This window comes from Nocardia sp. CA-084685 (assembly GCF_050955785.1).
In the GTDB taxonomy this organism is placed as follows: Bacteria; Actinomycetota; Actinomycetes; order Mycobacteriales; family Mycobacteriaceae; genus Nocardia.
In genome coordinates this window covers 3,098,382-3,153,250 of sequence record NZ_CP192094.1, presented here as the reverse complement: position 1 = coordinate 3,153,250, position 54,869 = coordinate 3,098,382, and the positions used below count along the sequence as shown (strand labels likewise).

Annotated in this window: 59 protein-coding genes and 2 pseudogenes (1 of these 61 only partly in view); 24 read left to right on the top strand and 37 right to left on the bottom strand. The window is 64.5% G+C overall.

Annotated features, from left to right (window positions below; all coding sequences use genetic code 11):
* Positions 1–130: 130 nt before the first annotated feature.
* Entirely contained in the window at positions 131–550 is a 420-nt protein-coding gene (locus ACQP2U_RS14380; protein WP_433715095.1) for a winged helix DNA-binding protein, read from the bottom strand.
* 161 nt (positions 551–711) lie between these two features.
* Here ACQP2U_RS14380 and ACQP2U_RS14375 point away from each other — a divergent pair, with 161 nt between their 5' ends.
* Both ACQP2U_RS14375 and ACQP2U_RS14370 read left to right on the top strand, forming a co-directional pair.
* A complete protein-coding gene (locus ACQP2U_RS14375) occupies positions 712–2,598 on the top strand; it encodes a hypothetical protein (protein ID WP_433715094.1) in 1,887 nt (628 codons plus the stop codon).
* Between the two features lie 245 nt (positions 2,599–2,843).
* Complete coding sequence (locus ACQP2U_RS14370) at positions 2,844–3,671, top strand: hypothetical protein (protein ID WP_433715093.1); 828 nt, start codon at positions 2,844–2,846, stop codon at positions 3,669–3,671.
* Between the two features lie 64 nt (positions 3,672–3,735).
* On the opposite strand, the gene ACQP2U_RS14365 is transcribed toward ACQP2U_RS14370, so the two are convergent.
* From ACQP2U_RS14365 to ACQP2U_RS14340, 6 genes are all read right to left on the bottom strand, one after another.
* Complete coding sequence (locus tag ACQP2U_RS14365; protein ID WP_433715092.1) at positions 3,736–4,554, bottom strand: NAD(P)-dependent oxidoreductase; 819 nt, start codon at positions 4,552–4,554, stop codon at positions 3,736–3,738.
* 164 nt (positions 4,555–4,718) lie between these two features.
* Complete coding sequence (locus ACQP2U_RS14360; RefSeq protein ID WP_433715091.1) at positions 4,719–5,555, bottom strand: mycofactocin-coupled SDR family oxidoreductase; 837 nt, start codon at positions 5,553–5,555, stop codon at positions 4,719–4,721.
* 5 nt (positions 5,556–5,560) lie between these two features.
* The gene (locus ACQP2U_RS14355; RefSeq protein ID WP_433715090.1) at positions 5,561–6,241 is read right to left on the bottom strand and encodes an SRPBCC family protein; all 681 of its coding nucleotides are present in this window, start codon (positions 6,239–6,241) and stop codon (positions 5,561–5,563) included.
* Positions 6,238–6,729, bottom strand: coding sequence for a (2Fe-2S)-binding protein (locus ACQP2U_RS14350; protein ID WP_433715089.1), 492 nt, complete (start codon positions 6,727–6,729; stop codon positions 6,238–6,240). Before ACQP2U_RS14350 ends, ACQP2U_RS14355 begins: the two co-directional genes overlap by 4 nt.
* Entirely contained in the window at positions 6,722–7,597 is an 876-nt protein-coding gene (locus tag ACQP2U_RS14345) for an FAD binding domain-containing protein (protein WP_433715088.1), read from the bottom strand. The genes ACQP2U_RS14350 and ACQP2U_RS14345 overlap by 8 nt, the downstream gene beginning before the upstream one ends.
* The gene (locus ACQP2U_RS14340; protein ID WP_433715087.1) at positions 7,594–9,939 is read right to left on the bottom strand and encodes a xanthine dehydrogenase family protein molybdopterin-binding subunit; all 2,346 of its coding nucleotides are present in this window, start codon (positions 9,937–9,939) and stop codon (positions 7,594–7,596) included. Before ACQP2U_RS14340 ends, ACQP2U_RS14345 begins: the two co-directional genes overlap by 4 nt.
* A gap of 351 nt (positions 9,940–10,290) precedes the next feature.
* Here ACQP2U_RS14340 and ACQP2U_RS14335 point away from each other — a divergent pair, with 351 nt between their 5' ends.
* Entirely contained in the window at positions 10,291–11,367 is a 1,077-nt protein-coding gene (locus tag ACQP2U_RS14335; RefSeq protein WP_433715086.1) for an XdhC family protein, read from the top strand.
* Here the strand turns inward: ACQP2U_RS14335 and ACQP2U_RS14330 are convergent.
* The 6 genes and pseudogenes from ACQP2U_RS14330 to ACQP2U_RS14305 form a co-directional block, all read right to left on the bottom strand.
* On the bottom strand, positions 11,331–11,957 hold the full coding sequence (locus ACQP2U_RS14330) for a TetR/AcrR family transcriptional regulator (protein ID WP_433715085.1): 627 nt from the start codon (positions 11,955–11,957) through the stop codon (positions 11,331–11,333). The genes ACQP2U_RS14335 and ACQP2U_RS14330 overlap by 37 nt on opposite strands.
* 89 nt (positions 11,958–12,046) lie before the next feature.
* Positions 12,047–12,478, bottom strand: coding sequence for a nuclear transport factor 2 family protein (locus tag ACQP2U_RS14325; protein WP_433715084.1), 432 nt, complete (start codon positions 12,476–12,478; stop codon positions 12,047–12,049).
* A gap of 91 nt (positions 12,479–12,569) precedes the next feature.
* On the bottom strand, positions 12,570–12,758 hold the full coding sequence (locus ACQP2U_RS14320) for a ferredoxin (RefSeq protein ID WP_433715083.1): 189 nt from the start codon (positions 12,756–12,758) through the stop codon (positions 12,570–12,572).
* 291 nt (positions 12,759–13,049) lie between these two features.
* On the bottom strand, positions 13,050–13,253 hold the full coding sequence (locus tag ACQP2U_RS14315; protein WP_397034509.1) for a cold-shock protein: 204 nt from the start codon (positions 13,251–13,253) through the stop codon (positions 13,050–13,052).
* A 374-nt stretch (positions 13,254–13,627) separates the two neighbouring features.
* Positions 13,628–13,675: pseudogene (locus tag ACQP2U_RS14310) on the bottom strand (hypothetical protein); the annotation flags it as partial.
* Positions 13,666–14,316, bottom strand: coding sequence for a hypothetical protein (locus tag ACQP2U_RS14305; RefSeq protein ID WP_433715082.1), 651 nt, complete (start codon positions 14,314–14,316; stop codon positions 13,666–13,668). The gene ACQP2U_RS14305 and the pseudogene ACQP2U_RS14310, both read right to left, overlap by 10 nt.
* 283 nt (positions 14,317–14,599) lie before the next feature.
* Between ACQP2U_RS14305 and ACQP2U_RS14300 the strand changes: the two genes are divergently transcribed.
* From ACQP2U_RS14300 to ACQP2U_RS14280, 5 genes are all read left to right on the top strand, one after another.
* Positions 14,600–16,033, top strand: coding sequence for an aminobutyraldehyde dehydrogenase (locus ACQP2U_RS14300; RefSeq protein WP_433715081.1), 1,434 nt, complete (start codon positions 14,600–14,602; stop codon positions 16,031–16,033).
* A gap of 444 nt (positions 16,034–16,477) precedes the next feature.
* Entirely contained in the window at positions 16,478–16,990 is a 513-nt protein-coding gene (locus ACQP2U_RS14295; RefSeq protein WP_397034514.1) for a hypothetical protein, read from the top strand.
* Positions 16,991–17,083: 93 nt separating this feature from the next.
* Positions 17,084–17,395, top strand: a complete 312-nt coding sequence (locus ACQP2U_RS14290) for a DUF3467 domain-containing protein (protein WP_397034515.1) — start codon at positions 17,084–17,086, stop codon at positions 17,393–17,395.
* A gap of 18 nt (positions 17,396–17,413) precedes the next feature.
* Complete coding sequence (locus ACQP2U_RS14285) at positions 17,414–17,572, top strand: hypothetical protein (RefSeq protein ID WP_433715080.1); 159 nt, start codon at positions 17,414–17,416, stop codon at positions 17,570–17,572.
* 364 nt (positions 17,573–17,936) lie between these two features.
* Positions 17,937–18,443, top strand: a complete 507-nt coding sequence (locus ACQP2U_RS14280) for a flavin reductase family protein (protein WP_433715079.1) — start codon at positions 17,937–17,939, stop codon at positions 18,441–18,443.
* A gap of 226 nt (positions 18,444–18,669) precedes the next feature.
* On the opposite strand, the gene ACQP2U_RS14275 is transcribed toward ACQP2U_RS14280, so the two are convergent.
* The 4 genes from ACQP2U_RS14275 to ACQP2U_RS14260 all read right to left on the bottom strand — a co-directional run bounded on the left by ACQP2U_RS14275 (position 18,670) and on the right by ACQP2U_RS14260 (position 22,299).
* Positions 18,670–19,620: a DUF5996 family protein gene (locus ACQP2U_RS14275; protein WP_433715078.1), complete on the bottom strand. Its 951-nt coding sequence runs from the start codon at positions 19,618–19,620 to the stop codon at positions 18,670–18,672.
* 221 nt (positions 19,621–19,841) lie between these two features.
* The gene (locus ACQP2U_RS14270; protein WP_433715077.1) at positions 19,842–20,177 is read right to left on the bottom strand and encodes a calmodulin; all 336 of its coding nucleotides are present in this window, start codon (positions 20,175–20,177) and stop codon (positions 19,842–19,844) included.
* A gap of 163 nt (positions 20,178–20,340) precedes the next feature.
* Entirely contained in the window at positions 20,341–21,372 is a 1,032-nt protein-coding gene (locus tag ACQP2U_RS14265; protein WP_433715076.1) for a MauE/DoxX family redox-associated membrane protein, read from the bottom strand.
* 327 nt (positions 21,373–21,699) lie between these two features.
* Complete coding sequence (locus tag ACQP2U_RS14260; RefSeq protein WP_433715075.1) at positions 21,700–22,299, bottom strand: TetR/AcrR family transcriptional regulator; 600 nt, start codon at positions 22,297–22,299, stop codon at positions 21,700–21,702.
* A 94-nt stretch (positions 22,300–22,393) separates the two neighbouring features.
* On the opposite strand from ACQP2U_RS14260, the gene ACQP2U_RS14255 reads away from it, so the two are divergent.
* From ACQP2U_RS14255 to ACQP2U_RS14210, 10 genes are all read left to right on the top strand, one after another.
* Entirely contained in the window at positions 22,394–23,296 is a 903-nt protein-coding gene (locus ACQP2U_RS14255) for an alpha/beta fold hydrolase (protein ID WP_433715074.1), read from the top strand.
* A gap of 90 nt (positions 23,297–23,386) precedes the next feature.
* On the top strand, positions 23,387–24,211 hold the full coding sequence (locus ACQP2U_RS14250) for an SDR family oxidoreductase (protein ID WP_433715073.1): 825 nt from the start codon (positions 23,387–23,389) through the stop codon (positions 24,209–24,211).
* Between the two features lie 447 nt (positions 24,212–24,658).
* On the top strand, positions 24,659–25,558 hold the full coding sequence (locus ACQP2U_RS14245) for a formylglycine-generating enzyme family protein (protein WP_433716467.1): 900 nt from the start codon (positions 24,659–24,661) through the stop codon (positions 25,556–25,558).
* A gap of 168 nt (positions 25,559–25,726) precedes the next feature.
* Complete coding sequence (locus tag ACQP2U_RS14240; RefSeq protein WP_433715072.1) at positions 25,727–25,960, top strand: hypothetical protein; 234 nt, start codon at positions 25,727–25,729, stop codon at positions 25,958–25,960.
* 305 nt (positions 25,961–26,265) lie between these two features.
* Positions 26,266–26,544 (top strand): hypothetical protein, encoded by a 279-nt coding sequence (locus tag ACQP2U_RS14235; protein WP_433715071.1) that lies wholly within the window; start codon positions 26,266–26,268, stop codon positions 26,542–26,544.
* Positions 26,545–26,832: 288 nt separating this feature from the next.
* A complete protein-coding gene (locus tag ACQP2U_RS14230) occupies positions 26,833–27,408 on the top strand; it encodes an AAA family ATPase (protein WP_433715070.1) in 576 nt (191 codons plus the stop codon).
* A gap of 286 nt (positions 27,409–27,694) precedes the next feature.
* Entirely contained in the window at positions 27,695–27,985 is a 291-nt protein-coding gene (locus ACQP2U_RS14225) for a hypothetical protein (RefSeq protein WP_433715069.1), read from the top strand.
* Between the two features lie 670 nt (positions 27,986–28,655).
* Complete coding sequence (locus ACQP2U_RS14220) at positions 28,656–29,045, top strand: DUF2267 domain-containing protein (protein ID WP_397034543.1); 390 nt, start codon at positions 28,656–28,658, stop codon at positions 29,043–29,045.
* A gap of 233 nt (positions 29,046–29,278) precedes the next feature.
* The gene (locus ACQP2U_RS14215) at positions 29,279–30,070 is read left to right on the top strand and encodes a GAF domain-containing protein (protein WP_433715068.1); all 792 of its coding nucleotides are present in this window, start codon (positions 29,279–29,281) and stop codon (positions 30,068–30,070) included.
* Positions 30,071–30,075: 5 nt separating this feature from the next.
* Positions 30,076–30,858, top strand: a complete 783-nt coding sequence (locus ACQP2U_RS14210; protein ID WP_433715067.1) for a hypothetical protein — start codon at positions 30,076–30,078, stop codon at positions 30,856–30,858.
* Between the two features lie 2 nt (positions 30,859–30,860).
* Here the strand turns inward: ACQP2U_RS14210 and ACQP2U_RS14205 are convergent, their stop codons facing one another.
* Positions 30,861–31,547: a PAS and ANTAR domain-containing protein gene (locus ACQP2U_RS14205; protein ID WP_433715066.1), complete on the bottom strand. Its 687-nt coding sequence runs from the start codon at positions 31,545–31,547 to the stop codon at positions 30,861–30,863.
* Positions 31,548–31,789: 242 nt separating this feature from the next.
* Between ACQP2U_RS14205 and ACQP2U_RS14200 the strand changes: the two genes are divergently transcribed.
* Positions 31,790–31,975, top strand: coding sequence for a DUF2795 domain-containing protein (locus ACQP2U_RS14200; RefSeq protein ID WP_397034546.1), 186 nt, complete (start codon positions 31,790–31,792; stop codon positions 31,973–31,975).
* Between the two features lie 242 nt (positions 31,976–32,217).
* Entirely contained in the window at positions 32,218–32,493 is a 276-nt protein-coding gene (locus ACQP2U_RS14195; RefSeq protein WP_433715065.1) for a hypothetical protein, read from the top strand.
* A gap of 30 nt (positions 32,494–32,523) precedes the next feature.
* Here the strand turns inward: ACQP2U_RS14195 and ACQP2U_RS14190 are convergent, their stop codons facing one another.
* From ACQP2U_RS14190 to ACQP2U_RS14170, 5 genes and pseudogenes are all read right to left on the bottom strand, one after another.
* Positions 32,524–33,345, bottom strand: a complete 822-nt coding sequence (locus tag ACQP2U_RS14190) for a YceI family protein (protein ID WP_433715064.1) — start codon at positions 33,343–33,345, stop codon at positions 32,524–32,526.
* Positions 33,345–34,331, bottom strand: a complete 987-nt coding sequence (locus tag ACQP2U_RS14185) for an MSCRAMM family protein (RefSeq protein WP_433716466.1) — start codon at positions 34,329–34,331, stop codon at positions 33,345–33,347. Before ACQP2U_RS14185 ends, ACQP2U_RS14190 begins: the two co-directional genes overlap by 1 nt.
* 48 nt (positions 34,332–34,379) lie before the next feature.
* Positions 34,380–35,891 (bottom strand): annotated as a pseudogene (locus tag ACQP2U_RS14180) (MDR family MFS transporter); the annotation flags it as partial.
* 37 nt (positions 35,892–35,928) lie between these two features.
* A complete protein-coding gene (locus tag ACQP2U_RS14175; RefSeq protein WP_433715063.1) occupies positions 35,929–36,426 on the bottom strand; it encodes a MarR family winged helix-turn-helix transcriptional regulator in 498 nt (165 codons plus the stop codon).
* A 333-nt stretch (positions 36,427–36,759) separates the two neighbouring features.
* The gene (locus tag ACQP2U_RS14170) at positions 36,760–38,133 is read right to left on the bottom strand and encodes an FAD-dependent monooxygenase (protein ID WP_433715062.1); all 1,374 of its coding nucleotides are present in this window, start codon (positions 38,131–38,133) and stop codon (positions 36,760–36,762) included.
* Positions 38,134–38,168: 35 nt separating this feature from the next.
* Here ACQP2U_RS14170 and ACQP2U_RS14165 point away from each other — a divergent pair, with 35 nt between their 5' ends.
* Both ACQP2U_RS14165 and ACQP2U_RS14160 read left to right on the top strand, forming a co-directional pair.
* Entirely contained in the window at positions 38,169–38,855 is a 687-nt protein-coding gene (locus ACQP2U_RS14165; protein ID WP_433715061.1) for a TetR/AcrR family transcriptional regulator, read from the top strand.
* A gap of 168 nt (positions 38,856–39,023) precedes the next feature.
* The gene (locus ACQP2U_RS14160; RefSeq protein WP_433715060.1) at positions 39,024–39,575 is read left to right on the top strand and encodes a dihydrofolate reductase family protein; all 552 of its coding nucleotides are present in this window, start codon (positions 39,024–39,026) and stop codon (positions 39,573–39,575) included.
* Positions 39,576–39,736: 161 nt separating this feature from the next.
* Here ACQP2U_RS14160 and ACQP2U_RS14155 read toward each other — a convergent pair whose 3' ends face one another.
* The 11 genes from ACQP2U_RS14155 to ACQP2U_RS14105 all read right to left on the bottom strand — a co-directional run bounded on the left by ACQP2U_RS14155 (position 39,737) and on the right by ACQP2U_RS14105 (position 49,225).
* Entirely contained in the window at positions 39,737–40,174 is a 438-nt protein-coding gene (locus ACQP2U_RS14155) for a DoxX family protein (protein WP_433715059.1), read from the bottom strand.
* A 367-nt stretch (positions 40,175–40,541) separates the two neighbouring features.
* Positions 40,542–41,987 (bottom strand): aldehyde dehydrogenase, encoded by a 1,446-nt coding sequence (locus ACQP2U_RS14150; RefSeq protein ID WP_433715058.1) that lies wholly within the window; start codon positions 41,985–41,987, stop codon positions 40,542–40,544.
* Positions 41,988–42,019: 32 nt separating this feature from the next.
* Positions 42,020–42,337 (bottom strand): hypothetical protein, encoded by a 318-nt coding sequence (locus ACQP2U_RS14145; protein ID WP_433715057.1) that lies wholly within the window; start codon positions 42,335–42,337, stop codon positions 42,020–42,022.
* 28 nt (positions 42,338–42,365) lie between these two features.
* A complete protein-coding gene (locus ACQP2U_RS14140) occupies positions 42,366–43,610 on the bottom strand; it encodes an amidohydrolase family protein (RefSeq protein ID WP_433715056.1) in 1,245 nt (414 codons plus the stop codon).
* On the bottom strand, positions 43,607–43,942 hold the full coding sequence (locus ACQP2U_RS14135; RefSeq protein ID WP_433715055.1) for a hypothetical protein: 336 nt from the start codon (positions 43,940–43,942) through the stop codon (positions 43,607–43,609). The genes ACQP2U_RS14140 and ACQP2U_RS14135 overlap by 4 nt, the downstream gene beginning before the upstream one ends.
* Positions 43,939–45,210: an aromatic ring-hydroxylating oxygenase subunit alpha gene (locus ACQP2U_RS14130; protein WP_433715054.1), complete on the bottom strand. Its 1,272-nt coding sequence runs from the start codon at positions 45,208–45,210 to the stop codon at positions 43,939–43,941. The genes ACQP2U_RS14135 and ACQP2U_RS14130 overlap by 4 nt, the downstream gene beginning before the upstream one ends.
* A 32-nt stretch (positions 45,211–45,242) precedes the next feature.
* On the bottom strand, positions 45,243–46,085 hold the full coding sequence (locus tag ACQP2U_RS14125; protein WP_433716465.1) for a TauD/TfdA dioxygenase family protein: 843 nt from the start codon (positions 46,083–46,085) through the stop codon (positions 45,243–45,245).
* A gap of 59 nt (positions 46,086–46,144) precedes the next feature.
* On the bottom strand, positions 46,145–46,480 hold the full coding sequence (locus ACQP2U_RS14120; protein ID WP_433715053.1) for a hypothetical protein: 336 nt from the start codon (positions 46,478–46,480) through the stop codon (positions 46,145–46,147).
* Positions 46,477–47,784, bottom strand: coding sequence for an aromatic ring-hydroxylating oxygenase subunit alpha (locus ACQP2U_RS14115; RefSeq protein WP_433715052.1), 1,308 nt, complete (start codon positions 47,782–47,784; stop codon positions 46,477–46,479). Before ACQP2U_RS14115 ends, ACQP2U_RS14120 begins: the two co-directional genes overlap by 4 nt.
* A 23-nt stretch (positions 47,785–47,807) precedes the next feature.
* The gene (locus ACQP2U_RS14110) at positions 47,808–48,428 is read right to left on the bottom strand and encodes a carboxymuconolactone decarboxylase family protein (RefSeq protein WP_433715051.1); all 621 of its coding nucleotides are present in this window, start codon (positions 48,426–48,428) and stop codon (positions 47,808–47,810) included.
* Entirely contained in the window at positions 48,425–49,225 is an 801-nt protein-coding gene (locus ACQP2U_RS14105; RefSeq protein ID WP_433715050.1) for an SDR family NAD(P)-dependent oxidoreductase, read from the bottom strand. The genes ACQP2U_RS14110 and ACQP2U_RS14105 overlap by 4 nt, the downstream gene beginning before the upstream one ends.
* Positions 49,226–49,831: 606 nt before the next feature.
* On the opposite strand from ACQP2U_RS14105, the gene ACQP2U_RS14100 reads away from it, so the two are divergent.
* Positions 49,832–50,425 (top strand): TetR/AcrR family transcriptional regulator, encoded by a 594-nt coding sequence (locus ACQP2U_RS14100; RefSeq protein WP_433715049.1) that lies wholly within the window; start codon positions 49,832–49,834, stop codon positions 50,423–50,425.
* 18 nt (positions 50,426–50,443) lie between these two features.
* Here the strand turns inward: ACQP2U_RS14100 and ACQP2U_RS14095 are convergent, their stop codons facing one another.
* The 3 genes from ACQP2U_RS14095 to ACQP2U_RS14085 are packed head-to-tail and all read right to left on the bottom strand — an operon-like array spanning position 50,444 to position 54,121.
* Positions 50,444–52,132, bottom strand: a complete 1,689-nt coding sequence (locus tag ACQP2U_RS14095) for a nitric oxide reductase activation protein NorD (RefSeq protein ID WP_433715048.1) — start codon at positions 52,130–52,132, stop codon at positions 50,444–50,446.
* The gene (locus tag ACQP2U_RS14090) at positions 52,129–52,947 is read right to left on the bottom strand and encodes an AAA family ATPase (protein WP_433715047.1); all 819 of its coding nucleotides are present in this window, start codon (positions 52,945–52,947) and stop codon (positions 52,129–52,131) included. Before ACQP2U_RS14090 ends, ACQP2U_RS14095 begins: the two co-directional genes overlap by 4 nt.
* Position 52,948: 1 nt before the next feature.
* Positions 52,949–54,121, bottom strand: coding sequence for a spirocyclase AveC family protein (locus ACQP2U_RS14085; RefSeq protein ID WP_433715046.1), 1,173 nt, complete (start codon positions 54,119–54,121; stop codon positions 52,949–52,951).
* A gap of 213 nt (positions 54,122–54,334) precedes the next feature.
* On the opposite strand from ACQP2U_RS14085, the gene ACQP2U_RS14080 reads away from it, so the two are divergent.
* Positions 54,335–54,869, top strand: partial view of a TetR/AcrR family transcriptional regulator gene (locus ACQP2U_RS14080; RefSeq protein ID WP_433715045.1) — the 5' portion only. Its footprint extends 68 nt past the window's final position; the window shows 535 of its 603 coding nt (coding positions 1–535); it begins with the start codon at positions 54,335–54,337; its stop codon lies beyond the right edge, outside the window.

Genomic DNA, 54,869 nt, shown 5'->3' with positions numbered 1-54,869 from the left:
CGGAGTCGAGCCACATCCACGGCGGACCGACCGGCTCGACGTACGGAGCTGATCGCCGCGGCCATCGGTTAGGCCCTTCGCGCGTTGCTCCGCACGCATGCGTCCGACGGCGGTGCCGACAATGGCACCATCACCGATCCGGCAGCAGCACGTCAGCGAGCTCGGCAAGCAGTTCCTTCGCCCGGCGAGCCGCGACCGGATCACCCAGCGCGGCGACCAAGGCATCGTCGACGCGCGGAGCGGTTCGTCGTGCGATGGCCTTGAACAGGACATCGGTTGGATAGACAAGGGTGCGCCGCCGGTCGGCCGGGTCGATGTCGGTGGCCAGCAGCGCCTCATCGACCAGCCGCGCAACGCAGTCGGATACATGGCCTTGGGAGAATGCGATCCGCCCGGTTATCTCGCCGACCGAACTGCCCGGATTGTCGATCACATCGGTCAGCACGGCGATCTCCCCCTCCGGGGGAAGTTCGTCAGCGGATTCGAGACCGGCCTGACGCGCGAGCTCGATCAGATATCTACCCAGCCGGTGCAGCCGTCTCCCATCCATGGGACAAGCATACGACATCCATTGGTACCGATACATTATCATGAATGTATCGGTACCGATATTATTCCGGAATCGCATACACCCCTCCGGAATCCACATTACGGTGGGCCGATAACAGCGTTACCAAAGAGATTGCAAGCATAACTGCAGGTAGGTGCTACATGGGCGATGTGACTCACGTTCGTTGGTCTGGACGGGCCCGGCACCGGTGGCGCATCGCCGTCGTGGTGCTGTCGGTGTTGGCAAGTCTGTCCTGGCAGCCGGCGTTGGCGGAACCATCGGCAAGCGTGGTGACGGTGGACCCATCCGATCAGCTGCACATCAAGGCCGACGTCAGCGAGTTGCCGGTACCGCCGACGGCACCGTCCACCGACGCGGGCTCGTGCACTGAGGCGGTCAATCCGCACACCACGGGCTGCGTCAGCCCTGCCTGGGGCGCGCTGGGTGCGGTGGGTACGTACTACCCCTCGAGCGATTACGCGCTGGTTGGCGCGGTCCTCGCCGGCGCACCGGCGGCAGGGCCCGCCAGCAGTTTCAACGGCCCGCAGGTGCTGTTGGTGCACACCGACGGCAAGACCTTCCCCAACGGCGACGGCTGGAAGTGCCTGACCTGCGGTGTTGCCTACCCGGCGAGTTGGAGCGACAACAACAATTTCACGTACGCGCTCAACAGTTTCCATGACGGTAAACGGGCGCTTGCCGGCTCGGCCATCATCGACTGCGGCCAATACCAGTTCGCCGATGAGCAATGCACACCGGCGCAACTGCATGCCTATGCGCTGTACTGGGACGATGGCTCCGGTAAACCCGGCACGCTGCGGGAACCACGCCTGAATCCGGACGACAAGCAGATCGGATTCAGCTACATACCGCCGTCGAAGGAAGTCCTCGCAGAGTATGCCTTCGCGGGCACACTGAGATTCGACCAGGCGAACGGCCGCTACGACATCGACAACGTGCGGACTATGTACAACCCGAATCCCGAGTTCCAGCCGTACACGGTCGACGGCAACCAGTTGAAGTTCAACCCGGCCGGAATGATCGGCGAGTTCCGCGGCTGGAGCGCCGACGGCACATCCGCTCTCGGCATCCAGAGCTACGAGTCCGGCGGCATCGACCTGTGGGCAACCGACAACGCCACCGGAAAGTCGCGGCCACTCACCCGGCACGCGATGTACACCGACCCGAACTCCGCCTCGCCCGACGGGAGATACCTGCTGTCGGAGCAGGTGATCGGTTCCGGCAGGCTGGACTTCATCTCCGGTCTGGGGGGTATTCCGCCGATCACCGACCAGATGCCGACCACCGCACACATCTCCGGCATACGCAATAACGGGCAACGCCGGTTCTTCCTGCCGTATCTGGTCGACGCCGACTCCGGACGCGGCGAGCACATCGACACTCCGGGCGAACCGAACTGGAACGCCGCCGCGGACCCCGCCTGGCTGGCCGACAGCACCGCAGCGATATGGGCGGAGAACCTCGTGACAACACCGGCTTGCGGTGGCGGCAACCCGCTGCCCTGCCCGACATCCGATGAGCCTGGCGGCCGCCACAGCCGGGTGATGATCGCCCGTTTCGATGGCCTCCGGCCGACCCCACCGCCGACCGTGGCGCCGGCGCCGGATGTGGCGTGGGGTCTGCCGTACCACCCCGGCGACACACTGCCCGCATTCCCACATCTGCCGGGCGGGACCTACGCGCTCGAGGGTGCGACGGGCGGCCGGGCGGACGTGGTGATCACCGAGGACTCGTCGAAGGCACTGATCTCGAAGATCGAAGTCACCTACACCGATTTCCAGAACGACCCCGACGCCACGATCAACGGCACCGAGAGCGTGGAACGCGGGTCCGACGCCCAGATCGCCGCGATCACCTGGCACGAAAATCTGAAGGTGACCGGCAAACATCAGGGAACCAAGGTCACCAGTGAGCCCGGTGGATTCACCCTGTCACCGGCAGTGCTGGAAAACAACTTCCAAGCCACGGGCACCATGACAACCACCATCGATGGGACGACCTACACGCAGCCGGCCAACGGGGCCTAGCCGAAGTCCGACCGAATCGCCCGCAGGCGATGTCGACCCGGGCGAATTACTGCCGACGATTGCGATTCGCAATCGTCGATTAGTTGTGCAATTCGAAAAGCGTCCCACGACCTGCGCTATGAGACTCCGCGACAAAAGCTTCGGTGAGGCCTTGCCGCCGTCGGCAAATATCCTTACGGTGTCGTTGTAGCGATCGAACGTAGAGTCCCGATATCCAATGACACGCTCTTTCGGTAGCCTGTTCGATGAATTCGAACGGAGGCGACGAATTCGAATGCCCGCCGAATTCGGTATTGCCCGGCTGCCAACCGAATACGTGTAAGCGGACATCGCACTACCCCGATCGGCTACGGAGCAATGTCGTTCCGAAGACCGTCGAGGAAACGGTGCGGGATGACGCCGCTCTCGAGTCGGCGCGGCACAGGGCCGTGACGATCACCGCTTTGCTCGACGAGATGGAAACACCGATGGCTGCTCGACCCGTTGATCTCACCTCCCACAAAGTCCGGCGAGTGCACCCGCTCGCCCGTGCGGCAGCAGAGGCCCGCAACCATCGTCAGCGATATCAGCTGGTAGTGGTCGCGCCGGGAATTGCCGAAGTCGTCCGATACGCCGGCGGCTGGCTCTTCGATCGGGTAATGGCCGGATGGGATGTCACGGCGATGATCGCGGACCACACGGATACCCGCCCGCTCGACATTCTCGGTGTGCAGGTGGTCGGCCTCGACGAGGCATTGAGCTCACGGGTGCGAAGCCCACTGCCGCAGACCATCGCCATCGATGCCGGGCTATATGCCGCGGATGCCCGGGTGCGGGACGGGATGCTCGATGTCTTCGATCACCTGCTGATCGATCAAGTGATCCTCTGGGGTGATGAGTGTCCCACCGAGATCGACCGTCGGGTCGACTCGGTACAGCACCGGCTCAGTGTGGCCGCGCGGGCGTTCAAGCTGCGTGCCCTCTCGGCCATCGTCGCCGCGGTGGATACGGCCGAGCCGACCGAGCGATTTCGCGGCTGCGCCCTCTATCCGGGAGGTGGCGGTTTCGGAGATCTCGTTCCGGCCGTCCGGTAGCCGGACTGGAACCAGCCGCCGGGTGCCGGAAGGACGCACCATGCGGTGGCGAATCCGATATCGCTCAGCGGAACGCGTCCATCAGGGCAAGCGTGGTCTCGGCCGCCGTGAGCACCGGGCCCTTCGGCGCATCGGCTCGCACGGCGAGATCGGTTACCAGGCCGACGTCCTTGCGCAACAGGTCGGCGGCATAGATTGCCAGCTGCTGAAGGCTTCCCCCCAGCGGCGCGATTGTGCTCAGCGCAACGCTGTTTCCGCTGCCATGGGCGATGACCTCACCGAGCCGCATGGTGTCGACACCGAGTTCGCGTCCGAGGTCGAACGTCGTGGCGGCGGTCGCGAGGTTCGCCGTGAACAGCAGATTGTTGAGCAGCTTGGCGACCTGTCCGGCGCCCAGTTCACCAAGATGGACGACATGCCCAGCGTAGGTGTCGAACACCGGCCGGCACCGCTCGACCACTTCGGTATCGCCGCCGGCCATCACCAGCAATCTGCGCTCGGCGGCGGCCTGTCCGCCGCCGCTCACGGGTGCGTCTATCATCGAAACACCCTGGTCTGCGGCTTTTTTCGCCAACTCGCGACAGGTGTCGGGATGCACGGTGCTGTGTACCGTGAGTACGCCGCCACTCGCCAGTCCGGCCAGGACCCCATCCGCGCCGTCGACAACCTCGATGACATCAGCGTCGCCGACCACACACACGCACACCAGATCGCTGGCCGCGGCGAGCGCGGCGGGAGAAGTCGCCACCGCCGCGCCGGTGTCCGCGAACCCCGCCAGCGTCTCTGGTCTGCGCGCCCACAGTGTGGTCTGGTAGCCCGCCTCGATGATGCGGCGCGCCATGGGTCCGCCCTGGCTGCCCAGTCCGATAAAGCCTATGCGCATAGTCAGTCCTTCAGGTGAATTCGAGATACTCACGTCGATTGCCTCCGGTAGATCCACGCGCCAGCGGGGTGGCAACGCACCGTCGAGCCGGATTCCCCGACCGTTGACGAACGGGTTGTGGACGATCGTCTCGACCAGCAGCGCGAATTCCTTTGGTCTTCGGCTTACTTCAGCAGCATGCCGGCGTCGACCGGCAGGGCGACACCGGTAATGAACCTGGCCTCATCGGAGACCAGGAACAGTGCCGCGTTGGCGATATCTTCGGCATCGACCCAGGGTGTGGGTAGCACGTGCATTCTCTGCGATGCCGGAGCGAAGTCCTCCTTCGTCGGGTTCTCCAGGTCGGGCCGAAACATCCGGAAAGTCTCGTCATTGAGCAGCAGCGGTGTGCCGACCTGGGTCGGGCAGATCGCATTAACGCGAATACTCTTGTCCCCCAGCTCTATTGCCAGCGTTCGCATCACGCCGATGACGCCATGCTTGGCGGCGATGTAGTGTCCGATATTCGGGTGCGCGCGCAGACCACCGCTGGAGCTGGTGATCACGATGGAACCGCCGCGACCACCCGCGACGAGATGCGGGATGCCTGCCTTCGCAGTGAGCCAGACCCCGGTCAGGTTGACGTCGATCATGTCGCGCCACACCTTCTCGCTCATGCGGTCGAGCCGCTTGCCTTCGCTGCCCAGGCCGGCGTTCGCCACCACGATATCGAGCCGTCCGAACCGCTCGACGCCCTCGTCGACGACCGCTTTCATCGCGTCGTAGTCGCGCACATCCACCTCGGCGGCGATGATTCGGCGGCCGAGCGCCTGCACCTGGTCGACAGTCTCGGCCAGATCCGCCGGCGTCGACATTGGAATAATGACGCCATCGAGCTGCTTGCAGACATCGACGCAGATAATGTCGGCGCCCTCTTGGGCGAGGCGCACGGCGTGGGCACGACCCTGCCCACGGGCGGCACCGGTAATGAAGGCGACCTTGCCCTCAACTCTTCCAGCCATCTGTCTCACCTTTCACGGTGGCGGCGGCGAAGCAACACCACAATGTTCAGCGCCAGTAGCAATGCCACCGCCGGCGGACCGAAACGCTTCAAGCGGCCCAAACCGGCCGCTTCGAGCAGGTCGATGGGTTCGGCCGCTACGCGCGGCGCGGTAGCCGACGCCGTCACCCCGGCGCCGACCGCATTGCCGTCGTCTTCGGAATCCGACTCCAGTGCAACGACTTCCGTCGAATCCCGGTCCTTGGCGGCGGTGATCTCCTTGGCGAGATTCGCGGCGAATCGGCCGATGAGCGTGCCCGCCACCTCGGCCAGAGTGCCGCGACCGAACTGCGCGGGCTTGCCGGTGATAGCCAGGTCGGTCTCCACGACAACGTCGGTAGCACCATCGGATTCCGCCAGTCGACAGGTGATGACAGCGTGCGCGGTGCCGTTGCCACGAGTTTCTCGTCCGCCGCCCTCGAGCACGGCGACCTTGGTCGCCTCGTCGGTCGACCGAAATTTGATAACGCCGGTATAGGTCAGACCGACGGGGCCGAGTTTGACTTTGATCTTGCCGGTGTAGCCGTCGTCGTCCTTGCCCGTGAGCACGGCCCCGGGCACACAGGGCGCGATCCGCTCGATGTCGAGCAGCACGTTCCACGCGTCCGACACCGGGACGGGAATGCTGAAGGTGTTCTCGAGCTTCATGCGGAGTCCTTCACTATGCCGCTCTTTTCCGCCGCCGCCCGGACGGCCTCGATGATCCCCTGGTATCCCGTGCAGCGGCACAGGTTTCCGGATATGGCTGCACGAATCTCCTCGTCCGTTGGATGCGGATTGTCGCGCAGGAATGCGGTCGCGGTGACGACGAAACCCGGTGTGCAGAAACCACATTGCAGGCCGTGGTGCTCCCGCAACGCGGCTTGCACGGGCGATAGTTCACCGTCGGCCGCGGCCATCCCCTCGACGGTTGTGATCTCGGCGCCGTCGGCCTGTACAGCGAAACCCAGGCAGGCCCGCACCGCCTCCCCATCCAGCAGTATCGTGCAGGCCCCGCACACCCCGTGCTCGCAGCCGAGATGGGTACCGGTCAGCCCGCAGTCGATCCGCAGAAAATCGGCGAGGGTACGCCGGGGTGGCACGACCTTACGCCACGCGAACCCATTGACCCGCACCTGAATTTCGACATCAGTCATCACTAGCCTCCTGCACCGCACGCCGCCACGCACGCGCCACCATGGCCGCACCGACGCGGCGGCGATAGTCGGCTGATCCATGTAGATCCGATGGCACCGAATCCAGCCCGGACACCGAGGTACGTCCGACATCCCCGGGGTCCACCTCGCTTGCGGCACGACCGATCAGCTCGACTTCGGCCGCACCCGCTCGTACCGCCATCGGTCCGAGTCCGAACAATCCGACCGCGCACCGGTCGATGCGCGAATCCGCATCCAGACGCACCGCGACCGTGGCCCCCGCGATAGCGAAATCGCCGCTGCGACGGGCGAATTCCTCGATCGCGAAGCCGCACCGCCCGTGGCGCACCGGAAATACGATGCCGGTCAGCAGTTCATCTTCGGCCAGTTCGGTGCTCCACATCCCGGTGAAGAAATCGGCTGCGGCGATCGTCCGCCGCCCGCGCGGTGACAGCGCTTCGAGTTCCGCATCGAGTGTCAGTGCCACCGCGGGATATTCGGCCGCCGCATCGGCATGGGCGATTGATCCACCGATAGTGCCACGGTTGCGGATCTGGAAATGGCCGATCAGCGGGGTCGCGCGCGACAACAGTGGGACGGATCCGCGGATTTCCGCGGACTTGCCGACCGCGGAATGCGTTGTTCCGGCGCCGATCCACACTGAATCATCGCGACTGTCGATGCCGCGCAATTCCTTCAGGCGGCGCAAGTCGACGAGGTGGTCGAAGACCGCTAGGCGAAGGATGAGCATCGGCATCAGGCTCTGCCCACCGGCGATCGCCTTGGCTCCATCGCCGAGTTCGGCCAAGAGTTCGACCGCCTCCTGCGCGGTCGCCGGCGCGTGGTACTCGAACGCTGCCGGCTTCACCCGGTCACCGCCTTGGCGTCAGCCGCATCGATCAGCGCGAGGATCGCGGCGGGAGTCAGCGGCAGCCGGGAGACTTCCACGCCGAACGGGGCCAGCGCATCCGCGACCGCGTTGACCACCGCTGGCGAGGAACCGATCGCGCCGCCCTCCCCCACCCCCTTGTAGCCGCCGGGCCCGGGTCCCGGTGTTTCGATGTGACCGAGCTCGATGACCGGCACCTCCGTGGCCGTCGGGATCAAGTAATCCATAAACGTGGTGGCGACGGGGTTTCCGCTCTCGTCGTAGGCGAGATTCTCGTAGAGCGCCCCGCCGATGCCCTGCACCGTGCCGCCGTAGATCTGGCCTTCCACCACACTGGGGTTGATCATGGGGCCGCAGTCCTCGCTGACGATGTAGCGCAACAGCGTGACCTCGCCGGTCTCGATGTCGACCTCGCATGTGCACAGGTGGGTCGCGTTGGCCCAGATCATCGGGCTCTGTGCGCGATAGCGCCCGCTACATTCCAACCCCGCGGGCACACCGGGGGGCAGCGCATCCGGCTGAAAATAGGCAATCGCGGCAATCTCGGGCAACGACAACTCGGCATCGGACGCCCCGCGCGCCGTAGGCCGCCCGTGTGTGAACTCCACCTCGCCGACCGCCACACCCAAGCGATGGGCCGCGATGGCCAGAATCCGTTCCCGCAGTATCGATGCCGTCTCGGCGATCGCCCCTGCCACCATCGAGCCGGAACGGCTGCCGCCGGTGCCGGCACCGAACGGTGTCACAGCTGTATCCCCCTGGATGGTGTGGACATCTGCGATGTCCACACCGAGCGCGTCGGCGGTCAGCTGAATCGCGGTTGTCTCCAGGCTGTTTCCCGAGGATCCACCGGCGAGATACACGTTGACCTTGCCCGAGGGCTCGATGCGGATCGTCGCGCCCTCGGTACCGTGGTACGGGGTCGACGCTGCGGTCGGCTCCAGATATGTACACGTGCCGACGCCGAGGAAGCGGCCTTGCGCGCGAGCCAGTTCCTGCTCACGGCGGAAGGCCGGATAATCGAGCATCCCGAGCGCCTGCTCGAACGTCTCCAGCGGCGTGACATCGCTGTAGCGCATGCCGCTCGGGTTGAGTAGCGGCAAGTCCTCGCGGCGCACCATGTTCCGGCGGCGCAACTCGGCCGGGTCGATGCCAAGTCGCCGTGCGGCGGTGTCGAGCAACACCTCCCGCGCCATCGATTCGAACTGCCACGGTCCGCGATACGCCACTCGCCCGACGGTGTTGGAGTACAGCATCTTCATTGTGAACGTCGCCGCGGGCACCCGATACGGCCCGGGGAACAGCATCCCGACAACTGCCGCGGCCGTCATCGGCGACGGCACCGGATAGGCCCCGACGTTCTGCACGTAGTCGAGCGAGGCGGCCAGAATCGTGCCGTCCCGGTCGAAGGCCATGCTGGCCTCGCCATGGTCCTGGCGCGCCAGCCCCGCCGAGATCAGGTGTTCCTGCCGGTCCTCGATCCACTTCAGCGCGACCGGTACCTTCGTCGCCGCCAACATGACACAGATGTCCTCACGCTGGACCACCACCTTCTGCCCGAAGCCGCCTCCGGTGTCGCCCACTATGACTCGCACCCGATGCTCGTCGACACCGAGCAGCCGGGCGCAGAAGCCGCGCACCTCGTGCGGCGCCTGGGTCGAGGTCCAGATCGTCATCTCACCGGCCGATGCCGACCACTGCGCGACCACTCCGCGGGTCTCCATCGGCACCGGCGTATACGCCTGCTGAAAGATGGTCTGGCGCACCACATTCGGTGCCGCATCGAACAGCGGCGCCATCTCTTCGGCTGGTCGGCCGGACAGCTGTCCCGCAATGTTCCCCGGAAAACGGGCGTGCACGAGGGCCTGCGAACCTTCTGCGGTCGTGTAATCGACCACGGCAGGCAGGGGCTCATAGTCGACGACGACCAACTCCGCCGCGTCTTCGGCTAGATATCGGTCGGAGGCGACGACCAGCGCAACCGGATCCCCGACGAACCGCACCTCGTCCTCGGCCAGCGGCGGCCAATTCAACGCGGGCAGGTGCGGCCCATCGATCCGGTACGACTGATCGTGCACGCCGAGATTGAGGTCCGCGGCCAGAAAGACGGCGTAAACCCCTTCGAGCGCAACGGCTTCCATGGTATCGATGCCGACGATCCTGGCGCGGGGCAACGGACTGCGCACAAAGCAGGCGTGCAGCATCCCCGGCCGCGACACATCATCGACGAATGATCCGGCGCCCGTGAGCAGCCTCGGATCCTCGATCCGCAGGACGCGTGTACCGGCATAGGTATCGGAGGTCGTTTGTGCGGTAGTCACCGCTCACCCTTTTCCTCGGTATGCCGTGCGATCGACCAACACTCAGGTGCTCGACTACGCCGGTACTTCGGTTCGTGCATTTGGCCTCCATGTACGCCGGATGGCATCACACGACATCGGCGCATACCGCTTTTGCTCAGCTCCAGCCCCGCCACTAGATGGATGGCGTTGCGCGGCTCGACCGAATCGATCCACCCGGATCCGTCATCCGCGACGGTTCTGTCTGCGGCTCTCGGCATCGATATTGTGCTGTTCAACTGTCTAGCATCGGACTCGAATACCTGTCAATAGACGTGTATGTCAGATATGAGAATGATATTCTCGTCCGTGGCACGGCTCGAGAGGATGATCATGCGCGAATTGTCGGCACAGCTCTTGCGATGGCATGCACAGCGCGCTTCGTATGCCGTAGCCACGGTTGTCGACGTAACCGGAAGCGCGCCACGGCTGCCCGGCGCAACCATGGCCGTGAACGACGCCGGCACCGTCATCGGCAGCATCTCGGGCGGCTGCGTGGAAGCGGCCGTCTACGACCTGTGCCGTCAGGTATTGCGGTCGGGTACGCCGACGCGGGAGACGTTCGGCTACAGCGATTCCGACGCCTTCGCGGTCGGGCTCACCTGTGGTGGCGAGGTCGCGGTTCTCGTCCATCGAGTCACCGATCAGGAGTATCCGGCCATCGAAGCCGTCCTGCGAGCCGAACGCCCGATATCTCTGGTTCGCGATCTGAGAACCGGCGAGATCAGCGCTGTCGGACCAGAAGAAACTACCGGTGCGAAGTTCGATCCGATAGTGGTGCGGCAAGCTTTGGGCATGCTCGACGCCGACGCATCCGGCGTGCGGATAATCGGATGCGACGATGCCCAACGCGCGGTATTCATCGAGTCCTTCGGCTCGCAACCACGTCTGATCGTTTGCGGGGCAACCGATTTCAGCGCCGCGCTGTGCCGGGTCGGGCGATTGCTCGGTTACCGGGTCACCGTTTGCGATGCGCGTTCAGTGTTCACCACGCGGGCGCGATTCCCCGACGCCGACGAGGTGGTGGTGGACTGGCCACATCGGTACCTCGACCGCACCCACGTTGATTCGCGCACAGCGGTGTGCGTGCTGACACACGATCCGAAGTTCGATATTCCGGTCCTGCAGCTGGCATTGCGGCTACCGATCGGATACATCGGCGCGATGGGCTCACGCCGCGCTGACGCAGATCGTCGTGCACGTTTGCGGGCAGCAGGTCTCACCGAGTCCGAGCTGCGTCGTCTGCACTCACCGATCGGTTTGGAACTGGGCGGACGGACTCCCGAGGAGATCGCGGTGGCGATTGCCGCGGAGATCGTCGCCGTGCGGCGCGGTGGGTCGACCAAGCCGTTGTCCGCGACGAACCGGCCTATTCATGCCGTGTCGGATTTGCAGCCGTCACCGACCTGACCTGTGGCAACTTCCGGTGGCTCCAAGATGTCGAGGTAATGCTCGACCAGAGCGAGCATCTCGTCATGGCCCATCGTGAAACCGAAGTTGGCTTCCATCACCATGATTCGCGGCAGACCCGAGAGCAGCATCGACAGCGTCACCGGCGTGATCTGCGCGGCATCGGTACGGCGCTCCCGCAGGATGAATGTGAAAGCGGTGACCTGGATTTCCCGGTACCGCCGCGCATAAGCCATCAGCTCGCTACGAATTGCCTTGCGATGGTTGGCCAGCGCGATGAACTCCTGCATCAGCGCGTTGCCGCGCGGATCCCGGGACAGTTCCCACAGGGCATGCAGCGGCCGGTCCGAGGTCAGCGCTTGCATTTGGCGTTCGAAGTTGGCCTCGGTTCCCTCACTGAAAACCGCGAGGAACAAATCCTCCATGGTCGGGAAGTAATAATGCACCAACGCGGGCTTGACACCCGCCTCGGCGGCCACCCGGCGGGTCGTCGCGGCGGCGTAGCCCTCCTCGGTCATGACCCGGGCAGTGGCTTCCAGAAGAGTGCGCCGCGTCGCCGAGTCCTTCGCGCCGCGCCTGCGGGTGGACATGACGCGAGGCTATCACTGGGCAGTCGGACAGCAGCGGCCGGATCACGCGGTCAGCGCGCCGCTCGCTCCTGATCGGTCACTCAGGGAACTTATGGCAGCACGACGTTGGGATTACCGTCAGTCCAGGTGCTCAACAACAACCGGGATGCGATCCGCCAGCCGGACTCGGTGCGACGTAGCAGATCCTGATAGCGACCGGCCGCGAGGAAGCGTTCACCGCCGCGCTGGTGCTGGGCCAGGTAGTAGCAACTGTGGTGGGCCTCGTCTCCGGTGATCGTCACGACATGGTTGGTGACGAAATGTTGAGTGGCATCGAGCCTTTCGATCCCCGCTCGCACTCGTGCGAGGATCTGGGCAGGGCCGGTGCACCGCTGTTCGGCCGACGAGTAATCCCAGACGGCGTCTGGCATGAACAGACTCTCGAAAAGCGGCCAGTCGCGACTATCGAGGGCGGTGGAGTATGCGGTCACGATGTCGACGACCGCGATCCGGTCGGCGAGCAGCTCTGTGGCGGTGGTCATCTGCGTTCCTGATCGGTAATGGTGGTAGGGATTTCGAGACCGGGGTCGCAGCGAGCGCATTCGTCCGCCATCCTCGACATCATGCTGTGCCTCAGCTCGTTTCGATTGCGTGCTCGGGGCAGGCCTGGGCAGCGGATTCGACCGCCTCGCTGAATTCGTCTGGTACGTCCGACATCTGGACCTGGGCATAGCCGTCGTCGTTGATGGCGAACACCTGCGGGCACAGACCGGTGCAGACGCCATGGCCCCGGCAACGATCCGAGTCGACGGAGACCTTCATCGGGCACTCCCTTCACTACATAACTGCTGGGGCAACTCGATTCGGCCGTGCGGGGACGAAGGTCGGCGCGCCGCTCGTCGCTCCCTTGCACACTGCGGTCCGCGGACTTCGCAGTCCACTCAGTTCAGTCACTTCGCGAACCGAGAGAATCTTACTCTCAATCATGGCAACGATATTCTCGTGATGTAAGAACGTCAACCGGTCAGGTGGCCAGCAGCGCCGCGTTCATTGCCCCGGAACACGCAACAGCCCCGCACCCTGAGGGTGCGGGGCTGTACCGAGCCACGTCGATCAGATAGCGCGGACTTCCTGGGCCTGCGGGCCCTTCTGTCCTTGTCCGACCTCGAACTCCACGCGCTGTCCTTCTTCGAGGGACTTGAATCCCGAGCCGGATACGGCGGAGTAGTGCACGAAGACGTCAGGGCCGCCACCGTCCTGCGCGATAAAACCGAAGCCCTTTTCGGCGTTGAACCACTTCACACTGCCTTGAGTCATTGCTTTACTTCATTCTTTTCTGTAGATGAGCCAAGCGGATCACGTCGATAAGCCTGATCTCACCCGACAATCGTCCCACGGATTTACGGCGGAAACGGATAATGTGATCCAGCCAACCCTCAGCGCCGCGGTACGGTCACTGACGCGACCATCCCAATGGCGCGCCGGCGAAGAGCCTGAGCATCGGCACCCCAACCAAGCGCTGGACGTACTGCAGCACTTCATCACCACGGCCCGATTCCAGCGGCGGTGATCGCGCGGACGTCGTCGCGGGGTTCGACCAGACCGTAAGTGGCACGGTCGATCCCGGTGAATTCTTCCTTGCCGGGCATGCCCACCAGCCGGCCGGTGGTGTCATAGGTCCACGCGTGGTCCGGATAAGTGAAGCGCTTCGCCGTTCTCCGGTTGCTGGCTAGCGCGATCCCCCGATGGGTTGGTCTGGCACCGTCACTTCGCCAGCGCTGTCGAAGCAGAACCAATGCCAGTCACCATTCAGGTGATGGAATGCGTCTGACGCGCCAGAGGCGTCGGTAAGCTGGGCAAATCCTCCGCCCCCGCTCGAGCAGTTGCCCGTCATGGGGCTGGTTCTGAAGTAGATACCCCAGGCGTAGTGGTCCGCACTGTCGATGCGGTAGAGCCCGAGCCGGTGACCTTCGAACGTCCGCGGATCGACACCGTCGCGCACCTGCCGTGCGGCATCGTCGAAGCTGTGCGACGAGAACTGCCAGCGCACAGCGATCGGTAGGTCTGCGCTCCACGCAGCCACCGTGAACGCCACCACCAGCGCAGGCGCAAGCAAGGGACTGAGCTCGGGTACCCGAAGCCGCCGGGTTACGACTACCCGAGTCAGGTAGCCGATGATCACGCAGAACAACCCGAACGACGCGCTGATCAAGAAAAACCACAACAGCAACGACTCGGCACTGTCCGGGACGCTTGCCCGGACGAGTGCCCCCAGGCAAGACACAACCGTGCAGGCGAGCAACAGGTACCAGGCGAGTTGTGACCGGAGTCGTCGCTTCTCCTGTCGACCGGGAAGGTTGTCGGACTGCGCCGTGCTCATGCCGGAAGCGTAGCCTCCGAGCCGGTTTCAATCCCTGGACCAGGCGGCGAAGCCCTGCCCATACAGCGTCAAAGTGATGTCGAAACCCGCCTGCCCGAATCACCGTTGGAGCCGTCATGTGACGCGAGATCAGCCGAAAACGCTCGAAGAGCTCCAGCTGAATAGCGGCCGCATCGTGACCGAACGAGCGGATCTTGTCGGGACGCTACGAGAGCATAGACAAGGCGGGTGAACGTTCCACGTCAGAGAGTTGTCGACTGAACAGAGCAATCGAGGAGGCGTCATGGTTGTGGTCCAGAACTTCATCGACGGTAAGCTCGTCGACTCGGTCGGCGGTGCGACGATGGCCCTCGTCGACCCGGCCACCGGCGATCAGTACGGCACCGCCCCGGTGTCCACCGAACAGGACATCGACAACGCGTACGCAGCGGCGGCCAGGGCGTTCTGCGACTGGAAGCGCACAACGCCGTCGGACCGCCAGAAGGCGCTGCTGGCTTTCGCCGACGAGGTGGAGAACGCGGCCGACGCGCTCGTTGCCGCGGAGGGACGCAACACCGGCAAGCCGAACCACGTCACCTCGGCCGTGGAGATCCCGCAGATGCTGGACCAGATCCGGTTCTTCGCGGGGGCGTCGCGGGTGCTCGAGGGCAAGTCGGCCTGCGAGTACCTGGCGGGCCATACATCGTGGATCCGTCGGGAGCCGATCGGCGTTATCGGACAGGTGACGCCGTGGAACTACCCGATGATGATGGCAATCTGGAAGTTCGTTCCCGCGATCGCGGCGGGAAACACCGTGGTGATCAAGCCGAGCGACACCACCCCGGTGACCACGGTGATGCTGGCCGAACTGGCCGCCGAGCACCTGCCACAAGGCGTGCTCAATGTGGTAGCCGGTGACCGGGTGACCGGTGCGGCGGTGGTCGCGCATCCGACCCCGCAGATGGTATCGATCACCGGTTCGTTGGCCGCAGGCCGTGCGGTCGCCGAGTCGGCCGGAGCCCACCTCAAGCGCACGCATCTGGAGTTGGGCGGCAAAGCGCCGGTAATCGTGTTCCCCGACGCTGATATAGCCGCTACCGCTGCGGGCATCACTGCCTCGGGCTATTTCAACGCCGGGCAGGATTGCACGGCGGCCACCCGGGTGCTCGGCCACGCGTCGGTGGCCGAAGATCTGACTGCGGCGCTGGCCGAGCAGGCCGACAATGCCACAACGACATTCGGCAAGGCCACCGGTGACGAGAATGCCTGGGTACCACCGGTCAATAACGCCAACCAACTACAGCGGGTGCTCGGCCTCCTCGATGAGGTGCCCGATCACGCTTCGGTCGTGACCGGTGGGCACCGGCAGGGCGACCACGGGTATTACGTCGAGCCGACGGTCATCGGCGGGCTGCGGCAGGCCGACCGGCTGAGCCAGAACGAGATATTCGGACCAGTGATCACCGTGCAGTCGTTCACCGACGAAGACGATGCGATCCGGTGGGCCAACGGCGTCGAGTACGGGCTGGCGTCCTCGGTGTGGACCAAGGATCTGTCCAGGGCGCTCCGCGTGTCGGCCGCACTCGACTTCGGTTGCGTCTGGATCAACACCCACACCGCGCTGATCGCCGAGATGCCGCACGGCGGGTTCAAGTCGTCCGGGCACGGCAAGGACCTGTCGATGTACGGGCTGGAGGACTACACCCGCGTCAAGCATGTGATGGCCAAGATCGACTAGCTGAGTACCAAGTCCCCCTTCGCAATTCGAGCGATGACTCGATCACGAAAGTGGGACGGGCCGAATGACGCACCGGCGGGCATCGACAGCTCCTTTTGCTACCGCCGACTGCCAGTGACCGACTGTCCCGAATGCGGTTCAGCGATGCGACGCATCGACATGCCAGACAGATAACCACATCGTCGCTGACTGAGAGTGTCGGCAGCTTGGCATGACACCAATCATCCTGACTGAGCGCGTCGATCAGCAGTGAAGCGATACTTGATCGGCGATGTTGCCTGGTAGCAGAGCCACGAATGCAACCACGACGGGATCGACCCAGCGTGTTTCAGCGCCGTTTCCGAATGATTGCGATGAAGTTGCTGACAGGGGGTTGGTCTTCAGACACAATGAGTTCGGTCAATCGAGTCCGTCCACTCAACCAACTCTTGGAGGGAAGCTCATATGGCTCAGGAAACCAGCACTGACACCAAGCGTGGCGACATCATGGATATGCAGAACCTTCGGGACATCGAGATGGTGCTGCGGCTCCAGATCGATGAGGCGCGGCAGGAAGCTCAAAGCGCTCGTCAGTACGCCCAGCAGGCACAGAACCTTGCTCGGCAGGCGCAACACCAGACCCGTCAAGTCCAGCACCAGGCGCAGATCGCCCAGCACGAGGCCAACCAGGCCAATCAGCAGGCCCAACAGGCCCGCCAACAAGCCCAGCAGGCGCAGAATCAGGCTCAGCAGGCCCAAGGCGAGGCCGATCGGGCGCAGAGCCAGGCCCAGCAGGCACAGGGCGAGGCCAACCAGTCCAACCAGCGTGCTCAGTCGGCACAGGATCAGGCCGAGCAGGCCAGCCAGTTGGCCCAGCAGGCCGAGGATCAGGCCACCCGTACCCAGGACCGGTCCGGGCAGTGGGAAATGCAGCTGCATCACCTTCGCGAGCAGGCACGCCAGGCGCAGTTCCGCTAGCCACCGATCTGCTGTCGACGAATGACGTGTCGACGAAAGGGGCCACCGCCCAGCGAGGAGCTCCTTTCGTCGACCGGTGAAAGGTGACCGCGGATGAACGAACCGACTCTGCCGCCCCCGAACGACGTCGAGGTGATCGTGCCGGAGGTGATGAGCGCCGGTGTCTACTCCAACGGGTTCACCTGCTGGTACAACCGCACCGACTTCACCCTCGACTTCCTCGTATATCTGCCGACCGATCAGGGCGTCGACGACGATGGTCGGCCGGTGATGCGTCAACCGGCTCGAGTGGTGTCGAGGGTGAAGTTCCCGCCGGCGATGATCTTCCGGCTGATGCAGATCCTGAACGACAGCATGAGCAACTATGAACACCAGTTCGGCCCGATTACCCACCTCGGAGAATAACCGGACAGGACGAACACGATGCTCCTATCCAGTCCCATCATCATCCTCGCGAGCCCGCGCGACCGGGCGGTCATGATCGATTCCGCCATCCGCTACCGGCCGGACAAGATCGAGGGCCACCGCTACCGCATCACCGCCATCACGCCAGAACGGGCAGACCAACCCGCCTTCGAATGAGCGCACCGAGAGCGCTCGGTATGCGGCGACGTGCTCTTCATTTCTCCATGAGAGCCGGTCCGCGGATCAGGACAGCAGCTGCACGATTCTGGTGGTGCAGAAGCCGGTGATGTTCAGGTCCGACAGGCGTTCGCGACATTTCACCCAACGCATTCGCCGTATCGGATCGGCGGCGCGGTTCGCTGGCTTCACCACCGGCACGCTCGAACCTGGACAGTCGCGCACCATCGGCATTAGGTGCCACAACGGGCTTTGCACTGGATCCAGCACGGACGGCAACCCGAGATCGGACCCCTCACCCTTCATGTCGGGCGCGGGTAGACAGTTGCGGTCGAAGTCGATAGCGGTCTGATATACACAAACGATGTCGGATGCTGCGGTACACGGTCCCAGCGCGTTCAAGTCGATGGTGGCCTTGGCCGATGCGCCGGTGTTCATCGTGACGGTCGCGGTCGGGGATGAGCGCAGCGGTTGTCTGGTGGGGTTCGCGTCACAGGTCAGTATCGATCCGGCACGGTTTCTGGTCTGTTTGTCGAAGAACAACCGCACATACCGGACCGCGATGGGAGCCGCATATGTGTCGGTGCACCTCGTCGATCGAGACAACCTTGCGCTTGCGCAACTGTTCGGTGCGGAGACCGGCGACGATATCGATAAATTCAGCCGGTGCCGATGGCGGGTCGGCCCGAACGGAGTGCCTGTGCTGGTAGACGCGGTCGCCTGGTTTTCCGGAACGATCCAGGCTCGCAACGACTTCGGTGACCATGTGGGTTTGGTCTTGGCCCCTGAAGCTGGATACGCACCCGGTCGAACGGTTGATGCGGTGCGGTGGAGCTCCGTCGCCGACCTGGAGCCGGGCCACCCGGCTTAACAGCCACGTACAGCATCGGCTTACCAGGGTTTCGCCCACCGGTGGTCCAAGGGCTGGTCGAGCTGATGCGCGAGGACGGCACGACCGTTCCTGGTGGCTGTGCGCATGTGCGTCGGCACAAGAACGGCCCTGCTTCCGCCACGGCTACATGGCGGTTGTTACGCCACTGACGTGGCTGGCGTCACGCATCGAGGCGCGGTTGCCCGACTCCTGGATTCGGTGTTCGCTATTTCTGGGCCCACCGGTGCGGATCGCATTCGAGTGCTGCCCGATCCCATTTGCCGCGTTCGGCGGCCGCTCGATAGGTGGTGTGCAGGAATTCCAGAAGGGTTCGTTCCGGATCCGCGGCGGTGCGTACCGCCTCGTAGGGCAGCAGAAACTGGCCGTTGTCGGCGCTGTAGAAAGCGTGCCGAGGACCGACCGGATAGTCGGCGAAGCCGTCGGGTTCTGGATAGGCGTAGGCATAGAAGGCACCTTCGTCACCACCACCCGGCCAGAAGCCGCAGCTACTCAACTCGTGGGAGTAGCCCTCTACCATCACCCAATCACCGCAGTTGGGTGCGCCGCCAGGGTGCTTCGGCGCCCTGCGGCCGGAGAACCTGGTACAGGCCAGATCCATGGCGCCCCAGAAGAAGTGCACCGGGCTCACCTTGCCGATGAAATACGAGCGAAACTCGCTCATTACTCGATGGGCCGCGACGAGTTGGCGCCAGAACAGATGCACGGCGTCGCGATCATAAGAAGCATGCCCGTAGTCGTCGGCGAACGGGATCGCAGGATCGATCTCGTTGGGCTTCGCCTGAATCTGTGCCGCAATGCCGAGTTCGTCGAGCGCACCTATCGTTTCGGCATAGAAATCCGCGACCGACTTGGGTTCGAGCGCGACCTGACGGGCGTCGCCATCACTGGCTCGTATGTGCAGCCGGTGCTCATTGAAGTCGAACTCGATGTCGAAAACGCCGGCCTCGTACGGTATCGCGGAGGTGGTCAAACCCCGCGGGCTGACGTAGAGGGTGACCTGCCACCAGTGGTTGATCATCGGCGCATGCGCGAGCCGAATCTTGCCGATGATCTGGGTCCACAGGTGCAGCGTGTCGCGAGTAGCGGTCCACTCATCGACCCGCAACCGCGGCCAGTGGCGCGACGACGCCGTCTCCGTGCGAGTGGTCTCGGCCATCCGACCTCCTCGGTCCGTCCGTCGGTTTCGGTGCGGTCCTGAGTAAGGCTCAGACGATCGCAGCCTCCAGCATCGGAAACGATTTCGAACTCTGCACGATCCTTCCCCGCTCGCATGTGGCGTTCGACGAGCGGCCAGACCGAATGGGGGCACGAGCTACAGAAACCCGCGGACCCCGGCCGAGAGCGCTCGGCCGGGGTCCGCCGCAGATGGCGTCGCGATCAGCGGATCTCTCGGGTGAGCCGAGAAGACCACGGACACCAGAAGCAACCCGGCAGGAAAGCGCCGCAAGCCTCGTCCAGATGGTCCTCGAGGTAGGAGATAGACGAGTCACAGACCTCGATCGCCATGGTGAAGAAGGTGATCGTGTCCGGGTCGAGGTGGAAGCTCCAACCCGGGTTGTAGTCGGCTTCCTGTTTCCTGATACGTCCCATGACATGGATCGACATCTGCTCCTCGCCGGACAGAATCCGACGCGCTTCCTCGATGCGCTGCTCGTTATTGAGCCGGATGATGAATTCCTTGCCGGAGTAATCGGTGAATGCGAAGTCCGCCATGACATCTCCCTGCCAAAAGTGGTGGATGGGGGTCGCGCGCGGTTCTGCATCGATGCACTCAGCATCGTATCGACGGAAGAGCACTGCTGTATACGAAAATCTCTGTGCGACAAACAATTTCGACTGGCAGCCGGTTTTCGACGTAGCTAACCTGATCGAGGGGTCAGTTCCGAGCCTGGTTAGCGGCGTGGTGGCCGTTGCTTCGAGAGGAAAGCTGGGCTCGGCTCGATTTCCCGGCGAGAATCAACTCACGGATCGCGATAGCGCCCCGTGCGACGGGCGCGGCGACCCGCCCTTCCGCATCGATCAGCACAGCCGACGGTGTACCGCGGACGCGATATCGCAGTGCCGCCTCGTTGCCCTGCTGCACCAGCGACGGGATCTCGCCCAGACCCTGTTCGGCACTCCAAACGGCCTGCTCATCGGCATCACCGTTCCCGACGACGACCATGGTCATGGCCGTGCGCGCCCGCCACCGCGGCAGCTCACGGGCCAGCGCGGCGCACATCTCACAGCCCGGGTGCACGAACACCAGCAACACTGCCCGGCCCTCCGAGAGCAGGTCCGCCAGGTTCGTGCGGGCGCCCGCGACGTCGAGCAACTCGAACTCCGGCGCGACCGAGCCGACCGGCAAGCCCTCGGCCCCCAGCGTTGAGAGCGCCTGCTCGTCCAGCCGACGCCGCAGCACACCGACCTGGCCGATCAGCCACCCGAGGATTCCGCATAGCAGCGCACCGAGCGCGAGCCCGGTCGCGGCATCGACAGCCAGTCCGGCGGGCACCGAGGGACGGGCCAGCGCGCCCCACAGGACCAACGCCGCGAGCACCATCAGCACACCGTTGCGCACGATGGCGCGCGCGCCGATCGGCGTCGTACTCGCCGCGCCGAAGCATGAGCAGGAGGGACGCTTGCCGCGTCGCAACAAGCCGACCATGACCACCGTGAAGACCATCAGCAGAAGCAGCGCACCGACCGCCGCCGCGACGGCCGTCCACGACAGAACGACGCCGACCGCCACCACCGCCTCGGTGACCGGCAGCCCCCACGCCACGGCGGGCACCCACCGCACCGGCACCTCGAACTCCCCCACCGCCCGCCGCGTACCGGCGCGATCGGCCAGTTTCCCCCAGGCCGACAGCCCGAACACCACGGCGAGCGCCAACCGCGTAACCCACACCCCGTATTCGATCAGCATGGGCCGCACCCTCCCACATCCGCGGTTATTCGAATTCGGACTCGCCGGAAGAGTATTCGAGGTGTTGCGAAGGTCTACTCTTTTCCAGGCCGGTCGGGGGATGCACGCCAGGCTGTACAACCGATCGCGGGCCGCTGACGATCGTCGAGCCAGCTGCCGTCCGCGATGGCCGGTGGCGATACCTGATCCGCGCCCTATCCCGCACTGAGATCACCCTTCCGATCCGTCGATGGGTGGCCTACTTTTCGAGGAGCGCCGACATCTCCCCCGCATGCCTCGAATCCAGGCGGTGGACATGGGTCGTGGTCGGGAACGGAGCAGCTGAGCTCAGCGGTTTGTTGCTTGGCTGATGAGAGCTTGCGCCGCTCCGCGGGCATGCGCCCAGGGCGCCGGATCGTCCAGGGAGGTGGACAATGCGGCGGCACCCTCGTACAGGACAGCGAGCTGCTCGCCCAGCAGCTGGGGGTCTGCCGCGCCGGCTTGTCGGGCCAACTCGGTGAGGCCGTCGATGTAGTTTCGCTTGTGCGCGTGGACGATGGCTTGAACACCAGGCATGGTCTCGGCCGCCTCAACCGCGGCGTTGTGGAACGGGCAGCCACGCATCGGCGCATCGGCGGCATCCGGGCTGTCGAACAACGCGAGCAGCCGCGAACGCGGATCCGAATCGGACTCCCCCGACGGCATGTCCGTGATGTCACCCACCGCTTGCCGCAGCATGCGCAGATACTCCTCCACCAACGCGGTCTTGCTCGGAAAGTGTTGGTAGAGAGTTCTTTTCGACACGGATGCTTTGGTCGCGATCAGTTCGACACCTGTGGCGTTGATGCCCTCGTTGTAGAACAGGTCGGCAGCTGCCTGCAGGATGCGCTGACGTGCACCACGCCCTCCCCGACGGGTCGGTTCCTGAGTATCGGTCAGCGTAGTCATGAAGCAAGTATACCGATCTGTTTACAAGTGATGCGATATGGGAGTACCGTTGCCTTCGCAAGGTACACCAATCGGTTTACATCAGGAGGAAGTCATGACAGACCGGCGATCCACTCAGCGTGTTCCCGACCGTCATCAGCAGGGGCAGAGTATTCGTGTGGGCGGCACGTCGTATGCGGATGCGCCGACCAAATCCGTGCAGGTCGGCGCAACGCGGTTCGCCTATCGCGAGCTTGGACCAGGTACCGGCGTACCAGTGATCTTCTTGAATCACTTGGGTGCGAATCTGGACAACTGGGACCCCAGGGTGGTCGACGGCATCGCATCCAAGCATCGCGTGATCACCTTCGACAACCGCGGCGTCGGCGCGTCAGAAGGCACAACACCGAACTCGGTCGAGGCGATGGCACGGGATGCTGTCGACTTCATCCACGCGCTCGGCTTCGACCGGGTCGACATTCTGGGATTCTCGCTAGGAGGCTTCGTAGCGCAGGTGATCGCTCGCGATGAGCCCGAACTCGTGCGAAAGCTGATCCTCGCGGGGACGGGTCCGGCGGGAGGCGAAGGCATCGTCAACGTGACCTCGGTGACCTACCGTGACACATTCAAGGCGCTGGCCACTTTCAAGGATCCGAAAGAGAACCTGTTCTTCACCAGAACCGCACACGGCAAGTCGGAGGCTCGTGCGTTCGTGAAACGGCTGAAGGAACGCAGCGTCGACCGCGACAAGGCAATCGCACTGCGCGCATTCCGCACTCAGCTGAAGGCGATCCACACGTGGGGCGCGCAGGAGCCATTCGACCTCAGCCGTATCCAGCACCCCGTTCTCGTAGCCAACGGTGAGGACGATCGGATGGTGCCGACCAGCAATTCGTTCGACTTGCAACGTCGTCTGCCGAACGCGAAACTCCGCATCTACGTGGACGCGGGACATGGCGGGATCTTTCAGTATCACGAAAGGTTCGTCGCAGAGGCGCTCGATTTCCTGGCGTCATGAGCCTGGGCAGCACGCGATCGATAGTGCATAGATCCTTGGGGCCCGAGCGGCCTGACCATTCGACGTTCGACGACAAGAGTAGGAAAACGGATGCCTTCTGTATTGATTACCGGCACCAGCAGGGGGATCGGGCTGGCGATCACCGAACACATGAGCCGACGAGGTTGGCAGGTGTATGCCACGGCTCGATCCGATGCCGCCCTCGAAAGTCTCGATCGCTTACCCAATGTGCACGCGATCGGTCTCGACATCACCGACAGGTCCGCCATCGCTACGCTTGCCGATCGACTCCCCGCTGAACTGAACGGCGTTGTCAACAATGCCGGCATTATCGTGAACGGACCGGTGGAGGGGTTGTCCCTCGATGAGTTGTCACGGCAACTCGAGGTCAACGTGACAGCCCAGATCGCAGTCACGCAGGCGGTGCTGCCGAAAATACGTGAAGCACATGGACGGGTGGTGTTCATGTCATCGGTCAGCGGGTTGATCACCACGCCGGGTAGCGGCGCCTACAGCGCATCGAAGTATGCGGTCGAGTCCTTGGCCGATGCACTGCGGATGGAGCTGCGCCCGTGGCGGATCCCCGTCTCGCTCATCGAGCCCGGGCCCACCCGTACCGACATGTGGGGCAGCATGCTCAACGAGCACGACCGCATGACCGCGAAACTGAGCGACGAGCATCGCGAACTGTACGCATCACACCTTGCTGGGACTCGAAAGCTATTGGGTCGCATGCAAAAGCTCGCGGGCGATCCGCAGAAGGTCGTCAAGGCCGTCGACCACGCGCTGACATCCAAACACCCGAAGCGTCGGTACCTGTGCGACAACGTCAGTCGGGTGCAGAAGTTCGTTGTCGCGATAACCCCTACGGCCGTCAACGACGCGACCCTGTCAGCGGCCACCACGTCGAAGTGAGTCCTTGCCGGTTGCCCGGAACCCCCGAGCCGCCCGAGCACGGGGATTTCGCGGTGCCCAGATTGCCGGCGGATGATGTGATGCCGCCATGGACCGAATCCTCGCTCGGGCTGTCGGAATTCTGCCTATGACTGACCAGGAATCGCGGAAGGGGCATCACCCGCTTGTGGGGGGACACGCGGCCACATTACGCCGCCGGCGTGGCGAAAACCGCGACAATGACCGAGAGTTCACCCCCGCCGGATGAGGAATGCCGTTGCGGTGGTCACATTCGGATCGCAGACCTGGACTTTCGTCGGCGCTGGAAAGTGGGACGGTATGAGTGGATCGGCGAATCAGCTGGAGCACGGTGATGAGCGTCCGGATTCGAACCGCGGAGCCGACCCCAGCGCCGGCAAATCGCCGTTCAGTCCTCCCCGGCCATCGGCACCGGGCGGGCAAGAGCAGATGGTCTGGATCGAGGGTGGCACTTTCACCATGGGTTCGGATAGCCACTACCCCGAGGAGGCACCTGCGCACCGGGTGACGGTCGCCGGATTCTGGATCGACCCGCGTCCGGTGACGAATAGGGAATTCGTTCTGTTCGTCTCCCGCACCCGCTACCTCACTGTCGCCGAGCGCGTACCGACGGCCGCCGATTATCCCGACGCCGATCCGACCCGGCTGGTCGCCGGGTCATCGGTGTTCATCAAGCCGGATCGTCCGGTGCGCCTCGATCGGCCCTATCAGTGGTGGCATTGGGTTCCCGGCGCGGATTGGCGACATCCACAAGGCCCGGGCACCTCCATACGGAAGCGGCCCGACCACCCGGTGGTGCACATAGCCTGGGACGACGTCGCGGCATACGCCGACTGGGCAGGTAAAGAGGTACCGACGGAAGCCGAGTGGGAATATGCCTGCCGTGGCGGCCTCGACGGCGCCGAATTCGCCTGGGGTGACGAATTCGAGCCGGGCAATACGGCGATGGCGAACACTTGGCATGGTGTTTTCCCACACCACAACACAGGGGATGACCGATACGAAGGAACCTCGCCTGTCGGATCCTTCCCGCCGAACGGATACGGCCTATCGGACATGGTCGGCAACGTGTGGGAGTGGACCCAGGACTGGTACACCGCCCACCAGGGCCAAGAGCATGCCTGCTGCGTCCCCGTCGATCCGCGGGGCGGGACGGAAGAAGGTAGCCGCGACCACAGCCAGCCGCACATCGGACGCCGCGTGATCAAGGGCGGCTCGCACCTGTGCGCCCCGAACTATTGCCAGCGGTACCGCCCCGCGGCCCGAATGGCCCAGGCTGTCGACACATCGACCTCACATCTGGGATTCCGGTTGATCGCTCGACAGTGAATCGACCTGGATCAACGGACCGAGGCCCACGTTCAGTCGAGTACGCACCCGACGTCCCGGCCAATCGCATCGGCGCGCGCTTCCGCGAGGAGCGCCACGATCCGATGGTGCCGACGCCCGGCACCTGACCCCGACAACTGCACATGCACCCAATGAAGGGAGAGCGCTGTGCCAGCGCATCGCCGCACCTACCTGGTCCGGCTCGATCCACTCATCCTCGGCGACAGCGCAACTCCGCACGGGGTTCGGGAGCAGTTCTTCGACCGGCTGGAAACCACCGACGCCGAAGTCGTCCAACTCAAAGGCGCCGACCGCGTCGTTATTTCCTGCTCAGACGAGGTCGCCGACCAGATCAGAGACCTCGGGTACGTCTTGGACGTTGAGCCATACACTCCTGGCTAGGAGACAAGCGGCCCGATGGCATCAGCATCCATCGGGGTCGTCGAAACGCTTGTCCCTCGATCTCGAACCGGACATCGTAGTGATCGGTACTCGCCGCACGGTGCTGGATCACAAACCGCGGCTCGCTCTGGGAACCGCGGCTATCACCGACCCACCGCACCGAATCGCAAACCACTGTCGCGCTTCGCCAGGGCGGTCACCGCCGTGTCGCTGTCGTTCGAACCACCAGCGGTCCAGCTGTGGTCAGGAGACAGGAGTTCCGAGATGAACCCGTATCGGGAGCGCGGGGTCTACTGTGTGCGTGTATGGCCACCAGGGAGGTCACCGTAACGGTGAGCGTGGAAGAGACCGAGTGGGCCGAGTTGTGTGATGCGGCCGTGTGCGCGGGCATGAGCGTGCCCGACTACCTCGCCCGCAGCGCACGATTGGTCGCGCTTCAGCCCCGCGCGGCGCGGCCGCTGCGAGTACCCCGTGACGGCCCACCGCGGGCCTCCTCGCAGGACGACGACAGCGAAACCGCTGCGTGGACCGAGAGCTTCTCCCAGCGTCTGCACCACCGGGCCGACCAATTCCGCGACGACTAGGCCGACAAGACGTAGTAGAGCTGGTCTTCGCGGTATCCGCCTTCATGTCGATATCGCTGATGTCGTCGACGAATTCGACGGCGAGGAGCCACTTGACCATCGGCACGGACTGATCACCCAACGGCGGCACCGCCGCCCGATCGGCAGATCAGGCTCTGGGTGCGCTGGTGAACGAGCAGCCGGTCGTCCTCATGATCACCCGCAGTCAGCGCGGTGATCTACTGATGGCGCGCCCTTCGTGCCTTACTTGCGCGGTGCGGCAGCAGGCGCCAGGCGGACAATGGGGGTATGGCCTCGCCAGTCCTGACCGTAGTGACCGGTCGACCGGGTACCGGGAAAACGACCCTGGCGCACAGCCTCGCACGCGAGCTCGGCTGCCCGGCGATCATCCACGACGAAGTCACCCAGGGGATGGCCCTTGCCGACTCACCAACCCGGACCGCAGGCCTCGGACCAGCCTTCGAACGGCCCGCATTGACCACTTTCTTCGACATCATCACCGTCTTAGCGCAAGCTGGAGTCACCGCCGTGGCCGAGGCGGCGCTGCCGGGCGAGCTGTGGCACCCCCGTCTCGAGGCGATCATGGAGGTCGCCGAGGTTCGCGTATTGCGCTGCACGGCACCGACTTCGATCATCCGGGAGCGGATCAAACAGCGTATAGAAACCAACCCGAACCGGCGCGCCCGAAGCGACGAGCTCCTGGGGTCGGTCGACACCGACAGCACATCCGAAGCAGTATTCGACCCTGCCGTCGGTGAACTGCCCACGCTGACCGTGGACACCACGCACGGCTACCAGCCCGGACTCGTGGCCATCACCCGATTCGCGACCCGGCCAGATCCCAGCGAAGCCCTCGAGACCTGAACGCTCAACCGGGCCGGATGGTCAGCCAGAAGCGCAACCTCGCAGGTGGTGATCATTTCCGGCAGGATTTGCTGAGCGCAAGGCCAGCAGCCCCGCGCAGGAGCGGTCCCAGGTTGAATCGGTGAGTGGGGCACCACGCGATCTGCGACTATTACAGGGGACGTTCGCTCCACGAATCCCCTGAGAGTCCCTATCTCGAACTATGAGGAACGCTGGAAGGGGCATCTCGGCCAGGACCTCCACCCATCCAAGAAGGTGCTTCACGACAGCGGAAGGAACCAGACGGATGTTGATGCTTACCCCCACCGCGATCGAGGCCGTTCGTACTATCACCTCCGCCGGAGACGCGCCCACCGATGCCGGGCTGCGAATCTCCACGACCGACGGCGCCGAGACCCTGCAGATGGCAATCACCGCGGGTCCGGACGAACAAGATCAGGTCGTGACCGCCCAAGGAGCACGGGTCTTCCTGGACGAGCAGGCCGCTGCTTTCCTTGACGACAAGATCCTCGACACCGGGCAGGACTCGGACGGCCAAGGCGGTTTCGTCCTAACCCAGCAGGACCAGAGCCGATGAACCGACTCCGATGGCACACACCCGAAAACCAGCGTCTGAAACGATGACGCCGGGCGGACCGGCTTGGTGGGTTGCTTGTGGCAGAGGCGGGGCATCGACAACGCCCGGTGAGGCCCGGCGAGCCGGATCAACCTGCCGCAGCCGTCAGCGGTGCTGAAATTGCGCGCACCTGAAAGCGCCGCCGCTAACTCACGGCACACCTACAATAGGTTCGACCCGATGTGAACTCCGAGACACAGAGCGGGTCCCCCGAAGCCCGACGCGGCCGACACGGCCGCATCGAAGTGGTGAAGCCAGGGAACATCTCCCGGGCTTCACCCACCACTTCCATCTTGCCCACCATTCGGTCAGTTCGGGGCCACGTCGGCTGACACGAACCAAAGCGATAGCCATGTATTCGCTACGATTCGGCTCGATCTCCGGGATGCCGCATCGGCGGAACCAGCAAGCAGCCCTGTCGTCGCCGTTCGCTGTACACCGGAAGGGAACTCCGGACTTGGAGATCGACTCCCTCTGGGCAAACGTCACCAGCCTGGCATGGGAGCCAGGAATGAAGCGCACCGACGCAATGGCCCCGACCGGTGTACCGCGAGGGCGACCGCAGACGCACCGTGGACGTGGGGGCCTCTGTTCGAAATCTGTACGCATCCGATTCGGAACGGGAGGAATCATGAACGAAGACCAGTTGGTATCCGCGGTTCGCGGCACTGCGCAGATCGATAGTGTCGACGAGGGCGCTCGGGCGATCCGGGCTACCCTGCAGGTCCTGGGTCAGCGCATCACCGGCGGTGAGACCAAAGACCTCGCATCGCAGCTACCGAAGACCTTCGCCGAAGCCTTGCCGCGGACCGGCGCGGGCGAGCGCTTCGCGATCGACGAATTCTATCGACGGGTAGCAGCCGCTGAAGGCGCAGAACGCACCGAGCAGCAAGCCCGCAGGGATTCTCGTGCCGTCATGGCCGCGCTGAAGGTGGCGATGCCACATGAATTCGACCATATTGCAGCGCAATTGCCCGCTGACTACGACGACCTGCTCGGCACCGAACCCGTCCAGCACTGACGCCGACGGCGCCGGCCGGTAGGCCGAGGTGCGGCATTCGTCCTCCGGGGCCAGCGAACGACCACCCGGAGTCGGCCATTGTCGAATAGCTGAGTCGGCTCGCCCACCGCGGCCTCAGCGCCATTGCGGCAACACGCCACGGGCCGAGATGGGCGATCGCCACGCACCGGGCGCCTCGGGTGCAATTCGGATGGGTGGGCGTAACGTAGTTCGCGCAGCGAATGGAGGGCACCGTGGAAAATACGTCCGGCGCCCGGCCCGGAGACCCGCACGAGACCGCTCATCGTGCCGGTGCCCAGAGTGCTGGTCGGTCGTCGTTCAGTGGGATCAGCGCGGTCTGCTCGGCGGCGGTGCGGTTGACCGGAGCCGATGGTGCCGCTGTCGCGGTTCTGGGCGGTAATTCGCAGGCGAGGGAGTTGGTGTATGCCACCGACGCCATTGCACAACAGGTCGACGAACTCCAATTCGTAGTGGGCGAAGGGCCCTGCGTCGAGGCATATCGCAGTGATCAGCGCCAAATCTGGCCGGACCTGACCAGTACCGACGCCCTCAGGCGTTGGCCGGCGTTCACCGGCGAGGTGCTGGCATTGGGAGTGCGTGCCGTCTTCGCGTTTCCGGTTCCCGGCGTGCGCAAGTCGGTAGGGGTTCTGGAGTTGTATCGCGGCCTGCCGGGCGGGCTGGGCGGGGTCGAGCGGGATTCCGGCGACGCGTGCGCGGTAGCGGTAGGGCGTGCGCTGCGCGCCGACTGGGATCGGCGCGTCGACGCCCTCGGTGGCGTCGACGAAGTCGTGGATGCTGTGGTAGCGCAAGGCGGCATCGACGGCGTGGACGATGAATTCTCGCGGGCGGTGGTGTTCAACGCTGTGGGAATGGTCGCGGTGCAGCTGGCGGTTCCGACGGACCAGGGATTGGCCCGCTTGCGCGCGTACTGCTACGCCGAAGGCAGAGCGATCAGCGATGTGGCCGCCGATATCGTGGCGCGCAGGCTTTCTTTGCGCGACCAGCGTGATAGCGGCGAAGGGTAGGGGCGATGGACACCGTGCAGACCCGGTTGGCGGTCGCGGAGCTGACCGCAGCCCTGACTACTGATTTCGATGTGCCGACGTTGTTGCATTCGGTGGCTCGTCACGCCCAGGAGTGCTTCGAGGCGGTATCGGCGGTGGTGATCCTTCTGGATCGACGTCAGGCGCCCGAGCCGGGGATTCGGATCGTGGCCGAGGCGATGCGCGAGGGCACCATCGCCGATCCCCGCCTGCATGTCACCGGTCCAGGTATGTCGAGTGCTCGTGATGGTGTGGTGGCCATGATCGCAGACCTCGAAGCTGCGGAAGGCCTCGATTCGCGATGGCCGTCCTACCGCGTCCGGGCGAGGAAATCAGGGCTGCGCTCGGTGCGGGCGTTTCCGGTAACGGCGTTGACGGTGCCGTTGGGGTCGGTAGTGGTACACGCCGATGAGCCATGGGGAGTGCAGCGGCCCAACGATTTCGGACAGGTCCTGGCCGACCTCACCGCGATCGCCTTGTCGATGGGCAGGCTCAACGGCAGACTCGCCGCGACCGATGAAACGGTGGAAGCGGTACTGCACGGATCGACGGTGATCGCGACCGCGATCGGTATCCTCGCCGAGTACTTCGACCTGGATCTCGACAACGCGCGGGCGCGGCTGCTGCGGCTGGCGCGCGCTCACCAGGTCACTCCGACCGTGCATGCGGCTGCCATCGTCGACACGCACAACAGCTCACCCGCCGATCTGGGCGCCGCGGCGGCGTTGCACCTTCCGCCTGACCTCGCGCCGCCGACACACATCCACTGAACTCACCCGACTGCGTCGGGGTCGATGCCATTGTGCAAGGTCAGCAGCACATGGTCGAGCCGGGACCGCAGTTTGACGTCGTTTCCGCCCATGTTCGACAACTCGGCGACCACTCGTTGCGCGACCGTGCGCAGCTTGATGTTGGTTTCCTGCGAGCGCCAACGCAGCACCTGGAACGCTTGTTCTGCGCTGATGCCGTAGGCGAGCATCAAGGCGCCTTTGGCCTGTTCGATGACCGCCCGAGCGTCGACCAGCTGAGGTAGGACGTCATCGAGAACTTCTTGCCGGTAATCGTCCACGGCGTCCGACAGGTCGATGTAGTAACCCTGAGTCCCGGTCACAGCACCGTCCTCGTCGACCATGGGCTCGGACAGCACCAGCACCTCACGCACTCGCCCGGACGTGTCGATGATGCGGTGACGACTGGTAAATGCACCCCCGTCCTCGACCGAGACGATCAGCGCCTCGACGCGGTCGCGGTCCTCGGGATGCTTGTGCGACAGCAACAATGTGGTGGTCGGCTCGATATCGGCGGGGTGGCCGTGCATCTGCGCGACCTCCGCCGACCACTCCCACCGCCGAGTACCGAACCAGTACCGAAACCTGCCCACCTTCAGCGGATCCCCGACCCCGACCACCCGCTCGACGAGATCCTTCTCCACCTGTGACACTTCACTACGCTCGGTCATACTCCGAGTATTCACCCCCACCGGGGCTCAGCGAGTGTCCCGGCCGCCTCGATGTGGAATCCGGCGTCATGGCGGCACGCTGCTGATTCAGGTTTCTCCGAAGTCCGAAGACCTCGAGCTGCGGACGACTACCCCGGGGCTCGTGACCAGCCATACGAAAGGATCGATCAAGGGGTTTGGGCTACCCAGTGGGTGGTAGTGCCCCGATGTCCGCTGTCTCGGATCATCGGAGAAGAGCAAAGATGAGCCAGGTCAGTCCCATTCAGGTGCAGAAGTATTTGGCCGGGGTCGATTATCCGTGCGATCGTGGCGGAATCTTGTCTGCCGCCAAGAACAATGGTGCGGACAAGGAAATCCTCGATGCGCTCGAGGCGATACCCGACCGGACTTACAACGGCCCGAACGCGGTCAGTCAAGCCGTCTCCTAGACCTCGATAGGCGTCCCACGGGTCGGTTACCGGATTCGTCGAACAGGACCGCGATGCGGTCCTCGTCGAGCTGGCCAAGGTGACCGCCGCCGAGATCGCCGCCCGCTTCGCCGCCGACCAGACCAGCGAATGACACCCGAACCCCTTACCAGAGGAAGGGCCCACAGAGTCCCAGACTGCGAAACCCTTGTGATCAAGCTGATTTCATCTAGCCGTTCGGGAACAGGCGTGCACGCAGACGGGTGCAACAGCTGGCGTTCTACGAGCAGGTGCCGTCCTATCGCCGGGTCATCGAACTCGAAGGCGCCTCACGGGCAGCGGAACTGGCGCTCATCGGCGACGAGGAAACCATCGCCGCCGGAATCCAGCGCTACTACGACGCAGGCGCCACCGAGGTCGTGCTGACCACCACGGAGCTGGCCGGTCCGGACGATCAGCACCGCACCTGGGCGCTGGCCGGGGCACTCGCGGCCGACCGGGCCGACTCCTCGGCGGCCGCAGCCCTACCCGCGAAGTAGCATCGCGCGCCGAGCTCAATCCCGGCGCGCCTACATTGCGGGTAGCTGGTCGCCTTGGACGACTTCGATGTCGAGGTCAAGTTTGACGCTGGTGCCGACCGCGGCTACTCCCGCGCGCACGACCGCGTTGTAATCGATCGCGAAATCGTTGCGGTGCAATAGTGTTTCGGCGTGGAACGCGGCACGCACACCACCCCACGGGTCCGGTCCGAACCCGCCATAGGTCACGTCGAGATCGACCGCGCGACACTGCCCGTGCAGGGTCAGCTCACCCGGCATCACCCACGTGTCACCACTGGTACGACGCAACCCGCTTCCAGTGAAAATGATCGTCGGATAAGTGTCGACATCCAGGAACTCCGGTGAGCGCAGGTGATTGTCACGCATCGTGTTACCGGTATCGATACCCGCGGCCTTGATCTCCGCGTGCCCGGTGGACCGCTCGAACGGCTCGGCGATATCGAGCCGCCCACTCACCTCCGCGAAGCGGGCCTTGATACTCGCGATACCCAGATGACGCACAGTGGCGATCACCGTCGAATGCACCGGATCGATCGTCCACGGTCCCGGCGGCGGCGACGCCACCGCCCCCTCGACCGGCACCAAAACCACCTCACCGAGCACACCCGTCCCCACCGAGGAGATCTGCACGGTCCGCGCCACCGGCTCGAACCCGACAGCAGTGAGTACCGCGGTAAGCACACCCGCAGGCAACACTTCGGTACCCACCGCCCCGGTCGCGTCGGCAACCGCACGGGCGAGCTGGCGGCCCCGCATATCCGTCACCGTCAACACCGCATCCGGCACCGGCCACCCCTGAACGGTGCAAACACGACCGGTCAACCCACTCATCAACGACCTCCAGGCTCGTAACCGAGTCGCACGTCATAGGCGACCTCGCCACCCGACACAGTGACCTGCCCGGTCACCGGCGGATAACCACGGGCAACCACGGTGTACTGCCCCTCGCGCAGATCGGTCACGACATAGCGGCCGTTCTCGTCGGTGCGTGCCGTCGCGGTCACCTCCCCCGCCGCGTCGAGCACACTGACCAGCACATCCGGCACCGCCCGGCCGCCGTCGGCCAACGCGGACCCGGCAAGCACCGCCATCGCAGCCAACTCGATGTCATGACGCAGCACACCACTGTCGGGCACCGTCAATGTGGTCGCAATGGGACGCATATGCTCCGCGACCGCGACCAAGGTATACACACCCGACACCACACCGTGGCACACGTAGGTGCCGTCGTCGCCGGTGACAGCCGCTCCGACCACTTCACCGTGCACGTCGGTCAATGTGACGGTCGCACCCGATAACGGCACACCGTGTCCGGCGGTACGGACCACACCCGACAACTCACCCGAACCCACCAAGGTCACATCCAGGCGCTGGGGCCGCTGACCGACCGACACAGTGACCGCGGTCGGCTGGTGGCCCATCGCCGACACGATCAACACATAGCCACCCGTCTGGGGCGCGGTGATCGCATAACCACCATCAGCGGCACTGCTCGCCCGCGCGAGCTGACGGCCACCCTGGTCGATCAAGGTCAACACCGCGCCCGGCACCGGACGACCGTCCTCACGATGGACACGACCACCCAACGCCGCACCACCGGAGTCCGACCCGGACAACCCGTCCGTCGTCAGACCAGTCTGCGACGACGCGACGACCCGGTACACACGGCCGTTCTGTTCTACCGCCCCATGCCCATTGACCGACGCTGCCGGCACCGGTTCAGGCTCGGACAACACCCGCTCGGCGCCCTCCCAGAGTTGGTTTTCGTCCCAGCCCGACTCCGCGAATGCGGTCAGTTCGGCATCCAGTGCCGCCATGTCGTCCGCGGCGGTCGTATTGTCCTGCGACGCAGACTCTTTCGTGGTCGGGTCGAGGCCCGGATCGATGTCGACCGTGCGGCGCAGCGGGCGGTTCGGCAGGAACGCGGTCGCGATGAGGGCGACGACCGTCGCCGCGGCGGCGATCAGGAAGATCCGTCCGGTCGCGTCGCCGTAGGAAGCGCGCACGATGGTGGCGATGGGTCCGGGGAGGGCATCGAGATCGAGATTGCCGCTACCCGAGGACGTGGTCTGAATACCGAGCTTGGCAAACCCTTGCTTGGACAGATCGCTGACCTGGGTTGCCAGCACCGAGCCCAGAACCGAGACGCCGATCGCGCCGCCGAAGGTGCGGAAGAAGGCGACGCTGCTGGATGCCGCACCGATATTGTGCACGCTCACGGTGTTCTGCACGGCCAGCACCAGGTTCTGCATCATCATGCCGACGCCCAGCCCGACAACGGCGATGTAGATGCCGACCAGCCACAGGTTGGTCGCGTGGTCGATCGTGGACAGCAGCCCGAACCCGACCACTAGCAGCGCACCGCCGCTGACCACGAAGCCCTTCCACTTGCCGAACCGGGTGATCAGCTGGCCGGAGCCGACCGACGCGGTCAGCATGCCCGCCACCAGCGGGATGGTCAGAACACCCGCCACGGTCGGCGAGTAGCCGCGCGCGGTCTGGAAGTACTGACCCAGGAAGGTAGTCGCACCGAACATGCCGACACCGACGGCGATCGAGGCGATGATCGCCAAACCCGTGGTGCGTTCGGTGACGATGGGCAGCGGGATGATCGGCGACTTGGCGCGGGACTCGACCCACACGGTCGCGATCAACAGCAGCACACCCGCACCGACGTAGAGCGCCGATTCCGTGGAGAGCCAGGCGTAGTAGTTCGCCTTCCCGGCGAACGACACCCAGATCAACAGCACCGAAACACCGGCGGTCAGCAGCGCCGCACCGAGCCAGTCGATCGACACGTCCGCCTTGCGCTCGGTGGGCAGCCGCAGCGTCCGCTGCAGCAGCATCAGCGCGACCACCGCGATGGGCACGCACACGTAGAAGCACCAGCGCCAACCGAGCGGGCTGTCGACGATGACACCCCCGAGGATGGGCCCACCCGACATCGACACCGCCATTACCGCGCCCATGTAGCCCGAATACCGACCGCGTTCGCGCGGTGCGACGATCGAACCGATGATCGCCACGACCAAGGCGGTCAACCCGCCCATGCCGATGCCTTGGACGACGCGCGCGACCAACAGCACCGGCACGTTATGGGCGAGTCCGGCGATGATCGAGCCGGCGACGAAGATGACGATGGCCGATTGGACCAGCAGCTTCTTATTGAACAGATCGGCGAACTTGCCCCAGATCGGGGTGGAGGCGGCGTTGGCCAGCAGCGCCGTGGTGATGACCCAGGCGTATGCGGTCTGCGATCCCTGCAGATCGCCAATAATGGTAGGCAGCGCGGTAGAGACGATCGTGGTGCTGAGCAGCGCCGTGAACAGCGCCGCCAGCAACCCGGTCAGGGCTTCCAGGACCTGACGATGGGTCATCGCGTGCGGATCGCGCCGCGTCCCCGCATCGACTGAATTAGACATCCACTTCCTGACTCTCTGTCGAAACCGGCTCGCACTCACCCACCGTCGTGTGGTGGGCAACCGCGGCCAGTGAATTCCTGAGTTTCTGAACAACCATCGCGGCCTGTTCGGCTTCGTCCTCGCTCCAATCGGCGAGCGCAGCCTGTAATCCCCGCGCCCGCGACACCCGGATGCGCCGCAGCAGATCGCGTCCCTGGTCGGTGATCTGGATGAGAGTGGCCCGGCCGTCGCTGGGATCGGCATCGCGGGCGATATCGCCGGAGCTCACCAGCTCGGCGACCTGCCTGCTCAGTGTCGAAGGGCTGATGCACAAGTCCACAGCTAGATCAACCTGTCGGCACCGCCCCCTGACCTCGAGGCAGCCCAGCAGACCGACGCCGCCCGGAAGCAGCTGCCCTTCTTCGGGGTGCGACAGGACAGCGCGGATCGCCCGGCCCATGAAGTAGAGCTCCTTTATCAGGCTCTGAGCCGCATCGGGTGACACTGCCATGCCCACTCCCAGCACGAGATTAGTTGCTTGTACTACACAACTATACATAGGTTACTTGTGCTAAGCAATTAACCCGGCGATGGCGTATAGCGATGCAGCCACCTCATCGCCAGGAGCTCTGGCCCGTAAGCCGCCCGGCGCAGTGCGACCCACCCATGCGCGGCGCGTCAACACCACGGCGCATTTCGCTCGTCGCACTGAGCGGCGTCGATCAGTTCAGCGGTCGACGCCGCCCGTTGAATCGATCAGCAACTCGACAACCGCCGTGACGTGATCGACGAAGAGTTGTCGGAGTTCAACCGGCGCGCACCGGCCCGCCGGATACAGGGTGCCCTAGCCGTATGAACGGCTCACGAAACCGTCCGGGCGGACCAGCACCGTCCCGTACGGCCAGCCATCCACGAGGTGCACCGGAACGTCGGCCTCCGCGCCGGGATCGGCCGTGAGTACGCACCACTGGGATCCGACGAGATCTAGCGTGGACACTCCGTCGGCCACCCACATGTGCGGCAGGCGGGATCCCGGTGATCCGTCGAGGTCGAGCGCGACGTCCTCGGTGGAGGGGAGCTCCGCGCCGCTGTACCGGTAGCCCATGTGCACCACCGGCGCGTTGATCGCCCCCGCTGCCTTGCGCGCCTCTGCCATGTCCTTGCCCCAGTGCAGTGATGGATCGTTGAACCGCAGGCGCGCCTGCTCCATCGTCATGAGGGCCACCGGATGGCGTTCGGCGTGATACGTCTCCAGCAGCTCGGGTCCAGCTTCACCGCGCAGTACATGCGCGAGCTTCCACGCCAGATTGTGTGCGTCCGCGATGCCGGCGTTCAGCCCGAACGCGCCCAGTGGAGGGATGGCGTGCGCCGCGTCGCCCACCAGGAAGACCCGCCCGGCGGAGAGCCGATCGGCCACCTGGCCGCGCCCCCGGAACCGCAGCACACTGCGGATCTCCACCTCGATCGACGGGTCACCGAGCGCGGTGCGGATGAGGTCGGGAGTCGGCTCCGTGTCGAGGCGGGTGAGGAACACCCACTCGCGTTCGCCGTCGACGGTCACCAGCAGGCCGGTCGCGTCCGGATGCTCGATATTGCACATGGCGAACGGCTTGCGCGGACGCAGATCAGCACCGAACAGAACACTCGTCGTCTCCTGACCGAGCACACCGGGACCGGTGAGGCCGATGCCGAGGACCTGCCGAACCCGGCTGCGCACCCCGTCGGCCGCCACCAGATAGCGCGCCCGCACGACACGCCCGTCGGACAGGGTCGCCGTGACGCCGTCGGAGTCCTGCTCGAACGAGTCGAGTGCCACGCCGAACTCCACGTCGCCGGCCTTGGTGAGCAGCACGCGGTCGAGCCGGTTCTGTGCGCAGGTGCCGCGGATCCGGGCCGGTGTGTAGGTGAGCTCGGCCGCGGTTTTCGTCTTCCACTCGTCGCTTTCGGTGAAGTCGGCTTCTGCGAACGTGCGCCCTCTGATCTTCCCGGCCCGCAAGTCGACCGCGGCCTCGTTGACCGCTTGATCCAGGCCGACCTCGCGCAGGATCTCCACCGACCGCGACCCAATGCCGGTGGCCCTGGGGTGGGGCGAGGGCTCCGGTTTCTCCTCGACGACGAGGGGCTTGACGCCGTGGTGGCGCAGCAGCACCGCGAGCATCAGCCCGACGGATCCGCCGCCGGCGATCAAAACATCAGTGGATACAGTGTGCCCGTTCATGGGCACACTGTATCCAGTTCGGTAGACTCCTGTCCATGTCACTTATCTGGGAGCGTGAGCCGTACCGGTCGAATAGACAGGCCCTGAGTGTGGAGCGCATTGTGGACGCGTCCATCGCCATCGCCGACGCCGAGGGGCTCGACGCGCTGTCGATGCGCCGCGTCGCCGCCGAGCTGTCGACCGGCACGACCTCGCTCTACCGCTACGTGGACAGCCGCGACGACCTACTCGACCTCATGGCCGACGCGGTACAGGACGACCACGTGCCGCTGACGGGAGACTGGCGCGCCGACCTCGAGGCGTACGCCCACCACGAGCGCGAGCTGTGGCTACGGCACACCTGGCTCGCCCCGCTGCTGGCCACCCGGCCATCACTCGGCCCCAACTGGCTACGCGGCCTGGAACACGCCCTCACCGCAGCCGCCCCGCTGACCTCCGACATCGCCGACGCGGCCTCGGCCGTCGGGCTGATCAGGGACTACGTGCGCGGCGCGGTCATGCGCGAGCTCGCCGAGAAAGAGACCCAGCGGCGCACCGGTCAGACCGAGGACGAGTGGCGCGCCGCCGTCGCCCCCTACATGCGCAAGGTCATCGAAAGCGGCGCATATCCCCGGGTTTCGCGCATGACCGAATCCGCCGACCTGAGCCCGGCCGAACAGTTCTCGTACGGGTTGCGCCGCATCCTCACCGGGATCGCGGACTCTCAGCAGACGGCAAAGTGATGCGGAAGTGGGTCGGCTGGGTGGTGCCGTCGACGCAGACGGTGCCCTCGGGGATCGTCGAGGCTTGGACGTCGGCGGTGTAGAAGCACCCCGGCGTCATCACCACCGGATCCGGTGGATGCTATGCGAGTCCGATGAGTTCTCCGCGTCCGGGAGGTCTACCCAGTCATGAGGAAACTTCTCTACTCGTTCGGCGTGTCCCTGGACGGCTACGTCAACGACCGCGACGGCAGCATCGACTGGACCAACCCAGACGAAGAGCTGCACCAGTTCCACAACGATCGCTACCGCGACATCGAGATCTCGCTGCACGGCCGCCGCCTCTATGAGCTGATGGCCGAGTACTGGCCGCACGTACCCGAGGACGCGCCGCGCATCGAGCGCGAGTTCGGTCGGCTCTGGACCGACAAGCCCAAGGTCGTCTTCTCCCGGACGCTCACCGAGGTCCACTGGAACAGCACCCTGGTCAGTGAGAACGCGGTCGAGGAGGTCCGCAGGCTCAAGGCCGGAGGCGATGGCGTGATGGAGGTCGGTGGCGCGAGCCTCGCGGCCTCGCTGATGCCACACGGGCTCATCGACGAGTACTGGCTGTTCCTCTATCCGGTGCTCGTCGGCGGCGGCACGCCGCTGTTCCCATTGCTGGACAAGCGAATCCAGCTCCGGCTGGCCGAGACGAACCACTTCAACAAAGTGGTGATGTTGCGCTACGTGGCCGACTAACGCCCCGTCAACCGCACGCGTTCATGTGCGACCGGCACCGCCGCGCGGACCAGATGGCAGCTGGATCGATCGCCGCCAACCCGACGGGCGATCGATGGCGAGAACGCACGACCGGCGATCGGTGGGTCGGCCACCGATCGCCGGTCGTAGGTGTGGATCTGTCATCGCGAGAGCGAGTTGCGCAGGTCGGTGATCGTGGCGCGGCGCTCGTAGGCGATCCAGGCGAAGATCGCGGCGAGCACCAGTGGGAAAATCCCCATCAACGGCTTGTCGGCGATGAACGCCTGCGTCCCGGCGGCGAGCACGGTGAGAACCGACAGACCCGCGGCAGCCAGGGCACTGAGTCTGGGCACCATCAGGCCGATACCGCCCGCGACCTCCGCAACTCCGATGAAGATGAGCAGCCCGAGGGGGATGGTCAGATTCTCGGGGGCGTTGTCCATCAAAGCGTTCGGCATAACGAGCTTCGGCCCGCCGGAGGCGATGATGAAGAACAGACCGAGCAGGATCTGCAGGGTCCACAGGACGCGGTTGCCGATCTTGCCGGGACGGTCGGTGACGTCGCTGGTGAGGTCGGCGGAAGGGTTGGCGGTGGTCATTTCTGGTCCTTCTGGTCGGTCGCGCCGGGTTGGTAGCGCGTTCAACAAGTAGGACGGAGCACCGTCGCAGGAATCATCGCTGTCCGCGAGATTTTTCGAAACCGCTGCTGAACCACGGGTTTTGGTTGTGCTGGCCCCGGGGGTCTAGTCCGTCAGCCAACGAGTTTCGACCAGCGTTCGTGGGCGGATCGACCGCTGGCCCTCCTACTCGATCATCACGTTCGAGGTGGCCGGTAGTCGCTCGTTGGCATCCACGCGGCCAGGGGCAAGGACAGATCGAAGTTGGCTGGGTAGAACAACAAGCCAGTGGCTGATCCGCCGGGTTGGTCGGATCGCCTCTCGCTCGTAACAGGCTTCAGTCTGCGGTTCAGGCCCGCACGGAAATGGACTTCGTATCGAGGTAGGCGCCGATACCCTCCGGCCCGAATTCGCGACCGATGCCACTGTTCTTCACACCGCCGAAGGGCGCGGCAGGGTCCATGGCGTAGGGCTGGTTGATGCCAAGGGTGCCGGAACGGATGCGCAGGGCGACGGCCGAACCGCGATCGATATCGGCGGTCCACACGGAGCCGGACAGCCCGTACTCGGTGGCATCGGCGATCTCCACGGCGTGGTCGTCGTCGGTGTAGGTCAGCACACTCAGCACCGGTCCGAAGACTTCCTCCCTGGCGATCCGCATCGAACTGTCGACATCGGCGAAGACGGTCGGCCGGATATACCAGCCGCGATCGACCGTATCCGGCAGCGCGGTGCCGCCGGTGAGCAGGCGCGCGCCCTGGCGCTGTGCGTTTTCGATATAGCCGCGCACACGGTGTTGCTGCCGTTGCGAGACCATCGGACCCACCCGGGTCGCCGGATCGAAAGGGTCACCGACAGTGAGGTTTTCGACCTTGTCGACCAGGGCGTCGAGAAATTCGGAGCTGCGGTGCCGTGGCAGCAGTACCCGGGTCTGGGCCACGCAGGCCTGGCCGCTGTTCATCAGTCCGGCGACGAGCATGCCTTCGGCGACATCGTCGGGATCGGCGTCGTCGAGTACCACGGCGGCGGATTTGCCGCCGAGTTCGAGGCTGACCCTGCGCAGCGCGGCCCCGCATGTTTCGGCCACCTGTCGTCCGGCGGCGGTGGAGCCGGTGAAGGACACCTTGTCCACACCCGGATGCGCGACGAGGTGGCGGCCGGTGTCCTGGTCGCCGGGCAGAATGCTGACGACACCCGGTGGCAGGCCGAGTTCGTCGAGTAATTCGGCCATGAGGTAGGCGTCCAGCGGTGTCTCCGGCGAGGGTTTGAGCACGATCGTGCAGCCCGCGAGCAGGGCGGGGATCAACTTGGCGACGATGAGGAACATCGGCATATTCCAGGGAATGATCGCGGCCACCACACCGACGGGTTCGTGGACGACGAGGACATCGCCACCGAGGAATCCGGATCGCGTCTGCTGCCGCGGATAGTTCTCGGCGATATCCGCGAACGCGCGCATCATGACGCCGGGAAGCCGGGCGTGCGCCGATCGCGCGAAGGTGATCGGCGCACCCATTTCGGTCGTGATCAGCTGGGCGAGTTCATCTTCACGGGTGGTGTAGCGCTCGGCCAGCCGCCGAACCAGCGCGATCCGCTCGCTCGGATCGGTGCGCGGCCACGGGCCGTCGTCGAAGGCCGTGCGGGCCGCGGACACCGCCCGATCGACATCCGCCGCCGTCGCGGCGGGAACACGGGCGACCACCCGCTCCGAATGCGGCGAGATCACCTCAATCGTGTCGGCGGTGGCCGGCGTCACCCACCGCCCGCCGATGAACAAATGCTCGTGTGTGGCCATGCGTATGCCTCGTGCTGGATCGTCTCGGCTACTCACAGTGTTGGTGCGGTGATGTCGCGGTAGAAGCGGACAATCGGCGGCGGGTCGACACACAGACCAACGGGCGGCGAGAACCCTCCTGCTTTAGTGGTCTCGGCAAGTCGTTCCTGCACGGCCGCGATGTCGTCGGCTTCGATCTCGTAGACCGCTACGAACGCGCCCTCGGTGACGGGGGCGAACCGTCGAGCGGAGACGATCCCATCGAGTCCCAGCATTTCCTTCATGTGGGTCTCGTCGTACCAACGGTGGAATGCCGCAGCGTCTTCAGGGGAGTTGGGCCGGGATTCGACGTAGAGGATTCCCTTGACCATGTGTTGGCCTCCTAAGTCGGGGGTGGTTTCAGCTGTTCTTGTGGATGTGGCCGTCCTTCATGACGAACCGCACGTCTTCGATGACGGAGATGTCGACGGTGGGGTCGCCGGGTACCGCGATGATGTCGGCCAGCAGCCCCGGTGCCAGACGCCCACGGTCCTCGACGCCGATGAGTTCGGCGCTGGTGACCGTCGCCGCGTGCAATGCCTGCGCCGGTGTCATGCCGCGGTCGACCAGCGCCCACAGTTCTTTGGCGTTGTCGCCGTGCGGGACAGCGGGTGCGTCCGTGCCGCAGGCGATCTTGACCCCGGCGTGGATGGCCCTGCGTAGGGTTTCGCGAGCGCGGGGGAAGACCTCGGCGGCTTTCTTCCGCAGTGCCGGTGCTGCTTTGGAGACATCGAGGCCTTCGGACAGGTAGCTCGTCGGTACGAGGAACGTACCGTGTTCGACCATCATGGCGATGGTGTCGTCGGTGGCAAGTGAGCCGTGTTCGATGCAGTCGACTCCGGCGCGGATGCAGGCACGAATTCCGGCATCACCGTGTGCGTGCGCGGCGACCCGGACCCCGGCACGGTGGGCTTCGTCGACGATCGCGACCAGTTCCTCATCCGAGTACTGCTGCGCCCCCGCCACTGTGCCGTGTGACATCACCCCGCCGGATGCGGAGATCTTGATGACCTCCGCACCGTATTTGATCTGGTACCGGACCGATTCGCGGACCTGCGGAACCCCGTTGGCGCGACCCTCCTCGACACTGAGCGGCATGATGTGCGGTGCGAGGCGTTGGAACATGGTCGGGTCGAGATGACCTCCGGTGGGGGTGATCGCGTGTCCTGCGGCGACGATGCGCGGCCCCGCGATCCAGCCCTGTTCGATGGCGCGGCCGAGGTCCACATCGAGCAGGTAGCCACCGGTCTTGACCATCAGACCGAGGTTGCGAACCGTGGTGAATCCGGCGTGCAAGGTGGTGCCTGCGTTCACCGTGGCCCGCAAGGTGCGATACACCGGATCGTCCTGCACGCCGTGCATCGGGTTCGGCAGCCCCGAGGGGTTGTCCGGGCCGCCGATGAGCAGGTTGACCTCCATATCCATCAACCCGGGCAGCAGCGTGAGCTCACCCATGTCGATGACCTGCGCACCGGTGGGCAGCTCGGGCGGGTCGATCGCGGCGATGCGGTTGCCCTCGACGACGATCACCGCCGGGGTGTGCCGCTGCCCGGTCTCGACGTCGACCCAGGCCGCGGCCCGCAGCACGATCACCTGATCGTTCACAGGCCGGGCTCGATCACGCAGGTCAACGATGCCGACCCGGTGTCCGGTATGCGTGGCTGACTCCACACTTCGACGGGGAAAGACACCTGGATCATCGAATACAGCAGGTACATCAGATTTTTGGCGTCTTCGGGTATATCGTCGATCGTGAATTTGTCGCAGTAGGCGAGCGCGTCCTCGGCGCGCGGGGTGATGGCGTCGTAGAACCGCTGCATATCCTCCATCGAACTGTCCAGGCGGCGGTTGTAGCGTTCGGTTTCGGTGGGCAGGCACCACAGTGCCGCATACGGTTCCAGGTCGGCGAATTCGCCGGGCAACAGTGTTTCGCTCATCGCCGGGCCTCCGCGCACTCGCGTTCGTAATCGCCGACCCAGTCGGCGGCGACCTTGTGCAGGTGCCGCAACAGGATCTCCTGATCGTTGAGCTGGAATGTGGTGACCGCGCGGGATTCGAGCATGAGCTGCGTCGCCTCCAGCGTCGAGGAGTCTTGCAGCCCATACTCTTTGAAGGTGACCGCAGCCATTTCGTGCGCGACCCGATCGCGTGGGGTGCGGGCGGGCGGGAAGTACAGGTTGCCTTCGAAAATGTGGGTGTTGTACGAGGTCGGCCAGTACTGGTAGGTCAGATACCAGCCGCCGGACCAGATGAGAATGGAGAAGTTCGGCCACAACTGGAAGGAGTCCAGGCCCCACGGGTCGCAGCCCGCCGGATTGAGCCCTTCGGGCATCGGGCCCAGATCCGGGACGTCCCATGGCCCGAACAGACCGCTGCGGGTGATGTCCTCCATGGGTTTACGCATGGTGGGATCGAGTTCCCAGGTGACGACGCCGGAGGTGCTGACGAGCCGGTGCGGTCCGTCGAGTTGGTAGTGCGGCGCCTCGAACCCGGCCTGCTGCGCGGCGACGGAGAAATTGTCCGGAGTCTGCTTTCCGTGCAGAACGGGTGCGTGATAGAACTCCTGGAAAGCGTCCATGTACAGCTTCCAGTTCGCTCCGACCTCGGACCGGTACGAATAGCGCTCGGTGAGTCGATCGAACGGGTAGCCTTCCAGACCGGTCACCATGGGACCCAGGAAGTCTCGCAAACTCTGACGCGGCTCGGCGGCGAGGTTGACGAAGATGAATCCGGACCAGACCTCGCAGTGCACCTTCGCTAGGCCCAGATTTGCCTTGTCGAGGTCGAAGAACTCCTCTTCCTGCTGCACGAAGGCCAGTGCACCGTCGAGTCCGTAGCGCCAGCCGTGGTATTTGCAGGTGAACTGGCGACAGGTGCCGGAGGTTTCCTCGCGCGGGATTTCGTTCCATACGAGTTTGTTGCCGCGGTGGCGGCAGATGTTGTGGAAGGCGTTGATACCGCCGTCACGGTCGCGCACGATGATCACCGAGGTGTACGCGGCGTGGATCTCCTTGGTGAAGTAGCTTCCGGTGCGCGGAAGTTGTTCGACGCGACCGACATTGAGCCAGGCGCGTTTGAAGATCGCCTCACGTTCGAGTTCGAAGAACTCCGGCGAGATCGAGTCCTCGTACGACATCGGTTCGATGCCGAGCTCGGGATAGTGCTGCGTCCAGCTGCCCTCGGCGGGCTTGGGCCAACGAGGCATGGGTCACTCCTGAAACGGGCTGGGTGGCGGTGTTATTCGATCGGTTCTTCACCGAGTACGGTGGTGCGCAACATCTCTCGCGGTGAGTCCGGAGGATATGGGGCCGCACGGTGGATGACACCCCGGTTGTCCCAGATCACGGTGTCACCGACCGACCACTCGTGCCGGTAGACGCGCTCGGGTGCGGTGCAGCGACGCAGCAGACCGTCCAGCAACGCGCGGCTCTCGCTCGGAGGCAAGCCTATGACGTGGTCGGTCGAGGCGCCCAGCACCAGTGAGCGACGTCCGGATTTGTGGGTCCAGATCAACGGGTGTTGCTTGGTCGGTCGGCGTCGCCACACGGCGAGTTGTTCCGGTGTCGGATCTGCGGTCACACCCCGTTGCGACGCCTCGAGCGAATGCACAACCCGCAACGGCGCGAGAAACTTCTGTTCCGCGGCACTCAGATTGTCGAAAGCCTTGTAGGTGCTGGCGAATTCGGTTTCTCCGCCACTGGCCGCGACAGCCTTGGCGGTGAGCATGGTCGCCATCTGTGGATAGGCATCGTCCTCTGGAGTGCAGCCGTCGATATGCCAGTCGAAGGTCGCACGCAGATAGCTCGCCGAGGAATTCTTTGTCGTGTCGAGGCTGACCCGGTATATGCCCTCGACCGGATGATGCCCGGGTGAGGTATCGACCTCGCCCAGTTTGCGGCAGAACGCCACCTGCGTCTCGGGATCCAGGTGCAGGTCGCGGAATACCAGGACACCGTGCTGCTCCAGGATATTGAGGATTGCGTCAGGCAGGGATGGGTCGGTGAGTAACGACCGAGGATCGACGCCATGGACTTCGGCGCCGACATCGTGGCTGAGTTCGTCGATAGTGATCGTCATGATGGTGTGCTCCTTCCGGCCATTGCCCGCTCGCGGCGGTGTGGCCGATTTGGAGAAACAAGTCAGGGGAAGGGTTCGCCGACGCGTTCGAGTTCGGCGTCTGCGCTGTCAACGGGTTTGGGCTGCTTGAAGATCTCGATCGCCATCGCGACCATCACCAGCGAATACACCATCCGCAGTAGTTGGATCGCGTCGTCGGGCAGGTCGTCGAGCGGAAATTTGTCGCAGTAGGTGATCGCGTCGTCCACGCGGGGAAAACACGCGTCGTAGAAAGCCTGCATCTCGGCCATCGACGTGTTCAGACGCTGCTTGTATCGTTCGGATTCGACTGGCAGACACCAGGTTCGCGCGAAGGGCTCGAGCTCGGCGAAGGCCGGTGGCAGCAGTGTGGTTGTCATCGCGCACTCACCTGCGCCAATTCGGTGCGGTATTCGTCGACCCAGTCGGCGACGGCCTTGTGGAAATGGCGCACCAGGATCTCCTGGTCGTTGACGGGGAAATGCGTAATGCCCACGGTCCGGTAGGCCGATTCCAAAGCTGTCTGCGTGCCGGTGAGCATGCCCGCGTCCTGGAGCGCGAATTCCTTGAACACCACCGACGCGACCTCGTGCTCGACCCGCTCGCGAACCGTGCGCGCAGGCTGGAAGCAGAGCACGCCCTCGAAGCGGTGGCTGTTGTAGGAGGTCGGCCAATACCGGTACAGCAGATACCAGCCGCGGTAGATGAGAATCTCGATATTGGGGAAGATCTGGAAGTTGTCGATACCCCACGGATCGATCCGGCCGGGATTCGATCCCTTCGGCATCGGACCCAGATCGGGGGATTCCCACGGCCCCACCAGGCCGCTTCGCGTGACCCGCTCGATCGGATACATGAACTCCGCGGGCATCGTCCAGCGTCGCGCGCCGCCGGTCGACACCATCCGGTGCGGGCCGTCGACCTGGAAATGCGCGCACTCGAAACCCTTTCCCGGGGTTCGCACCGCACTGGGCACCTGCTGGGAGTGCAGGCCGGGAACGTGGTAGTACTCCTGGAACGCGTCGGCGAACAGTTTCCAGTTACTCTGATTGTCCGCCTTGAATTCGTACCATTCGGTCATCTTGTCGAACGGGTAACCATCCAGATCGGTGATCATCGGGCCGAGGAATTCCCGCAGCGTCTGTCGCGGTTCGGCATCGAGGTTGACGAAGATGAACCCCGCCCACACCTCGCAATGCACCGGGGCGAGCCCGAGATCCTTCTTGTCCAGGTCGAAGAACTCACCCTCCTGCTGCACGAAGGCGAGCGACCCGTCGAGTCCGTAGCGCCAGCCGTGATATTTACAGGTGAACTGCCGACACGTGCCCGACGTTTCTTCCCAGGGGAATTCGTTCCACACGAGTTTGTTGCCGCGATGGCGGCACACATTGTGCAGCGCACGGATACTCCCGTCGCGGTCACGCACGACGATGATCGACGTGCGGGCGACATCGAGTTCCTTGGTGAAATAGCTACCGGTACGGGGCAACTGCTCGATCCGGCCGACGTTGAGCCAGGCACGTTTGAAGATCGCCTCGCGCTCGAGTTCGAAGAATTCGGGCGAGACCGAGTCCTCGAACGACATCATGCCGGTCCCCAGCTCCGGATAGTGCTGAGTCCAACTGCCTTCAGCAGGCTTGGGCCAAAGGCGCTGGGGCGCCGGTTCGCTGACGAGTTCACTCACGACTGCACCTCGCTGACGCTCGCTCACGGTTGTTCCTCCATTTCCGGGAGTTCGGACGGTCGTGGCCGGTCGATTTCCGGGTCCGGTTGCAGGGCAACGCTGTTGAACACCATCGCCAGGCACAGGTACGAGCCGGCGACGAACAGCAATTCGATCAGCTGACGTTCATCGAAATGGCGCGCCAGCTCGGTCCAGGTGCGGTCGGTGACGCAGTGGCGTTCCAACAGCTCGTCGGTCGTGGTCAGCAGCAGCCGTTGCACGCGTGACCACCCCGGTGCGGCCGGGCCGTGACGCACCGCCCCGATCTGGTGCTCGTTGAGACCGAGACCGGCGGCCATCCGAACGTGCTGGCTCCACTCGTAGTCCGACCCGCTGCGCCACGCCACACGCAGGATCACCAGTTCGCGGTCCAACGGATCCAGCGCGGGACGCTCGAGCAGCAGACCGTTGAAGGCCAGCCACGCCGAAGCCAATTCGGTGTGATGTGCGAAAACCCCCAGAATATTGGGCACCCGCGGCGCGTCCGGTTCGCCCGACAGATACCGGTCCGCCGCTGCGACATGCCCGCACAGCATCGCGATCGTGCGTTCGTCCCATTGGTGCACCGGTAGCGGCACCAGACGCGGGGCCGTGGCTTCGGTCATATCACCGACCCGCCGTTCACGCCGAGTATCTGGCCGGTGATGTAGCCGGCCTGGTCGGAGCACAAGAACAGGCAGGCGGCGGCGATATCGTCTCCGGTGCCCAGATGTCCGACTGGGATTGCTTTTGCCATCACGGAGTTATCCGGCAGGTTTCCGGCTGCCTGCGACTGCCGTTGCATGGGCGTGTCGATTCCCGACGGCGGGATGGTGTTGACAGTGATCCCACTCGCGGCGTACTCGCGCGCAAGGCCCTTGGTCATCGCCACCACGGCACCCTTGGCTGCGGTGTAGTGCACCATCCCTGGCGATCCGCGTTGCGCACTCGACGAGGAAATGGTCACGATCCTGCCCCACCCCGCGGCGACCATATCCGGGATGACGGCTTGCGCGCAGTGGAAGACGCCGTTGAGATTCACGTCGACGACCCGGTTCCATGCCTCGGGCGAAATCTCGGTGAACGGCGAGAAACCGACCAACCCCGCACTGGTGACCAGGATTTCGATCGCACCGAATTCGGCGCGCACCTTGCGCATCGCCGCACCGACCGCCTCGCGATCGGTGACATCGACCGCACAGGCGATCGCCGCGCCACCGCTGGCACGCAACTGTTCGGCAGCCCGCTGCGCGGCGCCATCATCGATATCGAGAACCGCGACCCGATATCCGCCGGCAGCGAACGCCGCACAGATCGACAACCCCATCCCCGAGGCTCCGCCGGTCACCACCGCGACCCTGGGGCGCTTCGCCGGACGCCGCTCGACACCCTCGCGGTCGGTATCGGCGACAGTGCCCGTCATCGGGCACCACCGCGGGTACGAGGATCAGCGAGAACGCAAGGATCACGGCGGTCGATTACTGCAACACAACGACTTTCATTTTCCTGCGCGATACACCTCAGCTCTGCACGGGCAACGACAGCGCTCGAAAGGCGGATCTCTCCAGTGCCTCGTTCACACCTCTCGCCGATCGAGTTGTGGTACCCGAGTCCTCCGGCTGGCACGCCACGAATATCTCCCGCGCCAGCGCGGGCGGTGCGGATCCACAGCGGAGGCCGTCGTACCGCCGAGATGAGAGTAGGGAGATATGCCACGCGCGACACCACATTCTTCGTTCGGCCCGACAGCGATCGAGGTTGCGCCGGGGACATCGAATGACCGCGAAGACCCACATCAGGGGACTTAAGCGACTGATTAATTCAATCAGGTGATTAAGATATACGTGACCTGGTTCACCGCTGTCAAGCGACTTGCGAAAGCGCAGTCACCGACCCATCGGCCGACTCGATCGCGGCCGCAAACCGAACGGGCAAGAGCGCGGGTTACCTTCTATTCGCGCAACCACGAACCACACGATCGCAACGACACCGAAGGCTTCGTGCCTCACACACCTGGGAGGCCAACACCATGAAGCCCGCTCGCGCATCCGACGCCGAGGACTCACCGACACGAAGCGCCCTGCTCGACGCCGCCGAGCAGATCATGCGGGAGGAGGGCTACGCCGCCGTCAGCACTCGGCGCGTGGCCGCACGCGCGGAAGCGAATTCCGCCCTGTATCACTATTACTTCGGCAATATGGACAATCTGTTCATCGAACTGTTCCGCCGCGGAGCCGACCGCAGCTACCAACGCCAACTCGAGGCACTGGCCTCACCGCAGCCACTGTGGGCCTTGTGGGAAGCCATCCACGACCAATCCCACACCGCGTTGACCATGGAATTCGTCGCGCTGGCCAACCACCGCAAGGCCATCCGCACCGAGATCGCCAACTCCTCCCGACGTTTCCGCGCCATGCAACTCGAGGCCGTCACCAAGGTTCTCGGCGACTACGGCCCCGCCGCCGAAACCTACACCCCGGGAGCACTGGTCCTGCTCATGTCCAGCGTGTCGCGCTTCCTGCGTATGGAAGAAGCTTTCGACGTCGATACCGCACACGACGAGGCGATCGAGCTGATCGAATCCTTCCTGCGTGATGTCGAAGGCGAACGACGCCAACCGTGACTCGAACTCCTCTCATCGCTACCGCGGTTTCGGTGCGGCGAGTTCCCGAAGGGAAGACAAAAAGAACTCATCCATCCGCGGGCTCAGGTCGCTCAGGGTCGCGGCGCTGGCATGGCTGGCGGAACCGAAGACGCGTTCGAGGGCATCGGTGCCGGTGGTGGCGCCGATCGAAAGGCACAGGCAGGCGACACCGTCGGCGCGCAGTTCTTCGAGTGCCTTGTGGGCATCGGCTTCGGCGTAGCGGCCCTCGTAGCCATCGTCATAGGGAAAGCCGTCCGAAAGGACCACCAGCAGCCGGTTTTCAGTGCCTGCTTCGGTTTTCAGGATTTCGCCCGCACCGCGGATGCCCGCACCCAGGCGCGTGTAGTTCGATGGTTGGAGCTGGTTGAGCCGGGCTCGCCCGACGGCGCCGAAACGCTGTCCGAACGTCTTGATCGCCAGTAGATGAACAGCGTGGCGCCCCTGTGAGCGAAACGCGTAGACCGCGACGCGGTCGCCGAGTTCTTCGAGCGTAGCGGCCAACGTCGCGGCTGCCCGCCGCTGGTGGTCGTGTACAGCGAGTCCTTCGGTATCGCTGTCGGTGGCAGACCCGGAGGCATCGAGCAGGATGAGGACGCCGAGATTTCGCTCGAGTTTGCGGCGTTCCAGGTAGATGTTTTCCGACGACGAGTAGCCCGAACGCAGGTCGACGAACATTTCGATGAGCGCCTCGATGTCGAGTTCGTCGCCATCGGGACGGCCGCGCAGAACCTTGGGGCCCAGGCCGATCCGCGACAAGCGTCGCCGGAGCACGTCGTCGAGCGGAGCACCGGCCGCGGAGATATCGGCGGCGACTGTCAGCGGGAAGTCGATCACCCGGCACCACTCGGGCCGATACCGATGGTGGTGGACATCCCACTCCGGAAAAAGCGCTCCACCTACGCCCAGCGTGGCGCTGGGCTTGCCATCATCGGTGAACTGGATCCATGTGGGCAGCGGCCGGGCATCGACTCCTACCTGATGCACCCGTCGAACGGCGCGAACTTGCATCTCCGCACCAGCGGAGCCATCCCCGGGTGCCCGGGAGTTGCCGAACAGCTTGCGAAGTTTGTCCGACAGCGCCCGCGAGTTGAACAGCGGATTTTCGAACAGTGCGAGAATCTTGCTCCTCCCCGACTGCTCACTGCCATCGTCGTCGTCGGCCTCCGGTACGTCGATCGGATCGAATTCCAAGCGCAGCTCTTTGTTCGTGGCCCGCGCGCCCGGTCCGGCACTGCGTGCCAGTAATCGGGAGGGCTTGATGGCACCGAACCACTCCGGTGGGTCGGCCACCGGTACTCGGCCACCGGCCACCTCGAGCGACTCCTCGGCGCTCGAGGTGGCCGGAGGCTCGTGCGGACCGAGCCCAGCCGCGAGTGGAATCCGCTCGGCGAGGTCGACAATTACCCGTCGACCTTCCAGCGCCAGGTAGCGCCGCGCCACCGCCGGACGAGCCCGAAGCGCCTTCACCAATCGCTGATCCAGACTCCCCGCGCCGAGCAGCGCGGTCTGGAGCAGCATCTCGCGGCGCTGCTCTGCGACCGAACGGCCCGCTGAGACGAAGATGATCTGGCCGTTGGTGTGAGCAGGCTGACCAGCCGGTGCCTCCGCAACTTCGACAGCGCGGCCGGCGATGAAGGTGGCAAGGAGGCGAAACCGGTCGTGGCTGTTCGGATTGGAAACGTTCATGGTCGCGGCAGGACGGCGTCGATGAGTTCGCCGAGGGCGCGGACGACATCCTGATCGTCCGAGAGCACTTGAACAACTGCCGCCCGCACCGCACTGCGCAGGCTCAGCCCTTCAGCGACCAGTCCGCCCGCGAGGATCAACAACCGGGTGGAGGCGACTTCACGCAGCGGTGAGCCATCCAGGTTTCGAATGGCATGACCGAGTTCAACCAGCGCTGTCGCGGTCTCGGATCCGATCCCGGCTTCGACGGCGACCACTTCGGTCTCGACCTCGGCGGGCGGGAAGTCGAGTTCGATGGCAACGAAACGCTGGCGGGTCGACTCTTTGAGGCTTTTCAGGACGCTCTGGTAGCCGGGATTGTAGGAGATGACCAGTTGGAAGTCGGGGGCCGCCCGCAGTGTCGTGCCGAGTCGATCGATCGGTAGTTCACGGCGGTGATCGGCAAGCGGATGAATGACCACGGTGGTGTCCTGGCGCGCCTCGACCACCTCGTCCAGATAGAAGATGGCGCCCTCGCGCACGGCCCGGGTCAAGGGCCCGTCCACCCAGACCGTTTCCCCACCCTCGAGCAGGAAACGGCCAACCAGGTCCGCCGAGGTCATGTCCTCGTGGCCCGCGGCGGTAATCAGCTCGCGGCCGAGTTCGTGGGCCATGGCCTCCACGAAGCGCGTCTTCCCGCATCCCGTGGGGCCCTTCAACAGTACTGGCGAACCGCGTCGGGCCGCGGCCCGAAAGACTGCTACCTCGTCGCCGACCGGCCGGTAGAACGGTGCTTCCAAAACCGGGAGTACAGCGGTGGATTGACTGGTCGACATACTAATTTCCTCGCTCGAATGGAACGACTTCCGGAAGCTCTGCGCCCTCAGGGAGAACGAGCCGGCCTTCCGGATCGATGTAGCCGGTGTTCTTGCCGGGGATCGGCAGAACAGGATCAGGACAGAGCCGCCCTGTCCCTTCACCGCAGATGCCCATGTCGAAGTACGAACGCTTCTGGACGTCCTCGGGCCAGGGATCGGCGTGCATGGCGAACCACTGCGCGGGCAGGTTGTAGAACACGAAGAAGAACAGACTGCACGCCGCGAAAATGGCCAGGAAACGCGTAGCCTGCTGCTTCACGGCCCCGCCCTGGATCCGTTCCAGTCCTCGTTCGACGAAGGTCCGGCCACGATCGTCGGTGTAATAACGCAGCGCGCACAGACCTGCCTGGACACCTCCCCACATGAGTCCTTCATAGATCGGCCATTGGTAGTAGGTGCCGGCATTGATCGACAGGGATCGAATTGCGCCGGGGTAGGTGAAAAGTCCCATCGGCATCAGGAAGAGGCCCTCGATGACGAGATCGAAGAAGAACGTCCACACGATCAGAACGCCGATCAATCCGAAGTTGCTGATATTCGGCCACTTCGACTTCGCACGGCGCATGATCCAACATCCGAGGATCGTGCACAGCAGAACTCCGTAGGAATAACCCGCCGCATTCATCAACAACGGTTCGGCCATCATCTGGCCCGGTTCGGCATACGAGCGCCAACCCGGAATGTGGGCCACCCACGACCCCCGATTGAACATCCAGGTGTTGTAGGTACTCCACGTGTTGAAGTAGTTCAGGAGCGGATCCTGGAAGAACAGCAGGCCGCAGGCGACCAGGAGCATGCCGTCGAGCGTGATCCGCCGCTCACGCCGCCAGGGCCTGATGATGAAGTAGTAGACGCCGATCGGCCAGCCGACCAGGATCACGGTCGTCCACGTGATGAGGATCGTCTTCATCCACGTCGGCGGGTCACTGGGCCCTGTGGGCACCCGGACGAAAAATGGTCCCGACACCCAGCGGATCCACACATACACCTGGAACGCCAGGATCAAGCCCCCGACGATCGCCCAGATCCGGACGGGCTTGCTCGTGGACTGAGCTTTGGCACCCAATGAGGCGACTCCGCCGATCTCCTCGGTGACGGTGGCTGCCTTCTTCCTATCCAACGGCCCGCTCATCGCACAGCCTGCTTCGGGATCGTCGTGGTCCGACCCATGCGGTTCCGCTCGAAGAGCGGACACCTTTCAGCTATCACCTCGGTGTCGGCGTATCTGTCTGTCGTCGATGAGGCAGTCATCGTCGCCCTCCTTCAGTAGCCCAGCGTCCGAAAATATACCAGTAAGAATCTAAGCGTCGGAATAGTTTCTTAGATTCATGGCATACTCGCTGACATGGCTGAGCGATGGACGAGGGAGCGACGACTCGAGCGCACCCGGTCGCTCCTGCTGGATGCCGCGCAAGAGGTGTTTGCCGAAAAAGGGTTCACGGCGGCAACCCTCGATGACATCGCTCATGCGGCGGGCTACACCAAAGGCGCCATATACAAGCACTTCCCCACGAAGGAAGAACTCTTCCTAGCGGTGAGCGACCGTTACTGGCAGCGCTACTTCGATACATTCACCGACCTGCTCTCGGCAGCAAGCCAGGTAGGAGCGCACGAACTCGACCAAGTCGCCCAGCGGTGGCGCCAACTCGCTGAAGACCGCGGTGCCGAGTCCGCCGCGCTGGGCTACGAATTCACTCTGTACCTGTTGCGCAACCCCGAGGCCCGGGAACGAGTCGCAACCAAACGAGCCGAGGTCGCCGAAGCTCTGGCACGATTCATCGTCGAGGGCCTCGATCGAATCGGCGCGACCCTGCTGATTCCCCCACTGACGTTCGCCCGTGTGCTCATCGCCACCACCGACTCGGTCGCGCTGGGAACCC

Bases quoted from the DNA above. Each gene is read 5' to 3' on its own strand.
- ACQP2U_RS14300 (WP_433715081.1), top strand. From the start codon at position 14,600: ATGGTTGTGGTCCAGAACTTCATCGACGGTAAGCTCGTCGACTCGGTC.
- ACQP2U_RS14220 (WP_397034543.1), top strand. From the start codon at position 28,656: ATGAACGAAGACCAGTTGGTATCCGCGGTTCGCGGCACTGCGCAGATC.
- ACQP2U_RS14235 (WP_433715071.1), top strand. From the start codon at position 26,266: ATGGCCACCAGGGAGGTCACCGTAACGGTGAGCGTGGAAGAGACCGAG.
- ACQP2U_RS14130 (WP_433715054.1), bottom strand. From the start codon at position 45,210: ATGCCTCGTTGGCCCAAGCCCGCCGAGGGCAGCTGGACGCAGCACTAT.
- ACQP2U_RS14190 (WP_433715064.1), bottom strand. From the start codon at position 33,345: ATGAGTGGGTTGACCGGTCGTGTTTGCACCGTTCAGGGGTGGCCGGTG.
- ACQP2U_RS14270 (WP_433715077.1), bottom strand. From the start codon at position 20,177: ATGGCGGACTTCGCATTCACCGATTACTCCGGCAAGGAATTCATCATC.
- ACQP2U_RS14375 (WP_433715094.1), top strand. From the start codon at position 712: ATGGGCGATGTGACTCACGTTCGTTGGTCTGGACGGGCCCGGCACCGG.
- ACQP2U_RS14290 (WP_397034515.1), top strand. From the start codon at position 17,084: ATGAACGAACCGACTCTGCCGCCCCCGAACGACGTCGAGGTGATCGTG.
- ACQP2U_RS14095 (WP_433715048.1), bottom strand. From the start codon at position 52,132: ATGAACGTTTCCAATCCGAACAGCCACGACCGGTTTCGCCTCCTTGCC.
- ACQP2U_RS14260 (WP_433715075.1), bottom strand. From the start codon at position 22,299: ATGACTACGCTGACCGATACTCAGGAACCGACCCGTCGGGGAGGGCGT.
- ACQP2U_RS14165 (WP_433715061.1), top strand. From the start codon at position 38,169: ATGTCACTTATCTGGGAGCGTGAGCCGTACCGGTCGAATAGACAGGCC.
- ACQP2U_RS14120 (WP_433715053.1), bottom strand. From the start codon at position 46,480: ATGACAACCACACTGCTGCCACCGGCCTTCGCCGAGCTCGAGCCCTTC.
- ACQP2U_RS14230 (WP_433715070.1), top strand. From the start codon at position 26,833: ATGGCCTCGCCAGTCCTGACCGTAGTGACCGGTCGACCGGGTACCGGG.
- ACQP2U_RS14110 (WP_433715051.1), bottom strand. From the start codon at position 48,428: ATGACCGAAGCCACGGCCCCGCGTCTGGTGCCGCTACCGGTGCACCAA.
- ACQP2U_RS14160 (WP_433715060.1), top strand. From the start codon at position 39,024: ATGAGGAAACTTCTCTACTCGTTCGGCGTGTCCCTGGACGGCTACGTC.
- ACQP2U_RS14090 (WP_433715047.1), bottom strand. From the start codon at position 52,947: ATGTCGACCAGTCAATCCACCGCTGTACTCCCGGTTTTGGAAGCACCG.
- ACQP2U_RS14155 (WP_433715059.1), bottom strand. From the start codon at position 40,174: ATGACCACCGCCAACCCTTCCGCCGACCTCACCAGCGACGTCACCGAC.
- ACQP2U_RS14085 (WP_433715046.1), bottom strand. From the start codon at position 54,121: ATGAGCGGGCCGTTGGATAGGAAGAAGGCAGCCACCGTCACCGAGGAG.
- ACQP2U_RS14265 (WP_433715076.1), bottom strand. From the start codon at position 21,372: ATGCTGATCGAATACGGGGTGTGGGTTACGCGGTTGGCGCTCGCCGTG.
- ACQP2U_RS14250 (WP_433715073.1), top strand. From the start codon at position 23,387: ATGCCTTCTGTATTGATTACCGGCACCAGCAGGGGGATCGGGCTGGCG.
- ACQP2U_RS14335 (WP_433715086.1), top strand. From the start codon at position 10,291: ATGCGCGAATTGTCGGCACAGCTCTTGCGATGGCATGCACAGCGCGCT.
- ACQP2U_RS14100 (WP_433715049.1), top strand. From the start codon at position 49,832: ATGAAGCCCGCTCGCGCATCCGACGCCGAGGACTCACCGACACGAAGC.
- ACQP2U_RS14320 (WP_433715083.1), bottom strand. From the start codon at position 12,758: ATGAAGGTCTCCGTCGACTCGGATCGTTGCCGGGGCCATGGCGTCTGC.
- ACQP2U_RS14150 (WP_433715058.1), bottom strand. From the start codon at position 41,987: ATGGCCACACACGAGCATTTGTTCATCGGCGGGCGGTGGGTGACGCCG.
- ACQP2U_RS14330 (WP_433715085.1), bottom strand. From the start codon at position 11,957: ATGTCCACCCGCAGGCGCGGCGCGAAGGACTCGGCGACGCGGCGCACT.
- ACQP2U_RS14365 (WP_433715092.1), bottom strand. From the start codon at position 4,554: ATGCGCATAGGCTTTATCGGACTGGGCAGCCAGGGCGGACCCATGGCG.
- ACQP2U_RS14200 (WP_397034546.1), top strand. From the start codon at position 31,790: ATGAGCCAGGTCAGTCCCATTCAGGTGCAGAAGTATTTGGCCGGGGTC.
- ACQP2U_RS14255 (WP_433715074.1), top strand. From the start codon at position 22,394: ATGACAGACCGGCGATCCACTCAGCGTGTTCCCGACCGTCATCAGCAG.
- ACQP2U_RS14245 (WP_433716467.1), top strand. From the start codon at position 24,659: ATGGTCTGGATCGAGGGTGGCACTTTCACCATGGGTTCGGATAGCCAC.
- ACQP2U_RS14380 (WP_433715095.1), bottom strand. From the start codon at position 550: ATGGATGGGAGACGGCTGCACCGGCTGGGTAGATATCTGATCGAGCTC.
- ACQP2U_RS14295 (WP_397034514.1), top strand. From the start codon at position 16,478: ATGGCTCAGGAAACCAGCACTGACACCAAGCGTGGCGACATCATGGAT.
- ACQP2U_RS14205 (WP_433715066.1), bottom strand. From the start codon at position 31,547: ATGACCGAGCGTAGTGAAGTGTCACAGGTGGAGAAGGATCTCGTCGAG.
- ACQP2U_RS14105 (WP_433715050.1), bottom strand. From the start codon at position 49,225: ATGACGGGCACTGTCGCCGATACCGACCGCGAGGGTGTCGAGCGGCGT.
- ACQP2U_RS14225 (WP_433715069.1), top strand. From the start codon at position 27,695: ATGTTGATGCTTACCCCCACCGCGATCGAGGCCGTTCGTACTATCACC.
- ACQP2U_RS14350 (WP_433715089.1), bottom strand. From the start codon at position 6,729: ATGACTGATGTCGAAATTCAGGTGCGGGTCAATGGGTTCGCGTGGCGT.
- ACQP2U_RS14285 (WP_433715080.1), top strand. From the start codon at position 17,414: ATGCTCCTATCCAGTCCCATCATCATCCTCGCGAGCCCGCGCGACCGG.
- ACQP2U_RS14370 (WP_433715093.1), top strand. From the start codon at position 2,844: ATGAATTCGAACGGAGGCGACGAATTCGAATGCCCGCCGAATTCGGTA.
- ACQP2U_RS14355 (WP_433715090.1), bottom strand. From the start codon at position 6,241: ATGAAGCTCGAGAACACCTTCAGCATTCCCGTCCCGGTGTCGGACGCG.
- ACQP2U_RS14135 (WP_433715055.1), bottom strand. From the start codon at position 43,942: ATGAGCGAAACACTGTTGCCCGGCGAATTCGCCGACCTGGAACCGTAT.
- ACQP2U_RS14360 (WP_433715091.1), bottom strand. From the start codon at position 5,555: ATGGCTGGAAGAGTTGAGGGCAAGGTCGCCTTCATTACCGGTGCCGCC.
- ACQP2U_RS14280 (WP_433715079.1), top strand. From the start codon at position 17,937: ATGTCGGATGCTGCGGTACACGGTCCCAGCGCGTTCAAGTCGATGGTG.
- ACQP2U_RS14305 (WP_433715082.1), bottom strand. From the start codon at position 14,316: ATGAGCACGGCGCAGTCCGACAACCTTCCCGGTCGACAGGAGAAGCGA.
- ACQP2U_RS14275 (WP_433715078.1), bottom strand. From the start codon at position 19,620: ATGGCCGAGACCACTCGCACGGAGACGGCGTCGTCGCGCCACTGGCCG.
- ACQP2U_RS14325 (WP_433715084.1), bottom strand. From the start codon at position 12,478: ATGACCACCGCCACAGAGCTGCTCGCCGACCGGATCGCGGTCGTCGAC.
- ACQP2U_RS14145 (WP_433715057.1), bottom strand. From the start codon at position 42,337: ATGGTCAAGGGAATCCTCTACGTCGAATCCCGGCCCAACTCCCCTGAA.
- ACQP2U_RS14175 (WP_433715063.1), bottom strand. From the start codon at position 36,426: ATGGCAGTGTCACCCGATGCGGCTCAGAGCCTGATAAAGGAGCTCTAC.
- ACQP2U_RS14315 (WP_397034509.1), bottom strand. From the start codon at position 13,253: ATGACTCAAGGCAGTGTGAAGTGGTTCAACGCCGAAAAGGGCTTCGGT.
- ACQP2U_RS14210 (WP_433715067.1), top strand. From the start codon at position 30,076: ATGGACACCGTGCAGACCCGGTTGGCGGTCGCGGAGCTGACCGCAGCC.
- ACQP2U_RS14170 (WP_433715062.1), bottom strand. From the start codon at position 38,133: ATGAACGGGCACACTGTATCCACTGATGTTTTGATCGCCGGCGGCGGA.
- ACQP2U_RS14185 (WP_433716466.1), bottom strand. From the start codon at position 34,331: ATGGCGGCACTGGATGCCGAACTGACCGCATTCGCGGAGTCGGGCTGG.